General features: G+C 63.1%; 35 protein-coding genes and 1 pseudogene (2 of these 36 cut by a window edge). 28 read left to right on the top strand and 8 right to left on the bottom strand.

Annotated elements, in window-relative coordinates; translation table 11 throughout:
- From ACSQ3G_RS18705 to ACSQ3G_RS18690, 4 genes are all read left to right on the top strand, one after another.
- Positions 1-727 carry the 3' portion of a methylenetetrahydrofolate reductase gene (locus ACSQ3G_RS18705; RefSeq protein ID WP_436111080.1) on the top strand. It extends 197 nt beyond the left edge of the window, so only the last 727 of its 924 coding nucleotides appear in the window; its start codon lies off the left edge, out of view; it ends in the stop codon at positions 725-727.
- A gap of 81 nt (positions 728-808) precedes the next feature.
- On the top strand, positions 809-2,059 hold the full coding sequence (locus ACSQ3G_RS18700) for a LysR family transcriptional regulator (protein ID WP_436111079.1): 1,251 nt from the start codon (positions 809-811) through the stop codon (positions 2,057-2,059).
- A gap of 96 nt (positions 2,060-2,155) precedes the next feature.
- Entirely contained in the window at positions 2,156-2,935 is a 780-nt protein-coding gene (locus ACSQ3G_RS18695) for an IclR family transcriptional regulator (RefSeq protein ID WP_436111078.1), read from the top strand.
- Between the two features lie 174 nt (positions 2,936-3,109).
- On the top strand, positions 3,110-4,123 hold the full coding sequence (locus tag ACSQ3G_RS18690) for an amidohydrolase family protein (protein WP_436111077.1): 1,014 nt from the start codon (positions 3,110-3,112) through the stop codon (positions 4,121-4,123).
- Between the two features lie 54 nt (positions 4,124-4,177).
- Here the strand turns inward: ACSQ3G_RS18690 and ACSQ3G_RS18685 are convergent, their stop codons facing one another.
- Positions 4,178-4,981, bottom strand: coding sequence for an MBL fold metallo-hydrolase (locus tag ACSQ3G_RS18685; protein WP_436111076.1), 804 nt, complete (start codon positions 4,979-4,981; stop codon positions 4,178-4,180).
- Positions 4,982-5,178: 197 nt separating this feature from the next.
- Between ACSQ3G_RS18685 and ACSQ3G_RS18680 the strand changes: the two genes are divergently transcribed.
- The 12 genes and pseudogenes from ACSQ3G_RS18680 (at position 5,179) to pbpC (ending at position 24,148) form a co-directional block, all read left to right on the top strand.
- A complete protein-coding gene (locus ACSQ3G_RS18680; protein ID WP_436111075.1) occupies positions 5,179-6,258 on the top strand; it encodes an acyltransferase family protein in 1,080 nt (359 codons plus the stop codon).
- Between the two features lie 59 nt (positions 6,259-6,317).
- Positions 6,318-6,899, top strand: a complete 582-nt coding sequence (locus ACSQ3G_RS18675) for a DUF2239 family protein (RefSeq protein WP_436111074.1) — start codon at positions 6,318-6,320, stop codon at positions 6,897-6,899.
- A 166-nt stretch (positions 6,900-7,065) separates the two neighbouring features.
- A complete protein-coding gene (locus ACSQ3G_RS18670) occupies positions 7,066-7,869 on the top strand; it encodes an SDR family NAD(P)-dependent oxidoreductase (protein WP_436111073.1) in 804 nt (267 codons plus the stop codon).
- Between the two features lie 325 nt (positions 7,870-8,194).
- Positions 8,195-10,051: a TRAP transporter large permease subunit gene (locus tag ACSQ3G_RS18665; protein ID WP_436111743.1), complete on the top strand. Its 1,857-nt coding sequence runs from the start codon at positions 8,195-8,197 to the stop codon at positions 10,049-10,051.
- Positions 10,052-10,096: 45 nt separating this feature from the next.
- Positions 10,097-11,116, top strand: coding sequence for a TRAP transporter substrate-binding protein (locus tag ACSQ3G_RS18660; RefSeq protein ID WP_436111072.1), 1,020 nt, complete (start codon positions 10,097-10,099; stop codon positions 11,114-11,116).
- Positions 11,117-11,151: 35 nt separating this feature from the next.
- Positions 11,152-12,027, top strand: coding sequence for an IclR family transcriptional regulator (locus ACSQ3G_RS18655; RefSeq protein ID WP_436111071.1), 876 nt, complete (start codon positions 11,152-11,154; stop codon positions 12,025-12,027).
- 16 nt (positions 12,028-12,043) lie between these two features.
- Positions 12,044-13,213: an acetyl-CoA acetyltransferase gene (locus ACSQ3G_RS18650; RefSeq protein ID WP_436111070.1), complete on the top strand. Its 1,170-nt coding sequence runs from the start codon at positions 12,044-12,046 to the stop codon at positions 13,211-13,213.
- Positions 13,210-14,850 (top strand): annotated as a pseudogene (locus ACSQ3G_RS18645) (acyl-CoA synthetase); the annotation flags it as partial. The gene ACSQ3G_RS18650 and the pseudogene ACSQ3G_RS18645, both read left to right, overlap by 4 nt.
- Before the next feature lie 123 nt (positions 14,851-14,973).
- Positions 14,974-15,714 (top strand): PCC domain-containing protein, encoded by a 741-nt coding sequence (locus ACSQ3G_RS18640; RefSeq protein WP_436111742.1) that lies wholly within the window; start codon positions 14,974-14,976, stop codon positions 15,712-15,714.
- Between the two features lie 2 nt (positions 15,715-15,716).
- On the top strand, positions 15,717-16,466 hold the full coding sequence (locus ACSQ3G_RS18635; RefSeq protein ID WP_436111069.1) for an SDR family NAD(P)-dependent oxidoreductase: 750 nt from the start codon (positions 15,717-15,719) through the stop codon (positions 16,464-16,466).
- 136 nt (positions 16,467-16,602) lie between these two features.
- A complete protein-coding gene (locus ACSQ3G_RS18630; protein WP_436111068.1) occupies positions 16,603-22,050 on the top strand; it encodes an alpha-2-macroglobulin family protein in 5,448 nt (1,815 codons plus the stop codon).
- A 16-nt stretch (positions 22,051-22,066) separates the two neighbouring features.
- A complete protein-coding gene (gene pbpC / locus ACSQ3G_RS18625; RefSeq protein WP_436111741.1) occupies positions 22,067-24,148 on the top strand; it encodes a penicillin-binding protein 1C in 2,082 nt (693 codons plus the stop codon).
- Between the two features lie 973 nt (positions 24,149-25,121).
- Here pbpC and ACSQ3G_RS18620 read toward each other — a convergent pair.
- The 5 genes from ACSQ3G_RS18620 to ACSQ3G_RS18600 all read right to left on the bottom strand — a co-directional run bounded on the left by ACSQ3G_RS18620 (position 25,122) and on the right by ACSQ3G_RS18600 (position 30,533).
- The gene (locus ACSQ3G_RS18620) at positions 25,122-25,976 is read right to left on the bottom strand and encodes a dipeptide ABC transporter ATP-binding protein (RefSeq protein WP_436111067.1); all 855 of its coding nucleotides are present in this window, start codon (positions 25,974-25,976) and stop codon (positions 25,122-25,124) included.
- On the bottom strand, positions 25,973-26,830 hold the full coding sequence (locus tag ACSQ3G_RS18615) for an ABC transporter ATP-binding protein (RefSeq protein ID WP_080955217.1): 858 nt from the start codon (positions 26,828-26,830) through the stop codon (positions 25,973-25,975). The genes ACSQ3G_RS18620 and ACSQ3G_RS18615 overlap by 4 nt, the downstream gene beginning before the upstream one ends.
- A gap of 2 nt (positions 26,831-26,832) precedes the next feature.
- Entirely contained in the window at positions 26,833-27,699 is an 867-nt protein-coding gene (locus ACSQ3G_RS18610; protein ID WP_436111740.1) for an ABC transporter permease subunit, read from the bottom strand.
- Between the two features lie 77 nt (positions 27,700-27,776).
- Positions 27,777-28,781: an ABC transporter permease subunit gene (locus ACSQ3G_RS18605; protein ID WP_046637329.1), complete on the bottom strand. Its 1,005-nt coding sequence runs from the start codon at positions 28,779-28,781 to the stop codon at positions 27,777-27,779.
- A 156-nt stretch (positions 28,782-28,937) separates the two neighbouring features.
- The gene (locus ACSQ3G_RS18600; RefSeq protein WP_436111066.1) at positions 28,938-30,533 is read right to left on the bottom strand and encodes an ABC transporter substrate-binding protein; all 1,596 of its coding nucleotides are present in this window, start codon (positions 30,531-30,533) and stop codon (positions 28,938-28,940) included.
- Positions 30,534-31,063: 530 nt separating this feature from the next.
- Between ACSQ3G_RS18600 and ACSQ3G_RS18595 the strand changes: the two genes are divergently transcribed.
- The 6 genes from ACSQ3G_RS18595 to ACSQ3G_RS18570 all read left to right on the top strand — a co-directional run bounded on the left by ACSQ3G_RS18595 (position 31,064) and on the right by ACSQ3G_RS18570 (position 37,798).
- Positions 31,064-32,497, top strand: a complete 1,434-nt coding sequence (locus ACSQ3G_RS18595) for a M20 family metallopeptidase (protein WP_436111065.1) — start codon at positions 31,064-31,066, stop codon at positions 32,495-32,497.
- A 133-nt stretch (positions 32,498-32,630) separates the two neighbouring features.
- Positions 32,631-33,986, top strand: a complete 1,356-nt coding sequence (locus tag ACSQ3G_RS18590) for an aspartate aminotransferase family protein (protein ID WP_436111064.1) — start codon at positions 32,631-32,633, stop codon at positions 33,984-33,986.
- A 75-nt stretch (positions 33,987-34,061) separates the two neighbouring features.
- Positions 34,062-35,522 (top strand): cardiolipin synthase, encoded by a 1,461-nt coding sequence (gene cls / locus ACSQ3G_RS18585; protein ID WP_436111063.1) that lies wholly within the window; start codon positions 34,062-34,064, stop codon positions 35,520-35,522.
- A 63-nt stretch (positions 35,523-35,585) separates the two neighbouring features.
- A complete protein-coding gene (locus ACSQ3G_RS18580; RefSeq protein WP_046637333.1) occupies positions 35,586-36,416 on the top strand; it encodes an endonuclease/exonuclease/phosphatase family protein in 831 nt (276 codons plus the stop codon).
- Between the two features lie 89 nt (positions 36,417-36,505).
- Positions 36,506-37,480, top strand: coding sequence for a threonine ammonia-lyase (locus tag ACSQ3G_RS18575; protein ID WP_436111062.1), 975 nt, complete (start codon positions 36,506-36,508; stop codon positions 37,478-37,480).
- Between the two features lie 180 nt (positions 37,481-37,660).
- Positions 37,661-37,798 carry a hypothetical protein gene (locus ACSQ3G_RS18570; protein ID WP_172717064.1) on the top strand — a complete coding sequence of 46 codons (138 nt, stop codon included), beginning with the start codon at positions 37,661-37,663 and terminating at the stop codon, positions 37,796-37,798.
- A 98-nt stretch (positions 37,799-37,896) separates the two neighbouring features.
- Here the strand turns inward: ACSQ3G_RS18570 and ACSQ3G_RS18565 are convergent, their stop codons facing one another.
- Positions 37,897-39,060, bottom strand: coding sequence for a M20 aminoacylase family protein (locus tag ACSQ3G_RS18565; RefSeq protein WP_436111061.1), 1,164 nt, complete (start codon positions 39,058-39,060; stop codon positions 37,897-37,899).
- A gap of 353 nt (positions 39,061-39,413) precedes the next feature.
- Between ACSQ3G_RS18565 and ACSQ3G_RS18560 the strand changes: the two genes are divergently transcribed.
- Positions 39,414-47,999, top strand: coding sequence for a glycoside hydrolase family 94 protein (locus ACSQ3G_RS18560; protein WP_436111060.1), 8,586 nt, complete (start codon positions 39,414-39,416; stop codon positions 47,997-47,999).
- Between the two features lie 121 nt (positions 48,000-48,120).
- Here the strand turns inward: ACSQ3G_RS18560 and ACSQ3G_RS18555 are convergent, their stop codons facing one another.
- Positions 48,121-49,893: a glucan ABC transporter ATP-binding protein/ permease gene (locus tag ACSQ3G_RS18555; protein ID WP_105403878.1), complete on the bottom strand. Its 1,773-nt coding sequence runs from the start codon at positions 49,891-49,893 to the stop codon at positions 48,121-48,123.
- A gap of 311 nt (positions 49,894-50,204) precedes the next feature.
- Here ACSQ3G_RS18555 and ACSQ3G_RS18550 point away from each other — a divergent pair, with 311 nt between their 5' ends.
- The 5 genes from ACSQ3G_RS18550 to hisC all read left to right on the top strand — a co-directional run.
- Positions 50,205-50,945 (top strand): LuxR family transcriptional regulator, encoded by a 741-nt coding sequence (locus ACSQ3G_RS18550; RefSeq protein ID WP_436111059.1) that lies wholly within the window; start codon positions 50,205-50,207, stop codon positions 50,943-50,945.
- A 119-nt stretch (positions 50,946-51,064) separates the two neighbouring features.
- Positions 51,065-54,526: a pyruvate carboxylase gene (gene pyc, locus ACSQ3G_RS18545; protein WP_436111058.1), complete on the top strand. Its 3,462-nt coding sequence runs from the start codon at positions 51,065-51,067 to the stop codon at positions 54,524-54,526.
- Between the two features lie 248 nt (positions 54,527-54,774).
- Entirely contained in the window at positions 54,775-55,965 is a 1,191-nt protein-coding gene (locus ACSQ3G_RS18540) for an MFS transporter (protein ID WP_436111057.1), read from the top strand.
- Between the two features lie 126 nt (positions 55,966-56,091).
- Positions 56,092-57,342, top strand: a complete 1,251-nt coding sequence (gene ispG / locus ACSQ3G_RS18535; RefSeq protein ID WP_436111056.1) for a flavodoxin-dependent (E)-4-hydroxy-3-methylbut-2-enyl-diphosphate synthase — start codon at positions 56,092-56,094, stop codon at positions 57,340-57,342.
- Between the two features lie 3 nt (positions 57,343-57,345).
- Positions 57,346-57,671 carry the beginning of a histidinol-phosphate transaminase gene (hisC, locus tag ACSQ3G_RS18530; RefSeq protein ID WP_436111055.1) on the top strand. 739 nt of this gene lie beyond the right edge of the window, so 326 of the gene's 1,065 nt are visible here — the first part of the coding sequence; its start codon is at positions 57,346-57,348; the stop codon falls past the right edge of the window.

The following is a 57,671-nucleotide window of genomic DNA, read 5'->3' as shown; positions in this document are numbered from 1 at the left end:
GGTGCAGACCGCAAGGCGCCTGCACGAAGACGGCTTCCCCGTCATGCCGCATTTTCCCTCCCGCATCATTGCAAGCCATGCGATCCTGGAGGACTGGATCAAGCGCTACAGAAACGAGGCGGGCGTGGAACAGGCGCTGCTGCTCGGCGGCGGCGTATCGACGCCCGCAGGCGATTTCGACAGTTCCATCCAGCTGATCGAGACCGGCCTGTTCGACCGCTACGGCTTCAAGCGGCTGCATGTCGCCGGCCACCCGGAAGGCAACAAGGACATCGACAAGGACGGCGGCTACAGGATCGTCGACGAGGCGTTGAAGTTCAAGCAGGCGTATTCCGAGCGCACCGATGCGGAGATGGCGATCGCCACGCAGTTCGCCTTCGATGCCAAGCCGGTCATCGCCTGGGCCGAGCGCATCGCTGCCGCCGGCGTCAAGCTGCCGATCCATCTCGGCATTGCCGGACCGACCAAATTGCAGACGCTCATCAAGTTTGCCATCGCCTGCGGCGTCGGCCCCTCGCTCGGCGTGCTGCAGAAGCGCGCGATGGATCTCAGCAAGCTCCTGGTTCCCTACGAGCCGACGGAAGTGCTGACCGAGATCGCCGATTACAAGGCTTCCCATCCGGAGAGCCTGATCCAGCAGATCCATGTCTTCCCGCTCGGCGGCATCCGCGCCAGCGCGGAATGGATGAACGAACAGCTGACCGGCGAGCGGAACGTCGCACCGTGAATTAACCGAAGCGGGGCAAGTGCCGGACTTGCACCGTTTCGACCCGCTGCCGGGAGGAGAAAGGCAGGGGAGGACAGGCACGTGGACTATCCCAATCTGCGCCATATCCGTCTTTTCTGCGCCTGCCTGCGCACTGGCTCGCTGACGCGGGCGGCCGATATCGTCGGCGTGACCCAGCCGGCGGCCTCACAGGCGATTTCCCGCCTCGAAGACCGCTTTGGAACGCGGCTTCTCGAGCGCGGGCCCGGCCATGCGATGGCGACGCCGGCAGGCCGGGTCGTCCAGACCCGGTCGCTCAGGGCGCTCGATCTCATCCGGACCGGCTGCCAGAAGCTCCAGGCGGATTCGGGTTCGCGCGGCTCCGGTGCCGATGCAAGGCTGACGATCTCCCATCTGCGCGCCCTGCAGGCCTTTGCCCAGACCGGAGGGTTTCCGGGTGCCGCGCGTATCCTCGACCAATCGGGTGCCGCGGTTCAGCGCACGGCGCGCAACGCGGAGGCAATCCTCGGCACTAGCCTCTTCGAGGCCGATGGCCGCGCGACGCGGTTCACCGGTGCCGGTCGCGCCGTTGCCCGCTGGGCCGGCCTTTCGCTGAAAGAGCTCGGCAACGCCACCGAGGAAGTGCAGGAACTGCGCGGCAAGTTCGATGGCCTGGTATCGATCGGCGCGCTGCCCATGGCGCGCACCACCATCGTGCCCGATGCGATTGCCTCGCTGGCCCTCACCCATCCGCTGGCGCGGTTCGAGATCCTCGAAGGCAGCTACGAGCAGCTCCTCAGCGATCTGGAAATGGGGCATATCGATTTTCTGATCGGCGCGCTGCGCAGCCGCCTGACGCCGACACTCGGCCAAGAGCCGCTTTTCGATTTTCGGCTGGCGGTCGTCGCGGGTGCCGGTCATCCGCTTTCGGGCAAGACGGAGGTCTCGCTTGCCGAACTTGCCTCCTATCCATGGGTGGTGGCGCGCAAGGGCACGCCCAACCGCAACACGTTCGATGCCTTGGCTGCGAAGTTTCCCGATGGACCGCAGATGCAGGGGACCGTCGAGACCGGTTCGCTGACGGCGTTGCGCGGCATCCTGATGCAGACGGACCGGTTGGCGCTGCTGTCCCGCCACCAGATCCGGCATGAGTTGAAGGCCGGGTTCCTGGCGCTTCTGAACTATGAAGTGCCGGGAAAGCCGCTGTCGATCGGCATTACCACCCGCCGCAACTGGCAGCCGACCGCTCTCCAGGCGGAATATCTGGCGGCGATCCGGCGTGTGGTCGCGACGGAGGAGGCGGTCAGCGCTCTTGGCGGCAGCCGCCTGCCTCCGCTGAAGGCGGCCGAGTAGCACCACTTGCCATTGCAGTTTTCGCAGTTATCGTTATTGCCGCATAGGTCCGGCCGGTCTGATGTCGCGCGCCGTCAGGAAAGAGCGGGAGCATCTTTGAGAAAAAAGGCCGTCAACAGTCTCGAACGCCTTCAGGCGGTACTTGAGGTTTTCACCGAGGACCGTCTGGAATGGACCCCGGAAGAGCTGATGGAGGAGCTGGGTTATAGCCGGCCGACACTCTATCGCTATCTCAAGATCCTGAAGGACAGCGGTTTCCTCACCTCCATGCCGAATACCGGCTTCACGCTGGGCCCAAGGGTGGTGGAGATGGATTATCTCCTGCGGAAATCCGACAATCTCATCCTGTCCGGCGCGCCCTACCTCCAGAAGCTCACGGGGAAATACGAGTGCACGGCGCTTCTGGTGCGCTGGTACGGCGAAAAGATCCTCTGCGTCGATTCGATCAGTTCCAGCCGCGAAGCGATCAGCAGCTATCCGCGCGGGCGGCCGATGCCGCTCAGCCGGGGCGCGATCGGCCGGTCCATCGTCGCCTTCCTGCCGCGCCGCAATCTCCTGCCGCTGATCAATCGCACGCTCGGCGACTGGCAGGCGGCGGGCGCCGGCGATACCGTGGAAGCCGTCCTCGATGGGCTGAAGTCGGTGCGCAAGAAGGGTTACGCCGTGGCTCATGGCGAGGTGACACCCGGTGTCGTCGGTTTCGCGGCACCGATCTTCGATGCTGGCCAAAGCCCCATCGCCAGCTTTTCCGTAACGATCGCTCAAGAACACGCCAGCGGCTCCGCGGTGGAGGATATCGGCCGGGAAGTCTTGCTTGCAGCCGGTGAGATCACCGCCGCGCTGGCCTCGCATCGACACAGGATTTCTAGTCGATAATCTCATAATGCAAGAAAATGTGTTGACTTTCTGTGGCTGCCTTCGCATTTTGCCGCAACGGAGCATGGCCGGGATCTCGGCATCGCTCGGCTCGCGGATTTTTTAAACGCCTCGGGGCACTGGACTTCCCTTAAGTTCGCGGTGCCGTAGCAGGACGGACAGGAGGAGCATTCCATGAAGAAGATCGACGCTTTCAACCACATTTGGCCGAAGCCTTTTTTCGACAAGCTGATCGGCTATATCGGCACGATGACCGACGTCACCATGCGCTCGGGCGCGGTGCCGATGATGACGGACCTCGACCGTCGTTTCCAGGTGATGGACATGTTCGGCGGCGACTACCAGCAGGTCCTGTCGCTCGCTTCCCCGCCTCTTGAAAAGCTGGCAGGCCCCGACCGCGCCTATGACCTCGGTCGGATCGGCAACGATTCCCAGAAGGAACTGTGCGACAAATATCCGGAACGCTTCCCGGCCTTCATCGCCACCGTGCCGATGGAAAACCAGGAATGGATGATGGCGGAAACCAAGCGGGTCGTCGAAGATCTCGGCGCCTGTGCAGTCCAGATCTTCACCAATTACAGCGGCAAGCCGCTCGACCTGCCGCAGTTCGAGCCCTTTTTCGAATACATGGCAAAGTCGGGCAAGCCGGTCTTCCTGCATCCGTCGCGCGGCGCCAACTTCCCGGACTACCTGACCGAAGACCGTTCGGAATACGAGATCTTCTGGACCTTCGGCTGGCCGTATGAAACCTCGGCGGCAATGGCGCGCCTCGTGTTCTCGCGCATCTTCGACAAGTACAAGGGTCTCAAGGTCGTCACCCATCATGCCGGCGGCATGGTGCCCTTCTTCGAAGGCCGCGTCGGTGCCGGCTGGGACCAGATGGGCAAGCGCACGTCCGATCGCGACCTTTCGGTCGTGCTGAAGGCGCTGGAGCGCCCGCATCTCGAATACTTCAAGGAATTTTATGCCGACACGGCGAGCTTCGGTTCGACCAAGGCAATCGAGCATGCCATCGAATTTTTCGGCGAAGACCGCGTGCTGTTCGCGTCCGACGCACCGTTCGATCCGGAAGGTGGCCCGATGTACATCCGCGAGACCATCCAGGTTCTCGACAACATGGACATCTCCGACGCCACCCGCCAGAAGATCTACGAGGGCAATGCCAAGAAGCTTCTCGGCCTGAAATAAGCGATCCAGTTCTCGAGATTATCGGACGCGCGGGCGGCAACGCCCGCGCGTTCTTCATTTGGAGAGCCGGTCGATATACCGCCTGGCGGAGCGGGCGACGATCGCCTGGCCGTCCTGGCGGACATTCTGATGCGAGAAAGCGCCGTAGATCCGCTCGAAAGGCCAAAGCGCCAGCCGCTCCGCGACATCGGCAACTTCAGCGGCGCTGAGCGGCAGCATGTTGGGGTAGCTCCACATGAAGGAGACATGGTCGGCGCCCGGCGTGACCTGGACGATATCTCCGGCCAGCAGCACGCCCTTGTCGTCTTCGCCCGTCCAATGCAGGACGGTGCCGCCGGCAAAGTGTCCGCCGCCATGAACCAGCGTGACGGAGGAGGAAAGCACCAGCGCATCTTCGTCCCACAGCCGGACGTGATCCGAGGGACGGCAGATCCACTCCTTGTCCGCGGCATGCAGATAGATCGGCGCGTCGAAGGCGGCGGCCCAATCCTGCATGGTCGTGTAATAGTGCGGATGGGAGATCGCGATGGCGCTGAGGCCGCCCAGCGACTGGACGATCGCCCTGGTCGCGTCGTCGAGGAGCGCGATGCAATCCCAAAGGATGTTTCCCGCCGGCGTGCGAAGCAGCAGGGCCCTCTGGTTGATGGCGAAGGCTGGAACGGTCTGGATCGCAAACAGCTCCGGTTCGAGCTGCGTCCAAGAATTTCGGTGCGTCCGTGCGAGCTTTTCCGTCGTCGTCCAGGCTTGGCCGGAAGGCGGTATATATTGGCGCTCGTCTGTGCAGATGGGGCACGCTTCCGGCGCTTCCTCGGCTTCCTGAAAGGAAGTGCCGCAGGCGCCGCAGAGAAAAACCGACATCGAAACCTCCCTCGGGACTGTCCATGGGTCCCGTCATGAATTTGACAGGAAACGATATTCGTCAAGGAAAGTGAAGTCCTTGGCGTTACCTGAGGCTGGCCAGCCGGAACCGCTCGTATTCTCGGGGAAGGATTCACCTTTTCCAAAGGCAGGTGCGATAGGGTCCGGCCTCAAGCTATTTCACCCCAGAGGATCGGATGACGGCCCCGAAGACGCCAAGGCTGCTGAACCTGGATATCCTGCGCCTCGTCTCGGCGCTGATGGTGCTGACGTTCCATTACGGTTTCCGCATGCAGATTTCCGACGAGGGCGGTGGCATCGGCTTTCCGGAACTCGCACCCTTTGCCATGTGGTTCGATACCGGCCTGCTGATCTTCTTTGCGATTTCCGGCTATGTCATCACCATGTCGGCGGAAGGCCGCACGGCCTATGATTTTGCCGCCGGACGCTTCGCGCGGCTCTGGCCGACCTTCATCGTCTGCGCGACGATCACCGCCGTCGTGCTCGCCGTCTGGCATGTGCCGACCTTGGATCCGCCGACGGTCAGGCAATGGCTGGCGCATGTCGTCATCATCTCGCGCGGCCTCGGCCAGCCATTTCTCGACGGTGCCTATTGGACGATCGCCTACGAGATCATCTTCTACGGCTGGGTTTTCCTGCTGATCGCCACCGGCCTTTTCGAACGCGGCTGGCGCGTTGTCGTGCTGGCGTGGCTGGCGATTTCGATCGTCAACGAGGCCTTCATCGGCAGCGGCGCGATCCAGAAACTGCTGATTACCGAATATTCCGGCTATTTCGCCTTCGGCCTGGCGCTCTACAAGGTGAGGCAGCATGCATCCCCTTCGAGCCTCTGCGTGCTCGCAGCCACCGTCTGCTGGGCAATCGCCACACCCTTCCTGTCCGAACCGGATTTCATCGCAACATACGGGCTGAGCCGCAGCGCCGTCGGGCTCGCGCTCATCGGGCCACTGGCGCTGGCAGCAGTTGCGGTCTGCGCCACGGCGCCGTCGATGCGCATTTCTCCGGCACTGTCGATCGGGCTCGGCGGCCTCACCTATCCGCTCTACCTGCTGCACCAGAATATCGGTTACGCGGTGTTTGCCCGTTTCGGCACGGATCAGAACCGCTGGCTCGTAGCCCTCGTGCTGGTTGCTGCCCTGCTCTCCGTCGCCTGGGTGATCGCAAGGACTATCGAACCGCCGGCGCGGCGGACGATCATCCGCGCTGCTGGTCCTCTTCGCGACGGTTTGGGGCGCCTCAGACAGCGGACCGCGTGATCCGGATTGACGGGGTAATTTTACCCGGATAAATTCTCCTCTCAAGACAGAGGGAGCAGATGGCAGATTTTCATTGGACAGCTTTTCGGGGTGAAACCCGTATTGCGGGCGGATCGCCGGTCGAGGTCGTCGCGGCGATCAAGGCCGGTGGCCAGGAAAGCGTTCTGGTTTTCGACGATGCGACGGGAAAGCCGGTCGATCTCGATCTCCGCGGCACACTCGAAGACTGTCTCGCTCGCCTCCCCAGGGATGATGTGGAGCCTGTCGAGCCGGTGGAACGGCGGCCCGGGCGGCCGAAGCTCGGCGTGGTGCCACGCGAGGTGACACTGCTGCCGCGGCATTGGGAGTGGCTCGGCCAGCAACCGGGCGGCGCCTCGGTGGCTCTGCGCAAGCTCGTCGATGCGGCGCGCGCAGCCAGCAGTTCGGGAGATGATAGGCGCCGGGCTCGGGAGGCCGCCGACCGTTTCATGCGGGCGCTCGGCGGGGATCAGCCGGGATATGAGGACGCGGCGCGGGCGCTCTATGCGGGGCGGGAAGATCGCTTCAGGGAGCTGACGGAGAGCTGGCCGAAGGATGTCCGGGACCACGCCCGATATCTCGCCCGGGCCGCATTCGGGGCTGGCCCTGCCGAAGAAAAATAACTCCCGTTATTTCGGGTAGTCGCCAAAAAAAGCCGCGGATACCGGGCAATTCGAGCAGTCAGGTACTTTTTGAACATGTTCTGTCCGCGATTGAACATGGACCGGATGAAAACCGCACCGTAAGTTGCTTCGCGCCGCCGGGGAGGGTGGCTCGGAGGAGCAATTTATGGATCGCATGAAGAATAAGGTCGTTCTCGTCTTTGGTGCCGGTTCGGTCGGCCCGGGTTTCGGAAACGGCAAGGCCGCGGCTGTCGCCTATGCGCGCGAGGGCGGCAGCGTCGTCTGCGTCGACGTCGATCTCGATGCAGCGAGGAACACGGTCGACGTCATCGAATCCGAAGGCGGCACGGGCCTGGCGCTCGCCGCCGACGTCACCAGATCCTCCGACATTGCCGTCGTCGTCGAAACGACCATGGAACGCTTTGGCCGTATTGACGTGCTGCACAACAATGTCGGCATCAACCTGCCGGGCGGTGCGGCGGAGGCAACCGAGGAGAGTTGGCGCAAGGTGATGGACGTGAACCTGACTAGCGCCTTCCTCACCTGCAAGGCTGTTCTGCCGATCATGGAGAAGCAGGGTGGCGGGGCGATCATCAACATCTCGTCGCTCGCCTCCATCCGGTGGACCGGCTACCCCTACGTTTCATATTATGCATCGAAGGCGGCGCTCAATCACTTCACGCGGGCGATTGCGATCGAATATGCGTCCAAGGGCATCCGCGCCAACGCGATCCTGCCGGGGGTGATGGACACGCCGCATATCCAGAAACAGATCAGTGGTTATTACGGTTCCGCCGAGGAGATGAAGGCCAAAAGAGACGCCCTTTCGCCGATGAAATGCCAGGGAGACGGCTGGGATATCGCCTGGGCCTCGGTTTTTCTCGCATCCGACGAGGCGAAATACATTACCGGAGTCGAGCTTCCCATCGATGGCGGGCTGCATGTGACGGTGTCCGGGAGCTTGAGCTGAGACAATTGCAGCTACGCTGGAGAGAGATCCATGATGTGGATCGGTTTTAAAGTTTTCTGCTCTGGCGGCAAATTTAGACTTGCCTAATCGGTCCGTGTTCAGCAAACTCCGGCAACTTGAAGAAGAATAAGATCCAGATAATGGACCACTGCGGATGGCTGGAGGAGCCGGACGTCGGGAGGAAAAGCGGTCACGCCGGAGAGGGGTGTAGTCCGCCTGGATTTGCGGCTCGGCCGCGATCGATCCGGAGTGTTTCTTTCGTCTGTCCCCTTCGCGGCACTGAGGAGGATGACGCGTGACGGCAGCCCATAATACGATCGAGCCCATGGATGAGGCTTCTCTGCTCGCCGGGCTTGAGGGCGTGGCGCCGCAGCAGAGCGGTTCCGTCTGGATGCGACCGGTGGAGGCGATCGCCGCGGCGCTTCTCGTCGGCATCATCGCGCTTCTATTGGCCGGGGTTATTTCCCGTTATGTCTTTTCGCTGCCGGTCGTCTGGATCGACGAGGTGGCATCGATCTCTTTCCTCTGGCTTGCCATGCTCGGTTCGGCCATGGCCGTCGACCGCAGCGAACACCTGCGGCTGACGCTCTTTGTCGGCATGCTGCCGGAAAAGCTGCACGGCTTGGCGAATACGCTGGCCCTGCTGCTGATGGCGCTCTTCCTCGGCGTGATGCTGCGGCCGGCCTATGAATATGCGATCGAGGAATCCTACATTACCTCGGCAGCGCTCAACATTCCGATGAGTTTCCGCGCCGCGGCCCTGCCGGTCGGCATCGGGTTGATGCTGATCCTCGCGGTCGTCAACGCGCTGAAGGGATCGACCTTCAGGCAGGTAGCGATGTCCGTTGTGGTCATCGCCGCGGTGACGGCGCTGCTCTGGCTCGTCGGACCGGGCCTGAAACAGATCGGCAACTGGAACATCCCGATCTTCCTCGTCGGTTTCGTCGCGCTGTTCCTGGTTCTCGGCGTGCCGATCGCCTTCTGTTTCGGCCTCGGGACGCTGGCTTTCCTGACGTTCACGACTTCCGTGCCTGTGTTCGTGATGATCGGACGCATGGACGAGGGCATGTCGAGCATCATTCTGCTGTCGGTGCCGATCTTCGTGCTGCTCGGCTGCGTGCTCGATGCGACGGGCATGGGCAGGGCGATCGTCGAGGTGCTGGCCTCGCTGCTCGGCCATGTCCGGGCCGGCATGTCCTATGTGCTGCTCGGCTCGATGTTTCTGGTATCCGGCATTTCGGGCTCCAAGGTCTCCGACATGGCGACCGTTGCGCCGGCGCTGTTTCCGGAAATGAAGCGCCGCGGCCACAAGCCGCCGGAGATGATCGCGCTTCTGGCAACCGGGGCGGCGATGGCGGAAACCGTGCCGCCGTCGATCGTGCTGATCGTGCTTGGATCCGCCGCTGGCGTTTCGATCGCGGGGCTGTTCACGTCCGGTTTTGCGATCGCCATGGTTCTGCTTTTGGTTCTCGCGATCCTGGCGCGCTGGAAGGCGCGGCACGAATCCATGGCGGGTGTGCGCCGGGCGCCGCTTTCGGTGATCAAGAAAGCGCTGCTGGTCGCCGCCCCCGCACTTCTCTTGCCCTTCCTGATCCGCACCGCTGTCGGCGAGGGCATTGCCACCGCGACGGAAGTTTCGACGATCGCCGTCCTCTACGCGATGATCATCGGGGCGACGCTCTACGGTGGCATCAGCCTGAAGAAGCTCTATTCCATGCTGGTGGAGACGGCAGCACTGTCCGGCGCGATCCTGATGATCCTGGGTGCCGCCTCGGCCATGGCCTGGGCGCTGACCCAGACAGGGTTTGCGGCGCAGCTCGTCGAGGCCGTGCAGGGCCTTCCGGGTGGGTGGATGACCTTCATGGGCGTCACCATCCTGATCTTCTTGGTGCTCGGCTGCGTGCTGGAAGGCCTGCCGGCGATCGTGCTGATGGCGCCGATCATGTTTCCGGTCGCCCGTTCGCTCGGCATCAACGATATCCACTATTCCATGGTGGTGGTGACGGCGATGAATATCGGCCTGATGACGCCGCCGATCGGTATCGGCTTCTACATCGCCTGCAAGATCGGCAATGTCTCGCCGGACGAGGCCATGAAGGCCATCTGGCCCTATATCGGCGCGCTGATGATCGGCCTTCTGGTGATCGCAGCCGTGCCCTACTTCTCGACGGCCTTTCTCTAAGGGCTCTGAGGCAAAAAACTGGGAACGAAATCGGAGGAGGATTTCATGAACGTCAACCGCAGAACGCTTCTTTTGGGCGCAGCCACGACCGGCATCGCCACGACCTTTTCAATCCGCACGCGGCCGGCCAACGCCGCCGAGTTCACCTACAAGTTCGCCAACAACCAGGCGCTGACGCACCCGATGAACGTCCGCGCCAAGGAGGCCGTCGCCAAGATCCAGGAGGAGAGTGGCGGCCGCATGGCCATCAACATCTTCCCGTCGAGCCAGCTCGGTGCCGACACCGACATGCTGAACCAGGTGCGTTCGGGCGGCGTCGAGATGTTCAGCCTGTCGCCGATCATCCTGTCCACTCTCGTGCCGAACGCTTCGCTCAACGGCGTCGGCTTCGCCTTCCCGAGCTACGACAAGGTCTGGCCGGCAATGGACGGCGAGCTCGGCAAATATGTTCGCGGCGAGATCGAGAAAAAGGGTCTGCTGACGTTCGACAAGATCTGGGACAACGGTTTCCGGCAGATCACTTCGTCCAAGGGGCCGATTACGACGCCTAAGGATCTCGAGGGCTTCAAGATCCGCGTGCCGGTCAGCCCGCTCTGGACCTCGATGTTCACCGCCTTCGGTTCGGCGCCCGCCAGCATCAACTTTGCCGAAACCTATACCGCGTTGCAGACCGGCATCGTCGACGGACAGGAAAATCCGCTGGCCATCCTGACGACGGCGAAGCTGTTCGAGGTGCAGAAATACGTCTCGATGACCAACCACATGTGGGACGGTTTCTGGATCCTCCTCAACCGCCGCTCCTGGCAGGCGCTGCCGGCAGATCTGCAGGGTATCGTCTCGAAGCACTTCAACGCCGCCGCCGAGCTGCAGCGCAAGGACGTCATGGGCCTCAACGCGACCGTTCAGGCCGAACTCGAAGGCAAGGGCATGAAGTTCAACAAGCCGGACGGCGCTCTTTTCCAGGAAAAGCTGCGCGCTGCCAATTTCTACAAGGACTGGAAGTCGAAATATGGCGACGAAGCCTGGGCGATCCTCGAAAAGGCTATCGGCAAGTCATTGAGCTGATCGGCGGCGGCCATGCATCTGATGGGAAACGGCATATGCAACAGGTGATCGAGATCCCGTCGGGTCTTCGGGAAGGTGCTGTTTCCGGCTCGCAGGCGGTGGAGCGGGCGCTGCAGCTTCTCTCCATCGTCGGCCGCGGCGCGGAAAAGGGCGTGGCGCTCGCCGATGTGGTCGCCGATAGCGGCCTCAACAAACCCACCGCCCGGCGGCTGCTGATGGCGCTGATGCGGTCCCGCCTCGTCGAGCAGGACGAGCTTACCCGCCGATATTATCTCGGCGGGGAGCTTTACGTACTCGGCATGCTGGCCTCTCGCCGGCATGGCCTTCTGGAAATGGCAGGCGAAAGCCTGAAGCGGCTGTCCGGAAAGTCCGCCGATACGAGTTTCGTCTCGATGCGGCGTGACGATTACGCCGTTTGCCTGCACCGAGAGGAGGGCACGCATCCGGTGCGTACCCACGCATTGCTCACCGGCGACCAGAACCCGCTGGGTGTGGGGGCCGGATCACTTGCCATGCTGGCGGCATTGCCGGACGCGGAAGTGGAGGCGGTCCTCGGCCGCATTGAAGGCGTCATTGCCGCGCAATATCCGGGCTATTCCCCTCAGATTATCCGAGAGGATGTCGCTCGCTCACGCGAACTCGGTTACGCGCTCAATCCCGGACGGGTAATCGCCAATTCCTGGGGGATCGGCATGGCGATCCTGCTGCCTGACGGACGGCTTGCAGGAGCCTTGTCGATTGCCGCAATCGACAGTCGCATGGGCGAGGCGCGTCAGAAGGAGCTTGCCGGGCTGCTGGCTCACGAGGTCGAGCGGGTACAGGGCAAGCTGAAATCGCTGTTCAGTTCGGAGAAACCGGCGCTTCGAAAGGCGCCGCAGGCGGCACGGTCGAGAACACCGGAACGGGTTTGAAACGAAGGAGAAGGTCATGGCAGGAGCGCAGATCGTCGGTTGGGCGCATTCGAAGTTCGGCAAGTCCGAAGCGGCCTCGACGCGGGAATTGATGGCCGAGGTGATCAATCCGGCCCTCGAACATGCCGGCATCACGGCCAAGGATATCGACGGCATTTTCGTCGGCGTGTTCAACAACGGCTTTTCGAAGCAGGATTTTCAGGGCGCCCTGGTGGCGATGGCGGCCGACGGGTTCGACCATGTGCCGGCGGTGCGGATGGAGAATGCCTGCGCCACCGGTTCGGCGGCGCTTTATACAGCGCTCGACTTCATCGCTGCCGGCCGCGGCAAGATCGCGCTGGTCGTCGGTGCCGAAAAGATGACGGCACTGCCCACCAAGGAGACGGGCGACATCCTGCTGTCGGCCTCCTACCGCGAGGAGGAGGCGGACGTTGAGGGCGGCTTTGCCGGCCTCTTCGGCCGCATCGCCAGCCACTATTTCCAGCGTTATGGCGATCGCTCGGAGGAACTGGCGATGATCGCGGCGAAGAACCACGCGAACGGCATGAAGAACCCCTATGCGCATATGCAGAAGGATTTCGGCTTCGATTTCTGCAACACGGTGTCCGACAAGAACCCCTATGTGGCGGCGCCCCTGCGCCGTACCGATTGCTCGCTGGTGTCCGACGGTGCGGCCGCACTGGTGATTGCGGCGCCAGAAGTCGCGGCCGGCATGAAGCGCGCCGTCGCCTTCAAGGCGCATAACCATGTCAACGATATCCTTGCCATGTCGCGCCGCGATCCGATCGCCTTCGAGGGCGCGCGCATGGCCTGGCAGAAATCGCTGGCGGAGGCGGGCGTTTCGCTCGACGATCTCAACTTCGTCGAAACCCATGACTGCTTTACGATAGCTGAACTCATCGAATACGAGGCGATGGGGCTTGCCGAACCCGGCAATGGGTATCGCGTCATCCGCGAAGGCATTACCCGCAAGGACGGCCGCCTGCCGGTCAATCCGTCCGGGGGCCTGAAATCCAAGGGCCATCCGATCGGCGCGACCGGCGTTTCGATGCATGTGATGGCGGCGATGCAGCTTTGCGGGGAGGCAGGCGAGATGCAGCTGCCGAAGGCGACGATGGCCGGTGTCTTCAACATGGGCGGTGCTGCCGTGGCCAATTACGTGTCGATCCTGGAGCGGACGAAATGAATGCGACGACCTCGGTTGCCGTCGGCGATCAGGCCGAACCGAAGGGAGGGCTGAGCCCCCGTTCGACGCGGGTGATGAACCTCGCCCGCTTCGTGACGCAGGCGATGCGCCGCGAGCCGCAGGGTATCGCCCTGGTCTGGGCCGAAAAGACCTGGACCTGGGAGGAGTTCGAGGCGCGCATCGACGCGATGGCGGCAGCGCTGCAGCAGCGCTTCGGGGTGGCAAAGGGCGACCGCATCCTGGTCCAGTCGCAGAACTGCAACCAGATGTTCGAGAGCATGTTCGCCTGTTTCCGGATCGGCGCCGTCTGGGTGCCGACCAATTTCCGGCAGACGCCGGAAGAGGTCGCCTATCTCGCCAAGGCGAGCGGCGCGACCGGCCTGATCTGCAACGCCTCGTTTCCGGATCATGCGCGGGTTGTGCGGGAAAGCAATCCGGAGATCGGCTTCGTTATTGCCATCGGCGAGGCGGATTTCGGGCCGTCCTATGATGCCGTTGTCGACGAGTTCGGCGGCAGAAAACCGGCCGAAGCGCGGGTCGAGCGCGACGATCCTTGCTGGTTCTTCTTCACGTCGGGCACGACCGGTCGGCCGAAGGCGGCGGTGCTGACCCACGGACAGATGGCCTTCGTGATCAATAACCATCTCTGCGACCTGATGCCCGGCGTTACCTCCGCCGATGCCGCGCTGGTCGTTGCTCCCTTGTCGCATGGCGCGGGCGTGCATCAGCTCACCCAGGTGGCGCATGGGGTGAAAACCATCCTGCTGCCGACCGAAAAATTCGATATCGATGCGGCGTGGGCGCTGATCGAAAAATGGCGCGTGTCGACGATGTTCACCGTGCCGACCATCCTGAAGCTGCTGGTCGAGCATCCGGCCGCCGAGAAATACGACCACTCCTCGCTGCGCTACGTCATCTATGCCGGCGCGCCGATGTATCGCGAGGACCAGAAGCGGGCGCTGAAGAGCCTCGGGCCGGTGATCGTGCAATATTTCGGGCTGGGCGAGGTGACGGGGGCGATCACCGTCCTGCCGCCGGCGCTACATTCGGCCGAGGACGGCGAAGCTGCCAGGATCGGGACCTGCGGCATGGAACGCACCGGCATGCAGGTGTCGATCCAGAACGATGCGGGCGACGAGGTCGCGCCCTACGAGACCGGCGAGATCTGCTGCATCGGTCCGGCCGTCTTTGCGGGTTATTACGACAATCCCGAGGCCAACGAGAAGGCGTTCCGCAACGGCTGGTTCCGCACCGGCGATCTCGGCCACATGGATGCGGAGGGTTTCCTCTACATCACCGGCCGCGCCTCGGACATGTATATTTCCGGCGGCTCGAACGTCTATCCGCGCGAGATCGAGGAGAAACTTCTCACCCATCCGGCAATCAGCGAGGTGGCCGTGCTCGGCGTGCCCGATCCGCTCTGGGGCGAAGTCGGCGTCGCCGTCTGCGTCGCCAAGCCGGGTTCGGCGGTGACCGAAAAGGACCTGTTCGCCTTCATCGACGGCAGGATGTCCCGCTACAAGATGCCGAAGCGGTTCATCTTCTGGGAAACGCTGCCGAAATCCGCCTACGGCAAGATCACCAAGAAGATGATCCGCGAAGAACTGCGGGCACGCGGCGAGCTGGACAGTAAGTCGGCTAACGATCTGCCGGCGCTGCGTCAGCTCAAGCATCCTGGTCCCGTCGCGCTGATCAGGCGCGAGGCGGTACGGACCGCGCTGAAGCCGGTCGAGGGTGTGCTGCGGCCCGGCGAGGTCTTCATGGCCGAGGTGGCGCGCATCTTCGCTGAGGCCGGCTGCAAGGGTGGTTTCCTCAATGTCGAAGGTGGGGCCTGCGATCCGTTCCGTTATGTCCTGCCGGCCTTCTCACCGGACAAGGACCATGCGGCCTGGTATAGCGCGACCTTCGCGCCGGAGGTGGGCGGCAGGTTTTTGGCCGCGACCGCCATGGTTGGCGAGCGGGACGGGGCGCCGTTCCTGCATTGCCACGGCATCTGGGACACCGGCGAAGGGGTTTTGCGCATGGGGCATGTGCTGCCCTTCGACAGCATCGTCAGCCGTCCGATCGCGGTCAAAGGTTATGGCAGCGCCACCGCGACCTTCTCTTCGATCCCCGATCCGGAGACGAATTTCACGCTGTTTTCCGCCAAGGGCGAAAGCGGCGAGGGCAACGGCATTCTGCTGCGGATCCGCCCGAACGAGGATGTCGGGATGGCGATCGAAGACGTTTGCCGGGAGCATGGCATAACGAGCGCCCGCATCTACGGCATTGGCAGCATCAACGAGCCAGTGTTCGAGGATGGGCGCCGGGTGGTCTGCCTCGCGACCGAGATCGCCATCGAGAACGGCGTGCTCGAAATGACACCGGATGGGCTTCGGGCCTCAATCGACGCCGCGATCGTCGATACGGACGGCGTGATCTATCACGGCCGGCTGGCGCGGGGCGACAATCCCGTCGGCGTCACCTTCGAACTGGTCATCATCGAAAATCGGGAGAGCTGAACATGCGCAGCGTCGTCGTCACGGGTGCGGGATCGGGTATCGGCCTTTCGACGACGGAGCTTCTCATCGAAGCCGGCTGGCATGTGCTCGCTGCAGACCGCGACGTCGCGGCACTCGAACGGCTGATGGAACGGCTCGGAAATCGGTCCGGTCTCCTCACCACCGTTCTCCTCGACATCACCGACGAAAAGGCGATCGCGGGTCTCGCGGAACGCTGCCAGGCTCTTCAAAACCCGCTTCAGGCACTGGTCAACAGTGCGGGCATCGGTTCGAACGTTCGTTTCGCCGATACCACGACCGACCAGCTGCGGCGGATTTACGAGGTCAATGTCGTCGGCGCGTTTGCGCTGTCGCAGGCGCTGGCGCCGATCATGCGGGAAAACGGCGGCGGGTCGATCGTCCATATCGCCTCGGTCTCCGGCATCAAGGGCAATCTCGGCCGTTCCGCCTATGGCGCGTCGAAGGGCGCGCTGGTGACGCTCACCAAGATCATGGCGGTCGAACTCGCGGACGACCTGATCCGCGTCAACGCCATTGCGCCGGGGCCGATCGAGACGCCGATGGTCAAGGAAAACCACACCGCCGCGACGCGCGAGGAGTGGAAACGCACCGTGCCGATGCGCCGTTACGGCCGGCCGGAGGAGATCGCCACGGCGATTGCCTTTCTCGTCGACGAACGCCAGTCCTCCTATGTGACCGGCCAGATCCTCGCCGTCGACGGCGGATTTACGGCGGCCGGGCTGATGGCCTGATCCGTTCCGGCACGACGTTCGTCATATGACAATCTCTTCATGAAAATAGGCGGCCCGACGCGTCGGGGCTCGTTGACAAGTCACGGGATAGATTAGAAAACTGCCAGCTTCCGACGGCAGCCACGGGGGGACTTCCATGTCTAGGCGCGCGATATTCGGCTTTCTCGCTCTCATCGTTTCCGCATTCGCTTTCGCCTCGCCGCTGACGGCGGCCGACCGGCGGATCGAAAGCACTCCGAACAGCGATTATCTCGGCTTCGATCTCAGAACCGTGAAGAATGTCAGCCAGCCCCAATGCGAGGCCGCCTGCATCGGCGACAATGCCTGCAAGGCTTTCACTTATAACGAGAAGGCCAAGTGGTGCTTCCTCAAGTCGGATTACAGCCAGCTCAACCCGTTCCAGGGCGCAACAGCCGGCAAGATCGTTGTATCGGCTATCGAACCGGATATCGGCGCTCCGCCGAAACTGTCCTTCCTCTCGGAAGAGGTTCTCCAGCAGGCGCGTGATCAGAAGGATGGCCTGACGCTCGGCGACAACCAGCAGGGTTACGGCGTCGAAAGCCTCAAGACGATCGCCCAGGGCCAATTGCTCGCCGGCAATGTCGATACGGCGATCTACAATTTCAAAGGCGCGCTCTCGATCATTCCCGATGACGGAGCGCTGTGGATCGAGCTTGCGCGCGCCGCCGGCACCGCCAAGAACAACAGCAGCGCCGATGGCGAAGGCACGCTTGCCGCCGTCAACGGCTACCAGCTTTCGCGCACGACGCAGACCCGGGCGGATGCGCTGGCGGTTCTGGCCGCAGCGCTTGCCAAGCAGCAGAATTATCGCGCGGCGCTCAACGCTTACAAGGCAAGTCTTGCGCTCGTAAATGCCCGCACCGTGCAGGCCGCCTATAACGACCTGCGCGAACGCAAGGGTTTCCGCATGACCGGCAACACGGTCGATGCCGATAGCGCCAACCCGCGCGTCTGCGTGCAGTTCTCCGAACCGCTGGTGAAGATCGGCGTCGACTACGCTCCCTTCGTCGTGCTCAACGGCCAGGCGCCGAAGGCGATGGAAGCCAAGGGCAACCAGATCTGCGTCGAAGGCCTCACCCATGGCCAGCGCTACAAGCTGTCGCTGCGCCGGGGCCTGCCGTCTTCCGTCGACGAGCCGCTTGTTGCCCAGGTCGATATCGACATCTACGTCAAGGACCGCTCGGCGACCGTGCGGTTCACCGGCGACAGTTTCGTGCTGCCCTCGACCGCACGCCGCGGCATTCCGATCGTCTCGGTCAATACCGAAAAGGCCAATCTGAAACTCTACCGGGTCGGCGACCGCAGTATCGCGGCACTGCTCGCCAATTCGCAATTCCTGACCCAGATGGACGGCTATAACGCCACCCAGATCGAGGAGCAGAGCGGCGAACTGGTCTGGCAGGGCACGATCGATATCGCCCAGGACCTCAACAAGGACGTGGTGACGAGCTTCCCGGTCGATGAAGCCCTGCCGACCCGCAAGCCCGGCGTCTACATGCTGACGGCTGCGGCCGCCAATGCGACGAGCCAGGAATACGATACCAAGGCGACGCAATGGTTCGTGGTGTCCGATATCGGGCTCACCACCTATGCCGGCACGGATGGCCTCAACGTCTTCGCCCGCTCGCTCGGCAGCGCCAAGCCGATGGCCGGCGTCGATCTGCAGCTGCTCGCCAAGAACAACGAAATCCTCGGCACGGCGAAGACCGATGCGGACGGCCGCGCGGTGTTCACCGCCGGCCTGATGCGCGGCACGGCGGCGATGGTGCCGGCGGTGCTGGCGGCCCAGAACAACGGCCAGGACTATGTCTTCCTCGACATGGCCCGTGCCGGGTTCGATCTGTCCGACCGTGGCGTGACGGGTCGCCCCGCACCCGGCGCGATCGACATCCTGCCCTGGACGGAGCGCGGCATCTATCGCCCCGGCGAAACCGTGCATGCCTCGGCGCTCGCCCGCAATATCGATGCGACGGCGATCGAAAACCTGCCGCTCACCTTCGTCTTCCTGCGCCCCGACGGTGTCGAAGATCGGCGGATGGTCAGGAACGGTTCGCTCGGCGGTTATGCGCTCGACCTGCCGCTGCTGGCCACCTCGATGCGCGGCACCTGGACGATGCAGATCTTCACCGATCCCAAGGGCTCGGCGATCGGCGAAAAGACCTTCCTCGTCGACGATTTCGTGCCGGATCGCATTGAGTTCGACATGACCAGCGACGCCAAGGAAATCGCGGTCGGGGCACCGGTGCCGGTCAATATCGACGGCCGATATCTCTACGGCGCGCCGGCAGCCGGCCTCAATCTCGAAGGCGAGATCGCGCTGAAGACGACGCGCGAAAATCCCGCCTTCCCGGGTTACCAGTTCGGCCTCGTCGACGAAGAGGCGAGCGAAGCGGTGCGCATTCCGCTCGAGGAGCTCGAACCGCTCGACGACGACGGCAAGGCAACCTTCGACGCGACCGTTGCCGAAGCGCCCTCGACGACGCAGCTTGTGAACGCTGATATCGTGGTGCGCATGCAGGAGGCGGGCGGCCGGGCGATCGAGCGTTCGATCACACTGCCGGTCAAGGCGGAAGGTGCGCGGATCGGCATCAAGCCGGAATTCTCCGGTGATCTCGGCGAAAACTCGGTCGGCAATTTCACCGTGATCATGGTGGACGCGGCCGGCAAGAAACAGGCGGTGCAGAACCTGCCCTGGAAGCTGATCAAGATCGACCGCGATTATCAATGGTATCGCGACGGCTCGTCCTGGCGGTATGAGCCGGTGACCCGGACCAGCCAGGCTGCCAACGGCATGGTGAATGTCACGGCAGACGGCGGCAAGGTTTCCGTGCCGGTCAACTGGGGCCGCTACCGGCTCGAGGTCGAAACTGCCGATATCGGCGGGCCGACGTCGAGCGTCGAGTTCGATGCCGGCTGGTTCGTGGCCGCGACCTCGACCGAAACTCCGGATGCGCTGGAAATCGCGCTGGACAAGCAGAGCTACAAGGTCGGCGAGACGGCCAAGCTCAAGGTGTCGTCGCGTTACGCCGGCGAGCTGATGATCACGTCCGGTTCCGAGAGCCTGATTGCGGTCAAGACCGCGAGCATCGGCGCGAATGGCGGCGAAGTCGACATTCCGGTCACCGCCGCCTGGGGTGCCGGTTCCTATGTCACGGCGACACTTTATCGTCCGGGCCAGGCGCAGGAAAGCCGTATGCCGATGCGCGCCATCGGCGTTACCTGGCTGAAGGTCGATCCGGAAAGCCGCGATCTGCAGGTGCAGATCACCGCGCCGGAAAAAACGCTGCCGCGCCAGCCGCTCAACATCTCGCTGCAGGTCGCCGGAGCGGGCGCCAATGAGGACGCTTATGTCACCGTTGCCGCGGTGGATGTCGGCATCCTCAATCTGACGCGTTACCAGCCTCCGGCGCCGGACGACTGGTATTTCGGCCAGCGCCGCCTCGGCCTCGAAATCCGCGACCTCTATGGCCGTCTGATTGACGGTTCGCTCGGCGCGACCGGACGGTTGCGCACCGGCGGTGACGGCGGCAGCACGGCGCTGCAGAGCAGTCCGCCCAAGGAAAAGCTGATCGCCTTCTTCTCCGGCCCGGTGAAGCTCGATGCACAGGGCAAGGCGAATGTCTCCTTCGACATTCCGCAGTTCAACGGCACGGCCCGCGTCATGGCTGTCGCCTGGTCGAAGACCGGCGTCGGGCATGGCGTCAAGGACGTGGTGATCCGCGATCCGGTTGTGGTCACCGCCAGCCTGCCGCGCTTCCTGGCGCCTGGCGACCAGACTAATCTCAGGCTCGACATCGCCAATACCGATGCGCCGGCGGGCGACTACCAGCTCGCCATCACCACCAACAAGCCGGTTGCCGTCGACCAGAAGGGGACCGGAAAGATAACGCTCGCCGCCGGCGGCAAGTCGGATGTCACGCTTGCGCTTCGCGGCGTCGAACCGGGCGACGGGTCGATCCTGGTCCGCCTTTCGAATGCGTCGGGCATGTCGCTGGACCAGGTGCTCGATATTCCGGTGCGGCCTGCCGCCATGCCGATCACCCAGCAGCGGCTTGTCCAGCTGAAGCCGGGCGCCAGCGTGACCGTCGATGCCAACCTGCTTGCCGACAGCATCCTGCCGGGTGCCTCGGTCAGCGTGAACGTCAGCCGCTCGACCGCCTTCGATATTCCCGCGCTGCTGATGAGCCTCAGCCGTTATCCCTATGGCTGCGCGGAACAAACGACCAGCCGCGCCCTGCCGCTTCTCTATCTCAGCCAGATGGCGGTGCAGAACGGCCTTGCCGACGATACGGAAGTCAAGAAGCGGGTCCAGGATGCGATCCATCGCGTGTTGTCCTACCAGTCCTCGGCCGGCAGCTTCGGCCTCTGGGGTCCGGGCGGCGGCGATCTGTGGCTCGATTCCTACGTGAGCGACTTCCTCAGCCGGGCCCGCGAGCAGGGTTACGACGTGCCGGAACAGGCGCTCGTCCAGGCTCTCGACAGCCTGCAGAACTCGCTCGGCTTCACCAACAACGTCAAGGATCAGGGCAACGAGATCGCCTATGCGCTCTATGTGCTCGCCCGCAACCGCAAGGCTGCGATCAGCGACCTGCGTTATTACGCCGACACGATGCTGAACGATTTCCCGACGCCGCTCGCCAAGGCCCATATCGCCGCGGCGCTGGCGCTTTACGGCGATGCCCAGCGGTCAAAGAATATCTTTGCGGCCTCGCTGCAGATGTCGGAAGCAGCGCAGATCCACAGGGTCAGCCTGTCGCGCTCGGACTACGGTTCGTCCTTGCGTGACGGTGCCGCGGTTCTGGCGCTCGCCGCCGAAAGCCGGCCGGTGCCGCCGATCGTTCCGGCACTCGCCACCATCGTCGCCAAGGAGTGGGGGCAGAAGAAATACACCAGCACCCAGGAACAGACCTGGATGCTGCTTGCCGCCCGCGCGCTGCAGAACGGTGACGACGGCCTGCGCCTGCAGGTCAACGGTGCCGACCATCGCGGCACGCTGATGTCGCAGATGACCGGCGATGCGCTGATCGGCCATCCGCTGACCGTCAAGAACAACAGCGCCGATCCGCTGTCTGCCTCGATCACCACGGTCGCGGCACCGGCTCAGCCGCTGCCTGCCGGCGGCGACGGTTTCCAGATCACCCGCACCTATTACTCGATGGACGGGGAGGAGACGAATGTCAGCGAGGCGCAGCAGAACCAGCGTTATGTGGCGGTGATCACCATCACCGAGAGCAACAGCTGGCCGTCGCGCATCGTCGTCACCGACCTTCTGCCGGCCGGGTTCGAGATCGACAATCCGAGCATCGTCAACAGCGCCAGCCTCGCCAATTTCGACTGGATCGAGGAAGTGCAGGCGGCCCACACCGAATTCCGCAACGACCGTTTCGTTGCGGCCTTCGACCGGAGCGCCGGCGACAACCGCGAGATCACGCTCGCCTATGTGGTCCGCGCTGTAACCCCCGGCGTCTACGATCATCCGGCTGCCCAGGTCGAGGACATGTATCGTCCGCAGTTCTCGGCCCGTACCGCAATGGGCAAGATGGAGGTGCTTGCCGCCCAGTAAGCGGCAGCTCGTTCCGATGAAGCTCAGGTGGAAACTTTCGATCGGTCTGGGGATCGGCCTCGGCGTAGCGGCGGGGCTGATCGCCGGCCTCGATGCGGTCGACAGGGCCTATCCCCCGCCGCTCGAAAAGGCGCGGGTGGTTTCCGCCGAAGTGCTGGATGCGGATGGCGAGTTGCTGCGCGCCTTCGCGACGCCCGAGGGGCGTTGGCGGCTTCGTACGAGCACCGAAAACGTCGATCCGCGATTCCTGAAAATGCTGGTCGCCTATGAGGACCAGCGTTTCTACGAGCATGGCGGGGTCGATCCGTGGGCGCTCGGCCGAGCGATGCTGCAGCTTGTCACCAACGGTCGCGTCGTTTCGGGCGCTTCGACGCTGTCGATGCAGGTGGCTCGGCTGATCGAACCGCGCGAGAGCCGGTCCGTTGCGGCAAAACTCCGTCAGGTCGTCCGAGCCGTGCAGATCGAGCGGCGGCTTTCCAAGAGGGAAATCCTCGAACTCTACCTCACCCATGCGCCCTATGGCGGCAATCTCGAGGGCGTGCGGGCTGCGAGCCTTGCCTATTTCGGCAAGGAGCCGCGGCGGCTGACGGTGGCGGAGGCGGCACTTCTGGTTGCCCTGCCGCAATCGCCGGAGGGCCGGCGGCCGGATCGGCATTTCAAGGTTGCCCAGGCGGCGCGCGAGCGGGTGCTGATGCGTTCGGCCGTTGCCGCGGTCACCGGCGACGGTGAGTCGGAGCGGGCGGCACGCGACAGTATCCCGGCGCGCCGGCTGCAATTGCCGGCCTATGCGGCGCATCTCGCCGAAGCGGCGATCCGCAAACAGCCGAAGACCGAGCAGCACAGGACGACGCTGAAGCGCAGCATCCAGCAGGGGCTGGAACAGGTCGCCAGGGAGGCTTCGGTCAAGCTCAGCCCGAAGGTCTCTGTCGCCATGGTGATGGCGGATATCACCACCGGCGCGATCGTCGGCGAGGTCGGTTCGGCCGATTATTTCGATGCGAGCCGCTCCGGCTGGGTGGACATGACGCGGGTCAACCGCTCGCCGGGCTCGACGCTGAAGCCGTTCATATACGGCCTCGCCTTCGAGCAGGGGCTGGTGTCCCAGGAAACGATCATCGAGGACCGGCCGGCGGATTTCTTCGGTTACCGGCCGAAGAATTTCGACATGACCTACCAGGGCGACGTCAGCGTCCGCCAGGCGCTGCAGCTGTCGCTCAACGTGCCGGCCGTGCGGCTGCTCGATGCCGTCGGCCCGTCGCGGCTGATGATCCGCTTTCGTCGCGCCGACGTGCGCCCGGTCCTGCCGGCCAACGAGGCGCCGGGCCTGGCGATCGGCCTCGGCGGCGTTGGCATCACGCTCAAGGATCTGGTGCAGGCCTATGCGGCGCTCGCCAATCGCGGCAATCCGATGCGGATCGGCAATGGCATCGAGGACCAGCCAGGCATGATCGACGGCGAGCCGCTTCTCGATCCGCAGGCGGCGTGGAACGTCGCCGATATTCTCTCGGATGTTCTGCCGCCGCAGGGCAGCCGAAGGCTCGGCATCGCCTACAAGACCGGCACGAGCTACGGTTATCGCGACGCCTGGTCGGTCGGGTTCGACGGACGTCATGTGCTCGGCGTCTGGATCGGGCGGCCGGACAATGGCGCGGTGCCAGGCATCGCCGGTTATCAGACCGCGGCGCCGATCCTGTTCGAGGCGTTTTCCAAATCCGGCGTGCCGATCACGCCGCTGCCCTCGGCGCCGTCGGGTGCCGTCCGCATTGCGCAGGCCGAACTGCCGATCAGCCAGAGGCGGTTCTCGATGACCGCGAACGGACTGTTTTCCGCCTCGACGCGGGAGCCGGCACCACAGATCGTTTATCCGCCGGAAGGCGCACGGGTCGATCTCGGGGCGTTATCGGGCGATATCTCGCCGCTGGTCCTGAAGCTGCAGGGCGGCCGTGCGCCGTTCCGGTGGCTCGCCAACGGCAAACCGCTCAGCGAACTGTCCCGCCGCCGAACCAGCGAGTGGAAACCGGATGGCGCCGGTTATTCGACGCTGACGGTGATCGACGCCGCCGGCCGTGCCGCGAGCGTCAGGGTTTTCGTGGAATAGAATGTTGCAGCTTCCGCGCGGGAAGGCGCTCGGGCGTCCGCTCGGCTTCGGCCAACGCTTTGGAGCCCCGCGCAGTCGCCTGCCGTGGTTTTCAAAGATCGGAGAGCCCACACGAATGCGGAACCTCATAGTAAAATAATAGTATGGCTCCGCATTCGCGTGGCCTTCGGCGTTCTTTCGGGGCTTCCGGCCCCTACAGGTGATCATCTCGCCTCGCTGCGTGGCTTCGTTTTCGACTTCCTTTCGGGAAATCCTGCCACTTGCACGGCTCAACCGAACCGGACATGGCTGTCCGGGGGAGGCTTGATAGGCGGCTCCATCCGAAAACATCGCCGCCATGGCTTTCACCTCTTCCACCTTTCCCGCACGTTACGGTTCCGATGAAAGCGCCGGCTCCCGCCTGCCCGCGAACGTCTCGCGAAACACTCCGGCGACGGAAGCGGGAGGATTATAGGCAGAAAGCTGGAGAGCGGGGATGATGAGGCGGTTAAGTTATTGGCGATGCTGGAGAGCGGCGATCAATTATCCACGGGTAAACGGAAAGACCGCATTGGACGGCGCTTCCCGCCATACCCCCTCTGTCCTGCCGGACATCTCCCCCTCAAGGGGGGAGATCGGCTGGGGGCGCCCCCTCCTAAACAAACAACCGATTCACCCGGTAGCTGCGGGTAAGCGGGAAGGCTATGAAGCTGGTGATCTTCCTCCTCGCGGGCAGGGCGATCGTTTTATGGAATGTGCGGCGGCGCGGCATTTTTAACCCTCCCCCTTGTGGGGAGGGTGGCCGGCAGGTGGGAGGGGTTTTCATGCTGGATGAAGTCCCCTCCCCAACCCCTCCCCACAAGGGGGAGGGGCTCCGCGCGCCGTCCCATACATTCATAGGCGATCCGCTTGAGGTGGGGGTGGCTCGGCTCGCGGGCTTCCTCAAACAGCAGATTTTCCAAGCTTGGAAGCGCCCGGTAGCCAGGTGCTCGGCCTAAGCTGCCGTCGTCGCCTTCTTCTTCGCCACGCGGGCACGGATCGACTCGATGTCGGCCTTCGGCGTCGCCTTGAAAAGCGTGCGGGTATAGTCGTGCTTCGGGTCGGAAAACACCTCTTCGCGGGTGCCGTATTCCACGGCCTCGCCGAAATACATCACCATCACCTCGTCGGCGATGTAGCGCACGACGGAGAGGTCGTGGCTGATGAAGACGTAGGTGAGGTTGAACTCGTCCTGAAGATCGGCGAGCAGGTTCAGCACCTGGGCCTGCACCGAAAGGTCGAGGGCCGAAACCGGTTCGTCGAGCACGAGAAGCTTCGGGTTCATCATCAGCGCGCGGGCGATCGCGATGCGCTGGCGCTGGCCGCCCGAGAACATGTGCGGATAACGGTTATAGTGTTCCGGGCCGAGGCCGACCTTCGTCAGCATTTCGCTGGCGCGGTCGCGGCGTTCGCCGGCCGACATGTCGGTGTTGATCGCCAAGGGTTCGCCCAGCACATCGCCGATCTTCTGGCGCGGGTTCAGCGAGCCATAGGGGTTCTGGAAGACGATCTGCACCTTCTGGCGCATTGCCTGGGTCAGGTGGCCGGGGCGGGTATCGACCTTCTTGTTGTCGATCAGCAGGTCGCCGCCGGTCGGTTCGTCGATGAAGGTCAGCATGCGCGCAAGGGTGGATTTGCCGCAGCCGCTTTCGCCGACGATCGCCAGCGTCTTGCCGCGTTCGAGCTTGAAGGAAACGCCCTTCACCGCATGGATGATCTTCTTCGGCTTGAAGAGGCCGCCCGGCAGTTCGTAATCGCGCTTGATGTCGCGCACTTCGAGCATGGTGTTATCGGTCATATTATGGCTCATGCGCGTGCCTCCGGCGCGGGTTCCGGATTGCCGTCGAAGAAGGCGGAAACGGTGGTCAGGCGGTCGCCGGTCGCGTTTTCCGGCAGGGCCGCCAGCAGCGCCTTGGTATAGTTGCTCTTCGGGCTCTCGAAGAGGGAAAGCACATCGGCTTCCTCCATCTTGCGGCCCTTGTACTGCACGATGACGCGGTCGGCGGTCTCGGCGACCACGCCCATGTCATGGGTGATCATGATCAGGCCCATGCCGTTCTTGGCCTGCAGCGCCATGATCAGGTCGAGAATCTGCTTCTGGATCGTCACGTCGAGCGCGGTGGTCGGCTCATCGGCGATCAGCAGTTTCGGATTGCAGGCGATTGCGATCGCGATCATCACGCGCTGGCACTGGCCGCCCGACATCTGGTGCGGAAAGTGGTTCAGCCGCTCTTCCGGGTTGGGCAGGCCGACCTGGCTGAACAGTTCGATGGCGCGGGCGCGACGGGCTTTTGCGTCGAGGCCGAGATGGATGCGCAGCACTTCCTCGATCTGGAAACCGACCGTGAAGCACGGGTTGAGGCTGGCGACCGGCTCCTGGAAGATCATCGCGATGTCCTTGCCGATCAGCTTGCGGCGCTCGGCCGGGCTGATGTTCTGGATGTCGCGGCCTTCGAAGAGCATGCGGTCGGCGGTGATCTTGGCGGTCCACGGGAGCAGCCCCATGACGGCGAGCATGGCGACGGACTTGCCGGAGCCGGATTCACCGACGATTGCCAGAACCTCGCCCTTTTCGACCGAGACGGAGACGCCGTCGACGGCGCGGAACCAGCCGGTTGCTGTTTCGAATTCGACGATGAGGTTGTCGATTTGCAAGAGCGCCATGATCAAGACCTCTTCAGTTTCGGGTCGAGCGCATCGCGCAGGCCGTCGCCCATCAGGTTGATGGCGAGAACGGTGACGAGAATGGCAACGCCGGGGAAGGTGACGACCCACCAGGCGCGCAGGATGAATTCACGCGCTTCGGCAAGCATCGTGCCCCATTCCGGTGCCGGCGGCTGGGCGCCCATGCCGAGGAAGCCGAGGGCGGCTGCATCGAGAATGGCGTTCGAGAAGGAGAGCGTCGCCTGGACGATCAGCGGCGCGGTGCAGTTCGGCAGGATGGTGCGGAACATCAGGCGCAGCGGCCCGGCGCCGGCAAGCCTTGCGGCAGTCACGTAGTCGCGGGTCTTTTCGGCCATCACGGCGGCGCGGGTGAGGCGCACGAAATGCGGCTGCAGGGTGAGCGCGATGGCGATCATGCCGTTGGTGAGGCTCGGCCCGAGGATCGCGACGAGCACGAGGGCGAGCAGCAGCGACGGGAAGGCGAGGATGATATCCATCAGGCGCATGATGACGGTATCGATCCAGCCGCGGTAATAACCGGCGATCAGCCCGACGATGATGCCGCCGGTGAGCGACAGCGTCGTCACGAAGACGCCGATGAACAGCGAATACTGCGCGCCATAGATCAGGCGGGACAGGATATCGCGGCCGACAGGATCGGTGCCGAGCAGATAGGACGGGTTGCCGCCTTCGGCCCAGGCCGGCGGAAGCAGGGCGAAATCGCGATACTGCTCGAACGGCGAATGCGGGGCGATGAACGACGCGAAGATCGCCACGATGACGAGGGCGACGAAAATAACGAGGCCCAGAACGGCGCCGCGATTTTCGGAAAAGTAGAACCAGAACTCGCGGAGCATCTGGCGGCGCATCGCGGCGCTGGAAACCGGTTCGGCGATCTTGGTAACAGTGGTATCGGCCACGGGATTTTCTCCTTCTTGATGCCGGATCAGTGTCGGATTCTGGGGTTGATCAGGCCGTAGAGCAGATCAACGATGAGATTGACGAACATGATGATGGCCGCGATCAGGAGCAGGCCGCCCTGGATGACGGCGTAGTCGCGGCGGAAGACGCTGTCGACCATCCACTTGCCGATGCCCGGCCAGGAGAAGATCGTCTCCGTCAGGATGGCGCCGGCGAGCATGACGCCGATCTGCAGGCCGATCGTGGTGATGACCGGGATCATCGCGTTGCGCAGCGCATGGATGCCGACGACGCGGAAGGGCGAGAGGCCCTTGGCGCGAGCGGTGCGGACATAATCTTCCGAGAGCACTTCCAGCATGGCGGAACGCGTCTGGCGGGCGATGACCGCGAGCGGAATGGTCGCCAGCACGATCGACGGCAGGGCAAGATGGCTGATCGCCGAGGCGAAGGCGCCCTTCTGTCCCGACAGCAGCGAATCGATCAGCATGAAGCCGGTGACCGGCGGGAAGAAGAACATCAGCGAGATGCGGCCGGAAACCGGGAACCATTGCAGGGTGCCGGAGAACAGGATGATCAGCAGCAGGCCCCACCAGAAGATCGGCATCGAATAACCGACAAGCGCGATGCCCATCAGCCCCTGGTCGAAGATCGAGCCGCGCTTGATCGCGGCGATCACGCCGGCCGGAATGCCGAGAGCGACGGCGATGACGATGGCGCAGAAGGAAAGTTCCACGGTCGCTGGAAACAGCGCCCAGAACTGGTCGAGGATCGGCTTCTTGGACACGATCGACGACCCGAAATCGCCGGTCAGCACGCCGCCGAGATAATCGAAATACTGGACGACCAGCGGCCGATCCAAGCCGAGCTGTGCACTGATCTGGGCATGCCGCTCCGGCGACATGACACGTTCGCCGGAAAGAAGCGCAACCGGATCACCCGGCAGAAGTCGGATAAATGAAAAAGCAATGATCGAGACCCCGATGAAAGTCGGGATCAACACGGCGATACGCCGCAACAGGAAGCCAAACATTCGAAACCTTCGTGGTTTTTGGTTCGTGGCCGATTCACGGTTTTGTCAAGCCATGAAGACGGCAATCGTGGCGTCTTCGCCAAATTTTGGCGTCTCATAAGAAAATGCCGCGGGAAACGCAACGCGTCCCGCGGCAAAATCGTCGTGAAGCAGAAATTACTGCGCGATATCGACCGCTTCGAAGGTGAAGTCGCCGAGCGGGCTCTGGGTAAAGCCGGTCACGCCCTTGCGCATCGGTACGACCGAGAGGGAGTGATCGATGGTTGCCCAGGGAGCGTCCTTCTTGAAGATCGCCTGAGCCTGTTCGTAGAGCTTGGTGCGCTCGGCCAGGTCGGAGACGACCTTGGCCTTCTTCACCAGAGCGTCGAACTCCTTGTTGCACCACTGAGCGCGGTTGTTGCCGCCGACGGCGTCGCAGCCGAGCAGCGTATCAAGGAAGTTGTCCGGATCGCCGTTGTCGCCGGTCCAGCCCATGATGGCGGCGCCATCGCGGTTCTTGTCCTTCGAACGCTGCAGGTATTCAGCCCATTCGAAGGAAACGATCTCGACCTTGACGCCAATCTTGGCGAAATCGTCCTGGATGATTTCGGCCGCGCGGCGGGCATTCAGCATGTAGGGACGCGAAACCGGCATCGCCCAGACCTTCATGGAAAGGTCCTTGACGCCTGCGTCGGCGAGCATCTTCTTGGCCGCTTCGAGATCGTACGTGTCGTCCTGGGTGGCCTTGCTGTAGGACCACATGGTCGGCGGGATCGGGTTGACGGCAGGTGTCGCCATGCCCTGGAAGACGGAATCGACGATCGCCTTCTTGTTGATCGCCTTGTTCAGCGCCTTGCGGACTTCCAGCTTGTCGAACGGAGCCTTGGTCGTGTTGTAGGCGAGATAGGCGACGTTCAGGCCTTCCTGCTCCAGAACCTGGAGGCTCGGATCAGCCTTCATGGCCTTCACATCGGCGGCGTTCGGATAGGGCATCAGGTGGCATTCGCCGGCCTTGAGCTTCTGGTAACGAACGGCGGCGTCGGTGGTGATCGCGAACACGAGGTCGTCGATCTTCGGAGCCGTGCCCCAGAAATCGGCGTTCTTCTTGAAGCGGATGACGGCGTCCTGCTGGTAGCCCACGAAGGTGAACGGACCGGTGCCGACCGGCATCTGGTTCAGCTGTTCCTTCTTGCCGGCCTTATCGAGGCTGTCGGCATATTCCTTCGACACGATCGAGGCGAACGGCATGGCGAGGTTGGCGAGGAACGGTGCTTCCGGACGGTTGAGCGTGACCTTGACGGTCAGGTCATCGACCTTCTCGATCGACTTGATCAGCTTCGGAAAGCCCATGCCATCGGCATATTCCCAGGTCGCGCCGGAAATGTACTTGTTCCAGGCGTTCTTCTCGTCGATCTGGCGGCCGATCGAGAAGACGACGTCGTCGGCGTTCAGGTTACGGGTCGGCTTGAAGAAGTCGGTCGTCTGGAACTTGACGTTCGGACGCAGCTTGAAGGTGTAGACGGTGCCGTCGGCGGAAATCTCCCAGCTCTGGGCGAGGCCTGCTTCCGGCTGGGTCGTGCCCGACTTGAACTCGAGCAGGCGGTTGTAGATCGGATGCGCCGAAGCGTCGAAGGTCGTGCCGGCGGTATAGATGCCGGGGTCGAAGCCTTCCGGAGAACCTTCCGAGCAATATACGAAGGTCTTGGCGCTGGCGCCGCTTGCGAAGAATGTTGCCGACAGCAGCGCTGCGGCAAGGGTGAGTTTGTATTTCATTTGGATCTCCCGATGACCTGTGGCCGGCTTATACGCCGTGCCCGGTGGATGTCTTCAGCTGGAATGGCGCGTATATAGCGCCCAACGACTGGTATTCCCGTGTTCACCTCCTGGCCGGCGATATTTCGCTGCGGCCGGCCTTCAAAATGCGTTTCTCCTGGCGGGTCCGCGACGGCCTTCAGGCCGTGCATGCCCCTGTTACCTGATTCCGATCAACGGCCTCCCGCCGTATCGAATTTCACGCCCGCTTCTTTTTTTAGAAAATTTTCCACAAAATTGGCCAAATCTCGGTGCATTCTTATTGGTTTCGGCGCGTTTCGTAGATTTGCCTGCGGGCCGTGGCGCGGGAGCATAACGATTATGATCCGGTTGTCGAGATACTAACATTCGCGTGCCAATCACATCCGCATTCCTTCCCCTCCATCCCTCCGCACAGCCTGTTTTTGCTGCAATGCCGCATTGCCATCGGCGAGGAATTGGCTACGGTTCGGGCCTTCCGACCAGCATAGATCTATCGAGGCAATGGTTTCATGACGACAGGCAATTCCAATCTCCCGCTCGTTTGGGATTTCATCGACCGCAAAAAAGAGGTCTTCACGGAACTCGCGGACCGCGTCTGGGAGACGCCGGAAACCTGCTACATGGAGACGCTTTCGGCTGCCGCGCATCGCGAGATGCTGGAGACCCAAGGCTTCAAGATCACCGAAAACGTCGCCGGCATTCCGACCGCGCTGATCGGCGAGGCGGGCGAGGGCGGTCCGGTGATTGCCTTCCTCGGCGAATACGATGCGCTGGCCGGTCTCAGCCAGAAGGCCGGCGTCACCCGGCATGACCCGACGACATCAGGCGCCAACGGCCATGGCTGCGGCCACAATCTTCTCGGGTCCGCATCGCTGCTGGCCGCGACCGCGCTGAAGGATTGGCTGGAGAAGACCGGCACGCCCGGCCGCGTGCGTTATTACGGCTGCCCGGCGGAAGAAGGCGGTGCCGCCAAGGCGTTCATGGTGCGGGCCGGTGCCTTCGAGGACGTCGACATCGCAATCAGCTGGCATCCGAGCAATTTCGCCGGCGTGCAGCGGGAGACCTCGCTTGCCAACTGCCGGATCGACTTCACCTTCACGGGCCGCGCCGCGCATGCGTCCGCCGTGCCCGAACTCGGCCGCAGCGCGCTCGATGCCGTCGAACTGATGAGCGTCGGTGTCAATTATATGCGCGAGCACATGCCGTCCGAGAGCCGCATCCACTATGCGGTCCTGGATAGCGGAGGCATCTCGCCGAACGTCGTGCAGGCGCATGCCAAGGTGCGCTACGTCGTTCGCTCCGCTGACCTGCCCGGGCTTTTCACCCTGATCGAGCGCGTCAAGAAGGTCTCCGAAGGTGCAGCGCTGATGACCGAGACCAAGGTCGAGAGCACGATCCTGGCCGGCGTTTCCAACCTCGTCGTCAACACACCGCTGATGGACGTCATGCAGGACGTCTGGGACAGCATGGGCCCGCCCCCGTTCGACGCCGCGGATATCGAATTTGCCGAACAGATCCGTGCCACGCTGACGCCGGAAGACATTGCGGCAAGCTGGAACCAGGAGCGCCTGGAACAGCGGGATGTTCCGCTTGCCGACTTCATTCTGCCGGCGCACACCGAAAATCGCCAGATGGGCGGTTCGACGGATGTCGGCGATGTCAGCTGGGTCGTGCCGACCGTGCAGGCCTATGGCGCGACGCTTGCCGTCGGCACCCAGCTTCATACCTGGCAGGTGGTGGCGCAGGGCAAGAGCCCGCTTGCCCACAAGGGCATGGTTTCCGTCGCCAAGGCGATGGCCGCGACCGGACTGGCCGCCATGACAAGCGATCAGCTCCGCGAGGCAGCCTGGGCCGATCTCAAGAAGCGACGCAAGGGACAGGACTACAAAAGCCCCATTCCGGCCGGCGCCGAACCTCCTGTCGCGGCAATGACGCTGAAATGACCAAATAAACTGATCGACGCGTCAACTATTTTGAACGGTCGGCCTCTCTGAAAACGGCGATTTGGGCTGTCCAATATCGCCGTTTCCGCCTATGAAATTTATACGCCGTTGCGTGTCTCACAGGAGGTCCGTCGTGACTATTCAGCCCAATTCCATCGAAGCCCGGGACAAGGCTTACCAGCTTCACTCCTACACCAATGCCCGCGCGCTGGAGCGTGACGGATCGCTGGTGATCGACCGCGGCGAGGGCATCTATGTCTACGACGTGAACGGCAACAAATATATCGAAGGCATGGCCGGGCTCTGGAGCGTCGGCGTCGGTTTCGGCGAAAGCCGGCTCGTCGAAGCGGCCGCCAGGCAGATGGCGAAGCTCCCCTATTACCATACCTTTACGCTCCGCAGTCACGGCCCGTCGATCGATCTTGCCGAGAAGCTGATCCAGATGGCGCCGGTGCCGATGTCGAAGGCCTATTTCACCAATTCCGGTTCCGAGGCCAACGACACCGCCATGAAGATGGTCTGGTATCGCTCGAACGCGCTCGGCAAGCCGGAAAAGAAGAAGATCATTTCGCGCATCAAGGGCTATCACGGCGTGACGATCGCCAGCGCCAGCCTGACCGGCCTGCCGAACAACCACCGCTCCTTCGACCTGCCGCTCGCCGGCGTCTTCCACACGACCTGCCCGCATTACCGCGCCTTCAAACAGGAAAACGAGACGGAGACGGCCTTCGTCGAACGTTGCGCCAAGGACCTCGAAGACCTGATCCTCAGGGAAGGTCCAGAGACGGTCGCCGCCTTCATCGGCGAACCGGTCATGGGGGCGGGCGGCGTCATCGTTCCGCCGGCCGGTTACTGGGATGCGATCCAGAAGGTGCTCAGGAAATACGACATCCTGCTGATCGCCGACGAGGTGATCTGCGGTTTCGGGCGCACCGGCGAGATGTTCGGCACCACGACCTATTCCCTGCAGCCGGACATCATGACGCTGTCGAAGCAGATTTCGTCGTCCTACCAGCCGATCTCGGCGCTGCTGATCAACGAGAACGTCTACGGACCGCTTGCCGACGAATCGGCGAAGATCGGCACGTTCGGCCATGGCGTGACCGCGGCCGGCCACCCGGTCGCCGCGGCGGTCGCGCTGGAAAACCTGGCGATCATCGAGGAACGCGACCTCGTCGGCAATGTCCGGGCGCTCGCACCGAAGTTCCAGAGCCGGTTGAAGGCGCTGGAAAGCCATCCGCTGGCGATCGAAGCACGCGGCGTCGGCCTGATCGGCGCCCTGGAGCTGAAGCCACGCGACGGTTTCGCGGCCGGCCAGCTCGGTCCCAAGCTGCTGGCGATCATGCTCGAAAAAGGCCTGATCTCACGGGCGATCGGCGACTCGCTGGCGCTCTGCCCGCCGATGATCATCAACGAGCAACAGATCGACACGATCTTCGACACGTTCGAAGCCTCGCTCGAGGTCTTCGAGAAGCAGATCACTGTCTGATACCTGCCGGAGCCGCGCTAACCTATTGGTGCGGCTCCGATTGCGATTGCGCGAAGCGCGCCTATATTGCTCGCCATGCTCGATCTCATCGAACCCTACTGGCCGCATATCCTCTTCGTTTTGTCGGTCCTGATGGGGGCCGCAGCTGCGATTCACGCAGCGATGACCAAGGAAGAAGTCCGCTCGGCGATCGGCTGGGTCGGCGTCATCGTTCTGTCTCCGATCGTCGGCGCGCTGCTTTACCTGGTCGCCGGTATAAACCGCATCCGCCGATCGGTGATCAGCGACCGCCGCGCGCTGCTGCAGGGGGAAATCCGCGCGCATGTGGTTTCCTACGACGCGACGAACAACCGGATCATCGAGGATTTCGGACACCGCTTCCGGGCGATGAAGACGCTCGGCGACCGGGTGACGCGCCACCGGCTGACGACCGGCAATACGATCGTCGCGCTCGATACCGGCGACGAGGCTTATGGGGCGATGCTGAAGGCGATCGCCAAGGCGAAACGCAGCCTCATCCTCGAGACCTATATCTTCGACCGGGACAGGATCGGCATCCGGTTCGCGGAAGCCCTGATTGCCGCGGTCAAGCGCGGCGTCGAGGTGCGCGTGCTGATCGATGCGGTCGGCGCCCGATATTCGGTTCCGAGCGTGCTCGGCATGCTGAGAGACGGCGGCGTCACCGCCGATGTCTTCAACGGCAACGTCATCATGGGGCTGCGGCTGCCTTATGCGAACCTGCGCACCCACCGGAAGATCCTGGTCATCGACGGCCGGGTGGCGTTTACCGGCGGCATGAATATCCGGGAAGGTTTTTCGAGCGAATTCAGCGGCAACAAATGTTCGTTCGACACCCATTTCAAGGTAACCGGGCCGGTTGTCGCCGACCTGTTTGCAATTGCCGCCGCCGATTGGCGATATGCCGCCGACGAGGCGTTGGAGGGCACGGCCTGGGCGCTGCAGGCGCCGGAGACGGAGGCCGGTTCGCCGGTCATCATGCGCGCCGTTTCCTCCGGACCCGACCGCAGCGTCGAGACGAACCACAAGATGCTGATGGGCGCGTTTTCCGTGGCGCGTTCCTCGATCCGCATCGTATCGCCCTATTTCCTGCCGGACCGCGAACTGATCACCGCGCTGGTCACGGCTGCCCGGCGTGGGGTGGAGGTCGATATCGTCGTGCCGACCGCCAACAATCTCGTTCTGGTCGATCGGGCGATGACTGCGCAGTTCGACCAGATGCTGAAGAATTACTGCCGGATCTGGCGGGCCTCCGGGCCGTTCAACCATTCCAAGCTTCTGGTGATCGATGGGCGCTGGGCCTATGTCGGTTCCTCGAACCTCGATCCGCGATCGCTCCGGCTCAATTTCGAGGTCGATCTGGAAGTGCTGGACTGCCCTTTCGCGGAAGCTTTGGAACGAAGGATCGACCTGGCCATTTCTTCCGCAACCGAAGTGACGCTCGACGGGTTGATGGCAAGGCCCTTCCTCGTGCGCCTCATTGAACGCGTGTTCTGGCTGGGATCGCCCTATCTCTAGTTGCTGGATAGATGGGCCGCTTGCCCTATAAATTTCATTGATCGGCGGATAGTCAAAAGAACCATGCGGGAAAAACGTCCCAACCTTCCGAAAAGCATTCTGGCTTCCATCCGGGCTCGAAGGAACCGCGGCGCTGGAACGCATGAGGGGCGCGAACGCGGCCACGGCATGCTGATCGCCTCCTACAACGTTCACAAATGCGTGGGGATCGACGGCAGGTTCGATCCTGCCCGCACCAGCCACGTGATCCGCGAGATCGGCGCCGATGTGATCGCGCTGCAGGAAGCGGATTCCCGGTTCGGCGAGCGGCGCGGCCTGCTCGACCTCGCCTGGATGGAGCGGGAGACGGGGCTTTTCCCGGTACCCGTTTCCGGCGTCGCCAAGGCGCATGGCTGGCATGGCAATGTGATCCTCTTTCGCGAAGGCCTGGTGCGCGACGTTCATCAGGTCAAGCTGCCGGGGCTCGAGCCGCGCGGTGCCTTGATCACCGAACTGGAACTCAAGGACGGCAGCGCATTTCGGATCATCGCGGCCCATCTCGGCCTGCTCAACCGTTCGCGTCAGCAGCAGGCCCGCATGATCCTCGACATTCTGCGTTCGCGTGACGAGCAGCCGACCGTGCTCATGGGCGATCTCAACGAATGGCGGCTTGGCGACCGCTCTTCCCTGAACACGCTTGCGACCGTGTTCGGTCTCCCGGCTGCGGTGCCGAGCTTCCCATCGCGCCTGCCGGTGCTGGCGCTCGACCGCATCATGGCGAACCAGCCCGGGCTGATCGATGCCGTCGAAACCCATGACAGCCCGCTTGCGCGGCTTGCGTCCGACCACCTGCCCATCAAGGCGGTGGTGAAGCTCGGTTCCCTGCCGTTGTCTCAAGGAGCGGAAGCCGGCTGAACCGATCCTTTTCCGGTCTTTACCGAAACGGAAACCGCCGATAGGTTTGCGGCCTCACCGCCTCGCCCCTCCGAAACGGAATTTCCCGCATGACTGATATCGCCATGATCGAAGCCGCCCGTGTCCGTCTCGATGGCCACGTGCGTCGCACCCCGCTGCTGTCTTCGCCCTTTCTCGACGACATCGCCGGGCGGCGCGTTTTCGTGAAGCCGGAATGCCTGCAGCACACCGGTTCGTTCAAGTTTCGCGGCGCCTGGTCAGCGATCTCGGCGCTGTCACCCGACGTCCGGGCCAAGGGCGTGATCGCCTTCTCCTCGGGCAACCATGCCCAGGGCGTGGCGCTGGCGGCCAGGATGCACGGCATTCCGAGCGCGATCATCATGCCGTCCGATGCGCCGCGCATCAAGATCGAGAATACCCGCGCCTATGGCGCCGACGTCGTGCTCTATGACCGCCTCAACGAGGATCGCGATGTGATCGGCGCGCGGCTGTCGCAGGAGCGCGGCCTGACGCTGATAAAGCCGTTCGACGAGCCGCTGGTGATCGCCGGCCAGGGCACGACCGGGCTCGAAATCGCCGAACAGGCCAGGGAGGAAGGCATCGAGAAGGCCGACGTGCTGGTGCCGACGGGCGGCGGCGGCTTCATTTCCGGCGTCGCGCTGGCATTGAATGCCAAGGCGCCGGGGTTTGTCGTCCACCCCTGCGAGCCGCAAGGCTTTGACGACGTGACGCGGTCGCTGGCTTCCGGACAGATCGAACGCAATGCGACCCAGGGCGGCTCGCTCTGCGATGCGATCGTCACGCCGCAGCCCGGCAACATCACCTTCCCGATCATGTCGCGGCTTTGCGGCGCGGGTCTTGTGGTGACCGACGACGAAGCGTTGCATGCGGTGGCGCTTGCCTTCAGCCGGCTGAAGATCGTCGTGGAACCCGGTGGCGCGGTGGCATTGGCGGCCGCTCTTTTCCATGGCGAGACGCTGGGCGATACGGTGATTGCCGTTTGCTCGGGCGGCAATATCGACCCGGATATCTTCCGTTTGGCGCTGGATCGTTTTGGCGCCTGAAGGGCTCGCAAGGGGCTTGGGTATAATAAACCGTTAAACACCCGGAAGGGACGTTAAGAAAAAAGGATTTTCTACGGAACTGGCGGCAGGTTGGAACATTATCTCTATCGGCTTGGTAGAGATAAGCTAGGATAGGCTGAACGTCCGAAAAGGGCGAGAGCAGAACCCGGGAGACATCCAATGCGTCATATTGAGCATCAGACACGGTCTTTCGCAAACCGCGGTATCGCGGGCAAATGGCAGTGGGCGGCGAATACCGCCCTGGTGACGGCAGCCTTCATCTTCGTCGGCGCCGTGACACTCGGCCTTTTCCCCTGAGGCCTTCGGGCTTCGCCTTTTAAAATTCGGGCTTGGTCCCCCAAGACCGAAAACACCTCCCGCGCTTCGCCGCCCGGGAGGTGTTTTCGTTTAAGGGACTATTTCGCCGGGAGATAGGCTTCGGCAAGCTCCACCCAGAAGCTCGTCCCGATCGGCAGTGCGTCGTCGTTGAAGTCGAAACGCGGGTGGTGCAGCGGCGGATCGTTGTCGGTGCGCCTGGTGCCGAGCAGGAAATAGGTGCCCGGCCGCTCGGCAAGCATATAGGCGAAATCCTCGGCGCCCATGGACGGGCGAGGCAGGTCGACGACCTTGTCCTCGCCGACGACACGGCGGGCGAGGTCGCGGACGAAATCCGTTTCCGCCTTGTGGTTGACGGTCGCCTCGTAACCGCGCTTGTAATCGAGCGTGACGCTCATGCCGTAGCTGGCGGCCTGGCCCTCGGCGACCATCCGGATGCGCCTTTCCAACTCGTTGCGGACGTCCGGGTCGAAGGAGCGGATGGTGAGCAGCATTTCCGCCCGCTCGGGAATGACGTTGCTCGCCATGCCGGCATGGAAGGCGCCGACGGTGATCACCATCTGGTCGAGCGGGTGAATGTTGCGCGAGGCGATGGTCTGCAGCGCCATGATGATGCTCGCGCCGCAGACGATCGGATCCGACGTATCCTGCGGCTCGGCGCCATGGCCGCCATGGCCATTGACCGTGATGCGGCATTCGTCGACAGCCGCCATCATCGGGCCTTCCTTGACGCCGATCTGCCCGAAGGCGAGGCTGGGATCGTTGTGCAGGCCGAACACGGCATCGCATGGGAAGCGCTCGAACAGGCCGTCCTCGATCATCAGTCTGGCGCCGCCGAAATTCTCCTCCGCCGGCTGGAAGATCAGATGGATCGTGCCGTCGAAATTCTTCCTCTCGGCAAGGATTCTGGCGGCACCCAGCAGCATCGCGGTGTGGCCATCATGGCCGCAGGCATGCATCAGGCCTTTGTTCTTGCTGGCATATTCGGCGCCGGTTTCTTCCTCGATCGGCAGCGCGTCCATATCGGCACGGATGCCGATTGACCGGCCGCCGGTGCCGTTCTTCAACGTGGCGACAACGCCCGTCTTGCCGAGGCCGCGGGTGACTTCATAACCGAGGTCCGTGAGCTGCCTGGCGACGAAATCGGATGTGTTGAACTCCGACAGGCCGAGCTCCGGATATTGATGAAGGTAACGGCGGGTGGCCACCACGTCGGCCATGTCATTGGAAAACTGGATCGTCATTGCTCAAAACACCGAAAGTTCGATTGGATTGGTTGCGGGGCACGACGAGATCGCCCTTGTGTCATGAGATGAATAGCAGCGCGGCCCTTGGAAGGTAACCCTCGGTGTTAAATTTTGCTCGGTTGGGTTGCCGCAAGACGTTCTGGCGCGCCTGTTGCGCAAGGGCGGAATTCCTCGGATTATCAAAGGCCTGCTTCCGTTCAGGTTTCATTCAGGCTAGGCTCGATAGAGCCGAAAGATGTGTCAATCGGCAGGAAGTGAGCAATAGATTCCAGTCAGTCATTTGCAATATCCGGACTGCTCTCTATTTCCCATCCTCGCGGGCTTGCATCCTGCCGGTCACCATAATCCAAATGATGACTGGCGCTTCCGATGCAGGCCGAGTAAGGCGAGGCCGACAAACCCCTCAGAGTTTTCAGCAGAAGCCCGTATCCATGTCATTTCACACTCCGCCGTCAGCTTCCTCGCGCGAAACCGAAGCCAAGCAGATCGATCACAACGATTCGATCCGCTCGACCTATTTCAACATCGATGCATTGCGGGAATGCGGCGAGAAACTCGGCAAGGAGGGCACGCCCAGCTTGCCGGGCCTGATGGAGTTCGAGTTCTTCAAGCGGCATCATGAAAACGAGAAGGAAATCCTGCGGGTCTATCGGGCGACTGCGACCGACGTCGATGCCGGCGCGTCGATTACGCCCGCCGCCGAATGGCTGCTCGACAATTATTACATCGCCGAAGAGGCGATCCAGGAAGTCCGCCGCGACTTCCCGAAAAAATTCTTCCGCCAGTTGCCCACGATGACGGTCGGCGGCCAGGAATTGCCGCGTGTACTGGTGCTCGCCTGGCTCTATGTCGCCCATACGCACAGCAGCATTTCCCGCGAGGCGCTGGCCGCCATGGTCCAGGGTTTCCAGGTCAAGGAACCGCTCGAGATCGGCGAGCTCTGGGCGCTGCCCTCGTTCATCCGTTTCGTGCTGATCGAGAACCTGCGCCGCATCGCGACCCGCGTCGATCGCTCGCGCAACATGCGCCGCCGCGCCAACGAGACGGCCGACGAGATCATCCGCCTCAATAACGAGGAGGCGAGCGCCGATGTCCTGAAGGGCATCGAGAGCCTGACGAACGACAATACGTTCACGGCACAGTTCCTCTATCGCCTTCGCAACGCCTCACAGACATCGGGGTTTGCCGTCGCCTGGCTCGAGCAGCGTCTCGAACAGGCGGGTACCGACGTCGAAGAGGTGATGCTCGCCGAGCAGAACCGCCTTTCGTCTGGCAACGTGACGATGGGCAACATCATCAAGAGCCTGCGCGAGATCGACGATACGGAGTGGAGCGTCTGGTTCGAAGACGTCTCGCAGATCGACAAGATCTTCCGTCTTCGCACCGACTACCAGGCGCTCGATTTCGGCTCGCGCAACGCCTATCGCAACCGTATCGAACAGATTGCCCGCCGCTCACGCAAGAGCGAGGCCGAGGTTGCGGAAGCTGCCATCCAGCTCGCCGAAAAGGCGTCGGCGGAAGAAAATGCCGATCCGCGCGAGACCAATGTCGGCGCCTTCGTCGTCGGCCGCCGCCGCCGGGAGCTGGAAGCAGCCGTCGGTTACAACCTGCTGTTCGTCCAGAAGGTTGTCCGTCTCGTCCGCCGCCTCAACTGGTTTGCGATCGCCGGCCCGGTCATCCTGATTACCGTTCTCGCGATGGCGATTGCGGGCTGGTTCCTGGTGCAGGCGGATATTCCGCTGCCGGTCGTCTTCTGCTTCCTGCTGATGTTTGCGCTGCCGGCTTCCGAAGGCGCGACCGGCCTGTTCAACACGCTGGTGACCTATGTGGTGAGGCCAGCCCGGCTGGTCGGCTACGAATTCAAGGAGGGCATTCCGGAAGCGGCAAGAACGCTCGTCGCCGTACCCTGCCTGATCACCGACCGCGACACCGTGGACGAGCTCGTCCGCAACCTCGAAGTCCACTATCTCGCCAATCCGCATGGCGAGATCTATTTCTCGCTGCTCAGCGACTGGCGCGACAGCAAGTTCGAGGAGACCGATACCGATCTCGAAATCCTCGATTATGCGAAGCGCGAGATCGCGGCGCTCAACGCCAAGTATGGAGAAGACGGCAGGGTGCGTTTCTATCTGCTGCATCGCCGCCGTCTGTTCAATCCCGCCGAAGGCGCATGGATGGGCTGGGAGCGCAAGCGCGGCAAGCTGCATGAGCTCAACATGCTGCTGCGCGGCGATCGCGATACCAGCTATCTTACGGGCGCCAACACCGTTCCGCCGAACGTCCAGTACGTCATGACGCTCGATGCCGATACCCGCCTGATGCGCGATGCGGTGACCAAGCTCGTCGGCAAGATGCACCACCCGATCAACCAGCCGGTGCTCGATCCGAAAACCAATCGCGTCATCCACGGCTATGGTCTGATGCAGCCGCGCGTGACGCCGTCGCTGACGACCGGCAAGGAAGCCTCGGTCTTCCAGCGCGTCTTCTCCGTAGGCCGCGGTCTCGACCCTTACGTCTTCACCGTCTCCGACGTGTATCAGGACCTGACCGGCGAAGGCAGCTTCACCGGCAAGGGCCTCTATCACGTCGATGCCTTCGAGGCCTCGCTCAAGGGCCGGATCGACGAGAACTCGGTCCTCTCGCATGACCTTCTCGAAGGTTCGTTCGCACGCTGCGCCCTCGTCACCGACGTGGAACTGGTCGAGGACTTTCCGGTCCGCTACGAGGTCGAAGTCTCGCGTCAGCATCGCTGGGCCCGCGGCGACTGGCAGCTCCTGCCCTACATCCTCGATCCGAAGCGCGGCGTGACTGCGCTCGGCCGCTGGAAGATGGTCGACAACCTGCGCCGGTCGCTGACCCCGATCGCCTGGTTCTTCGCTTCCGTGCTCGGCTGGTACTTCATGGATCCGCTCGGCGCCCTGATCTGGCAGATCCTGCTGATCTTCTCGCTGTTCGTCGCGCCGACCCTCAGCCTGGTCACCGGTCTCCTGCCGGGCTCCACCGACATCGTTCCGGGCGCGCATTTCTATTCCGTCTGGTCGGACATGCGTTCTGCCAATGCTCAGGTCGCGCTCCGCGTCGTCTTCATCGCGGATTCCGCCTGCATCATGACCGATGCAATCGCCCGGTCTCTCTACCGCCTGTTCTTCAGCCGCAAGCTGATGCTGGAATGGCGCACCGCCGCCTCGATCCAGTCGAGCGCACAAGGCAGCCCGCAGGATTATTACAAGACGATGTGGCATGCGCCGGCGATCGCCGTGCTCAGCATCATCCTGGCGGCCATGCCGGGCGACAACGCGTTCCTGGTCGGCATCCCGTTCGCCGTGCTGTGGATATTCTCACCGCTCGTCGCCTGGTATGTCAGCCAGTCGGCCGAGACCGAAGACCGGCTGTTCGTGCCGGAACCCGTGTCGGTCGAATTGCGCAAGATCGCCCGCCGCACCTGGCGGTATTTCGAGACCTTCGTGACCGCGGAGCAGAACTACCTGCCGCCGGACAATTTCCAGGAGAAGCCGAACCCGGTCATCGCCAAGCGCACGTCGCCGACCAATATCGGTGTCTACCTGCTGTCGACGATCTCGGCGCGGCATTTCGGCTGGATCAGCTTCACCGACACGATCGAGCGCATCGAGCAGACGATCTCGGCGGTTGAAAGAGCCGACAAGTTCCGCGGCCACATGTACAACTGGTATCATACCGACACGCTGCAGCCGCTGATGCCTCGCTACGTCTCGTCGGTCGACAGCGGCAACTTCGCCGGCCATCTGATCGCCATCTCGTCGGCTTTGCGCATCTGGGCCGAGGCTCCTTCAGCGCACCTTCAGGGCAATCTCGACGGCATCGGCGACGTTTGTGGCATTCTGGCCGAAACGCTGAAGGCTCTGCCGGACGACCGCAAGACCGTGCGCCCGCTGCGTCGCCGTCTGGAAGAGCGTATCGTCGGCTTCGGCAACGCGCTTGCCGCGGTGAAGCGCGAGCATGAATTCGCATCGATCCGGATCATCAACCTCGCCGTGCTTGCCCGCGACATCCAGAAGCTCGCGGTCAACCTCGACCAGGAAGTCCGTTCGGCGCAGAGCGACGAAGTTACCCGCTGGACGGCGTCTCTCGTCGCCGCCTGCGAGGCGCATATCGCCGACAGCGTCTTCGACAATGCCAATATTGAATCGCTGCGGGAGCGGCTCGGCGTGTTGCGCGACCGAACCCGCCGCCTCGCTTTCGCGATGGATTTCAGCTTCCTGTTCCGCAAGGAGCGTCGTCTTCTGTCGATCGGCTATCGTGTCGAAACCAACGAGATCGACGAAGCCTGTTACGACCTGCTCGCATCCGAAGCGCGTCTGACCAGCCTGTTCGGGATCGCCAAGGGCGACCTGCCGACCGAGCACTGGTACAAGCTCGGCCGCCAGGTGGTGCCGATCGGTGCGCGAGGCGCCCTGGTCTCCTGGTCCGGCTCGATGTTCGAATACCTCATGCCGCCGCTCGTCATGCAGGAGCGCCAGGGGGGCATTCTCAACCAGACCAACAATCTGATCGTGAAGGAACAGATGAACCATGGCCGCCGCCTCGGCACGCCATGGGGTATCTCGGAAGCGGCGTTCAACGCTCTCGACCATCAGATGTATTATCAGTATTCGAACTTCGGGGTGCCGACGCTCGGCCTCAAGCGCGGTCTCGGGCAAAACGCCGTCATCGCTCCCTATGCGTCGATCCTGGCCAGCCAGTACGACCCGATCGCCGCCTCTGAAAACCTCACCGAACTGCGCTCGCTCGGAGCACTCGGGGTGTTCGGCTTCTACGACGCGGTGGATTTCACGCCGACCCGCGTCCCGGAAGGCAAGCGCTACGCGGTGGTGTTCAACTATTATGCCCACCACCACGGCATGTCGATTGCCGCGATCGCCAACGTCGTGATGAACGGCCTGCTGCGCGAGCTCTTCCATTCCGACCCGACCATCGAGGCTGCCGAACTGCTGCTGCAGGAAAAGGCGCCGCGCGACATTCCGGTGATGAGCGCCAAGCACGAAGAAACCCCCGGCAAGGGCCAGGGCGAACTGTTGCGCTCGGAAATCCGCACCATCACCAACCCGGCCACCAAGGACCGGGAGCTGGCACTGCTCTCCAACGGTCACTACTCGGTCATGCTCACCGCGACCGGCTCGGGATATTCCCGCTGGAACGGACTGTCCGTTGCCCGCTGGAAACCCGACCCGACCGAAGATCGCTGGGGCCAGTTCCTGTTCCTGCGCGACACAACGAACGGCGAATGGTGGTCTGCCACCGCCGAGCCGCGCCGCATCGAAGGCGAAAAGACCAGGGCGATCTTCTCCGACGAACGGGCTGAATTTCACAAGACGGTCGGCGACCTCACGAGCACGGTCGAATGCATCGTCGCGAGCGAACACGATGCCGAAGGCCGCCGCCTGACGCTGCTCAACATGGGTACCGAGGATCGCTTCATCGAAGTGACCTCCTATATGGAACCCGTGCTGACCACCGAGGACGACGACAACGCCCACCCGGTCTTCCAGCGGATGTTCGTCCACACGGAAATCGGCCGCCGCGGCGACGTCATCCGCGCTTGGCGCAACAAGCGCGCGCCGAACGAGCCGGACATGGTGATCGCCCATCTGGCCGCCGACAATGCCGGTTCGGCTCGCCCGACCGAATTCGAGACCGACCGCCGCAAGTTCCTCGGCCGCGGCCGCACGCTTTCGGAAGCTGCAGCCTTCGATCCCGGCGCGACGCTGTCGGGTACCGACGGCTTCACGCTCGATCCCATCCTATCGCTGCGCCGCGTCGTGCGGGTGCCGGCCGGCAAGAAGGTGAGCGTCATCTTCTGGACGATCGCAGCGCCCAAGCGCGAGGAGCTCGATCAGGCGATCGAACGTTATCGCCATCCGGATGCCTTCCAGACCGAGCTCACGCAGGCCTGGACACGCACCCAGGTGCAGATGCGCCATCTCGGCGTCTCGTCGCAGGATGCGGCCGCGTTCCAGCACCTGGCGCGCTATCTCATCTATCCGGACATGCAGCTGCGCGCCGACCAGGCGACCATCCACGCCGGCATGCAGCAGCAGTCGTCGCTCTGGCCCTCCTCTGTTTCGGGAGACTTCCCGATCTTCACGCTGCGCATCAACGACGACAACGACATGCCGGTCGCCAAGGAAGCGATGAGCGCCCAGGAATATCTGCGCTCGCGCGGCGTCATCACCGATCTCGTGATCTTCAACGAGCGGGCGGCCTCCTACGCGCAGGAAATGCAGCAGGCGCTCGAACATCTCTCCGAGAGCGCCCGCCGCCTCAGCCAGCAGGAAGGCCAGCGCCAGCATGTCTTCTCGCTGCGCCGCGACATCATGGACGACGAGGGTTCGGAAGGCCTGATCGCCGCATCCCGCGTGGTTCTGCACGCCCGCAACGGCAAGATCAGCGACCAGCTCAACCGCACGGCAACGATCTTCGCACCGCCGAAGGACCAGCAGATCGAGGTCGACCGCCGCCCGCTGCTGAACGGCGAGATCTTCCAGCCTCCGGCGCCGATCGAGGCACCGGCGGATCTCGACTTCTGGAACGGTTTCGGCGGGTTCACCAAGGACGGCAGCGAATATGTGGTGCGCCTGCACGGCGGCCAGTCGACGCCGCAGCCGTGGATCAACATCATCTCCAACGACAAGTTCGGCTTCCACATTTCGGCGGAAGGTTCAGGCTTCACCTGGGCCAAGAACTCTCGCGACTATCAGCTGACGACCTGGACCAACGACATGGTCATCAACCGTCCCGGTGAGGCGTTCTATATCGCCGATCGGGATAACGGCGCTGTCATGACGCCGTTCGCGGTCCTGTCGCGCAAGCCGGAGGTCAAGTTCGAAGCCCGGCACGGCCTTGGCTACTCCGTCTTCTCGAGCGAGGAAGAAGGCCTGAAGATCAGGCTGACCCAGACGGTCGACAGGACGCGGGCGGCAAAGCTCTCGTCCATCCTCCTCCATAACGGCGGTTCGGAAACCCGCAGGCTGCGCGTCTACGGTTATGTGGAATGGCTGCTCGGCGCCAATCCGGCCCGGTCCATCCCGTTCATCCTCTCCAGCCGCGACGAGGAGACGGGGACGCTCTTCGCCACCAACTCCTACAGCATCGACTACCGCCGCTTTGCCTTCATGGGCATGAAGGAGACGCCGGTAGGCTTCACGGCGAGCCGCCGCGAATTCATCGGCCGCTTCGGTTCGGTCCAGATGCCGGCGGCGGTGATGTCCGTTTCCGCGCTCAACAACGCTCTCGATCTCGACGGCGACCCCTGCGCGGCGCTCGTCTACGACATCGAGCTCGCGCCGGGCGAAGAGCGGACGGTCACCTTCTATCTCGGCGATGCCGATACGAAGGAAGAGGCCCAGGCGCTGGCGGCCCAGCTGCGCGGCGAGGAGTTCGCTCCGATCCTCGCGGCGAACCGCGACTTCTGGACCGGCTTTACCGGCCGCCTGAAGATCTCGACGCCGGACAAGTCGCTCGACAACATGGTCAACCACTGGCTGCCCTACCAGGCGCTCGGCTGCCGCATCATGGCCCGCACCGCCTTCTACCAGGCATCCGGCGCCTTCGGCTTCCGCGATCAGCTGCAGGATACCTTGGCTTTTCTGGTGCACGAGCCGTCGCTCGCCCGCCGCCAGATCGTCAACGCCGCCTCGCGGCAGTTCAAGGAAGGCGATGTGCTGCATTGGTGGCTGCCCGGCTCCGGCGCCGGCGTCCGGACGATGATCTCCGACGACGTCGTCTGGCTCGCCTACGGTATCCACCAGTATGTCTCGGTAACCGGCGATGCATCGCTGCTCGACGAGGAACTGGCGTTCATCGACGGTCCGGCGCTCGAAAAGAACAAGCACGACTCCTTCTTCCAGCCGACGGTGTCGACCGAGACCGCCACCCTCTACGAGCATGCGGCAAGGGCGCTGGACCTGGCGATCACACGCACCGGGGACAAGGGCCTGCCGCTCATCCTCGGGGGCGACTGGAATGACGGCATGAACCGCGTCGGCATCGGCGGCCGCGGCATGAGCGTCTGGCTCGGCTGGTTCCTGGCGGCTGCTCTGCGCAACTTCCTGCCCTATGCGGAAGCCCGCAAGGACAAGAAGCGCATCCAGCGCTGGACGGATCATATCGAGACGCTCAAGCAGGCGCTTGAAAAGGCCGGCTGGGACGGCACCTACTATCGCCGTGGCTATTTCGACGACGGCTCACCGCTCGGCTCGAGCACCAGCGACGAATGCCGCATCGACTCGCTCGCCCAGTCCTGGAGCGTGCTCTCGGGCGAAGGCGATCCGGAACGTGCCGCCCAGGCGATGGATGCGGTGCTCGAAAAGCTGGTCGACAGCCAGGCAGGCATCATCCGCCTGTTCACGCCGCCGTTCCAGGATACCCGCAAAGACCCGGGCTATATCAAGGCCTATCCGCCCGGCGTTCGTGAAAACGGCGGCCAGTATACCCATGCGGCGATCTGGGTCGTGCTGGCGCTGGCCGCGCTGAAACGGGGCGACGATGCCTGGAAGTGCTTCCAGATGCTGAACCCGATCAACCATGCGCTGGACCAGGACTCGGCCGAGACCTATCGCGTCGAGCCCTATGTGGTCGCGGCCGATGTCTATGGTCACGGTTCCCATACCGGTCGCGGCGGCTGGACCTGGTATACGGGTTCTGCGGGCTGGCTCTACCGTGCGGCGACCGAGGGCATCCTCGGCATCCGCCGTCAGGGCGACCGGCTGTTCGTCAATCCGGCGCTGCCGACCGACTGGGATGGCTTTACCGCCGAACTGACCATCGACGACACGGTGCACAAGATCACCGTCGAAGGCGACAAGGTCACGATCGACGGTCAAGCGGTCAATGAAACGGAAGGCTTCCTTCTTGCCGGAGCCGCTGCCAAGCGTCTGCCGGAACCGGCCAATAGCTGAGACCCCGGTTGACCGGGAAGCTGGATTTGTCAAAAGAAAACCCGCCGCCATGCGAATGGCGGCGGGTTTTTCATTGAAGTTCCCTTAGCGATCGGGCTGGGAGCGATCAGACGAGTAGCGATCAGGCGGGCTGTGCCAGCGTCCCGCCAGGGTCAGCCGCTTCCTCGTCGTCGGTCAGGATGCCGCTTGCCTTCAGCAGCGAGGCGAAACGTCCGCCGCTGGCGCTGAGTTCCTCATAACTGCCCATTTCGGCGACACGGCCGTTCTCGAGGAAGATCACCTTGTTCGCGTCGCGGACGGTCGAAAGCCGGTGGGCGATGATGAAGGTGGTGCGGTTTTCGCGGAGGCGGTCTATGGCCGTCTTGACGCGAGCCTCGGTCTCGACGTCCAGCGCACTGGTAGCCTCGTCGAGCACAAGGATCGGCGCGTTCTTCAGGATGGCGCGGGCAATGGCGATACGCTGGCGTTCGCCGCCGGACAACCGGTTGCCGCGCTCGCCGACCGGCGTCTCGTAGCCGTTCAACCGCGTTTCGATGAACTCGGTCGCGGCGGCGGCTTCCGCTGCCCTGGCGATGTCCTCCTCGCTGGCGCCCTCGCGTCCGAGGCGGATGTTCTCGCTGATCGACCGGTTCAGGAGGCCTGCATCCTGGAAGACGGTGGCGATGGAATGGCGCAGCGATTTCCGCGTCACCTTGCCGATGTCGATGCCATCGATCAGGATCTTGCCTTCCTGCGGGTCGTAGACACGCTGCAGGAGGTTGATGAGCGTGGTCTTGCCGGCGCCGGTCGGGCCGACGATGGCGACTGTCTCTCCGGCTTTCGCCGTGAAGGAGACGTTGTGGACGCCTTGGCTCGTGCTGGCAAAGCCAAAGGAGACATCGCGGAATTCGACCTCGCCGCGAACCTCGCCGAGGTCGGCGGCATCCGCCGGCTCGGCGCGCTCCTCCACGGAATCCTCGAGGATGAAGAAATCCTCGAGCTTGGCGCGGGCTTCGAAGATCTGGGTGGCGAACTGGCGCAGGAGGTCCAGACGGCCGATCAGCAGGTTGGCGAAGCCGATGAAGGCCACGACATCGCCGACCCGGATTTCGCCGCGCTGAACCAGAAGCGTGCCGATGACCAGAATGACACCCATGGAGACCGTCGAGGCCGTGCGGTTCAGGGCACCGGCCAGAGCCCACCAGTCGAGCACCGGATACTGGGCGGCAAGCAGGTCCTTGGTATAGTCCTTGAGTGCCAGGGTCTCCGCCTCGATGCGATTGTAGCTGTGCAGCACCGATACGTTGCTGATCGCGTCGCTCACGTGGGAGAAGACCGTGTGGTAATGGTTCTCGACCGACGCCTGCCCCTCCTTGGTGCGGTTCATCACCGTCACGCCGATGATCCAGTAGAGGATGCTCAGCACCAGAAGGACGAGGCTCAGCCGCCAGTCCATCGAGATCGCCGTGGGGACCAGCAGGACGAGCGCCACTGCGGTGGCAAGGTGGGTACGCATGAATTCGAGCCACAGGCCGAACAGGCTCTCGGCCGCACGCAGCAGGGTGTGCAGCGCGTTGGAGGTGCCGCGGGTGTGGTGCCAGGCGAGCGGCATGGAGATGATGCGTCCGAAAGCCTCGGTCAGCAGCGATGCGCGTCGGCCATGGGCGAGCCTGTCGGCCTCACGGGCGACAAGCACATAGGCAACGGTATTGAAGACACCGAAGCCGGCCCATAACATCAGCACCGGCGTAACGGTAGTGCCGGACGAAATGGCATCGATGATCCGGCCGAAAAGGATCGGTTCGGCAATGGTGATAACGGCAAGCACGATATTGGCGATGACGACCGCGGCGACACGCCACTTGTTCTTCGCCAGATATTGGAGGGCTCGTGCGTAAACCTGGAACAGCGTCAACTGGCGCAACCTCTTTCAAGTGGAGCCGCCATCGGGGCGGCGCCGATAATCTAGTGATCGGAAACGGCAATTCCGCGACGGAAGCCGGAGATAATACTCTTCTGCCAGAAATGTTTCATCGAGGGCAAGGCTTCCCGCATTCAGTGTCTTGAACCAACCCACGGCTTATTGCACAAAACCGTCAAGGGCTAGATTTCGCGGTATACCTTCAAAGAATGATAACTATGCTAATCGATTGTGAATAAGGGAAGTTACTGAAATTTAACATAAAGACAAGAATCGCCCGGAAAGAACGCGGCGGGGAGCAAGCCTTGAACATTCAGCTGGTCGTGCAACTCTTGGTACTCGTCGGGGAAATCAAGACCGAGGCGGAGCTCACGGCCCAGCTCGAATCTCTGCTGAAAGCCTATGGATTCGAATATTACGGACTGGTCATCCGGCCGCGCTCCCTTCAGAATCCGGGCGGCCTTGTCCTGGCCGGCCGCTGGCCGGAAGGCTGGCAGGAAATCTACGAAGCCCGCAAATATGCCCTGGTCGATCCGACCGTTCGCATGCTCAGCATCGCGCAAAGGCCGTTCCGGTGGCGGGATGCGGTGCTCAGACTCCGGAACGATCCGCATCGGCAGCGCATGCAGCGGATGATGCAGGAAGGGACACGTCACGGCCTTCAGGACGGCTACCTGTTTCCGGTCCACGGCCGCAACGGCCTGCTCGGCAACATGACGCTCGGCGGCCGCCCGGTGGATCTCTCGCCCGCCGAAATGGCGCTGTTCGATGCCGCCGCCAAGAAGGTGTTCTGGCGGTTTCTGGACCTTCGCGGCCAGGCGGAAGAACTCGAGGCCGCCGCAAAGGTGGACACCCAGCTTACCCGCCGCGAGATGGAGGTCATCGTGCTGCTCGCCGACGGCCTGACCTCCAACGAGGTCGCAAAGTCGCTCGACATCTCCAGCCATACCGTCGACTGGTACATCAACGGGCTTCAGGAGAAGCTGCGCGCCAAGAACCGCCAGCACGTGGTCGCTTCGGCATTTCGTCTCGGCCTCATCGCCTGAGCATTTGGTTTCGTTGCGACACGTCCTGTCTCCCCGACAAATTGCGCTTGCCTGATTAAGGCAATACTGATTTCTTTGCGGTGCAGCATTACTCTCGATGGCGCCTGAGGAGATCCGTCTTGCCCATTTCCAAGATCCTAGTGGCCAACCGTTCTGAAATAGCGATCCGGGTCTTCCGTGCGGCCAATGAGCTCGGCATCAAGACCGTTGCGATCTGGGCGGAGGAGGACAAGCTTTCGCTGCATCGGTTCAAGGCCGACGAGAGCTATCAGGTCGGCCGCGGCCCGCATCTTTCCAAGGACATGGGGCCGATCGAAAGCTATCTTTCTATCCCGGAGGTGATCCGCGTCGCCAAGCTTTCCGGCGCCGATGCCATCCATCCGGGCTACGGCCTGCTGTCCGAAAGCCCGGAATTCGTCGAGGCCTGCAACGATGCGGGCATCATCTTCATCGGTCCGCGGCCGGATACGATGCGCCAGCTCGGCAACAAGGTCGCGGCCCGCAACCTGGCCATTTCGGTCGGCGTGCCGGTGGTGCCGGCAACCGAGCCGCTGCCGGACGACATGGCCGAAGTGGCGAAGATGGCCGAGGAGATCGGTTATCCGGTGATGCTGAAGGCGTCCTGGGGCGGCGGCGGGCGCGGCATGCGCGCTATCCGCGATCCGAAAGACCTCGCCAAGGAAGTCGTGGAAGCCAAGCGCGAGGCGATGGCCGCTTTCGGCAAGGACGAGGTCTACCTCGAAAAGCTCGTCGAGCGCGCCCGGCACGTGGAGAGCCAGATCCTCGGCGACACACATGGCAATGTCGTGCATCTCTTCGAGCGCGACTGTTCGATCCAGCGCCGTAACCAGAAGGTCGTGGAGCGTGCGCCGGCTCCCTATCTGTCGGAGGCCCAGCGGGCCGAGCTTGCCGCCTATTCGCTGAAGATCGCGGCGGCGACCAACTATGTCGGCGCCGGTACCGTCGAATACCTGATGGACTCCGATACCGGCAAATTCTACTTCATCGAGGTCAACCCGCGCATCCAGGTCGAGCATACGGTGACCGAGGTCGTCACCGGCATCGATATCGTCAAGGCGCAGATCCATATCCTCGAAGGTTTTGCGATCGGCACGCCTGAATCCGGCGTGCCGGCCCAGGGAGACATCCGCCTTCACGGCCACGCGCTGCAATGCCGGATCACCACCGAAGACCCGGAACACAATTTCATCCCGGATTACGGCCGCATCACCGCCTATCGTTCGGCCGCGGGTTTCGGCATCCGTCTCGACGGCGGCACCGCCTATTCAGGCGCTGTGATCACCCGCTATTACGATCCGCTGCTGGTCAAGGTGACGGCGGCCGGCTCGACGCCGGCCGAAGCGATCAGCCGCATGGACCGGGCGCTCAGGGAATTCCGCATCCGCGGCGTGGCCACGAACCTCACCTTCCTCGAAGCGATCATCGGCCACCCGAAATTCCGCGACAATTCCTATACGACGCGGTTCATCGATACGACGCCGGAACTGTTCGAACAGGTCAAGCGGCAGGACCGCGCCACCAAGCTCCTGACCTATCTCGCCGACGTCACCGTCAACGGCCATCCGGAAACCAAGGGCCGACCGGCACCGTCCGAACATAGTGCCAAGCCTGTCCTGCCCTATATCAACGGCCCGGTCCCGGACGGCACCAAGCAGCTGCTCGATACGCTCGGTCCGAAAAAGTTCGGCGAATGGATGCGCAACGAAAAGCGCGTGCTGATCACCGATACGACGATGCGCGACGGCCATCAGTCGCTGCTGGCCACCCGCATGCGCACCTATGACATTGCGCGGGTCGCCGGCGTCTACGCGCGGGCGCTGCCGAACCTGTTCTCGCTGGAATGCTGGGGTGGGGCGACCTTCGACGTTTCCATGCGCTTCCTCACCGAAGACCCGTGGGAGCGCCTGGCGATGATCCGCGAGGACGCGCCGAACCTGCTTTTGCAGATGCTGCTGCGCGGTGCCAACGGGGTCGGCTACAAGAACTATCCCGACAACGTGGTGAAGTATTTCGTCGCCCAGGCCGCCAAAGGCGGTATCGACCTCTTCCGTGTCTTCGACTGCCTCAACTGGGTCGAGAACATGCGCGTCTCGATGGATGCGATCAACGAAGAGAACAAGCTTTGCGAGGCGGCGATCTGCTATACGGGCGATCTCCTGAACTCCGCGCGCCCGAAATACGACCTCAAATATTACGTCTCGCTGGCCGAAGAGCTGGAGAAGGCGGGCGCCCATATCATCGCGCTGAAGGATATGGCCGGTCTCCTGAAGCCGGCTGCAGCGCGGGTGCTGTTCAAGGCGCTGCGCGAGGCAACCTCGCTGCCGATCCATTTCCACACCCATGATACGTCCGGCATTTCGGCCGCGACCGTGCTTGCCGCGGTGGACGCGGGCGTCGATGCGGTCGATGCGGCGATGGATGCAGTATCCGGCAATACGTCCCAGCCCTGCCTCGGCTCGATCGTCGAAGCGCTGTCCGGCTCCGAGCGCGACCCGGGTCTCGACCCGGAATGGATCCGCCGCATCTCCTTCTACTGGGAAGCGGCGCGCGGCCAGTATGCCGCCTTCGAAAGCGACCTCAAAGGCCCGGCCTCGGAAGTCTATCTGCATGAAATGCCCGGCGGCCAGTTCACCAACCTCAAGGAACAGGCCCGCTCGCTCGGGCTTGAAACCCGCTGGCACAAGGTCGCCCAGACTTATGCGGACGTGAACCAGATGTTCGGCGACATCGTCAAGGTGACGCCGTCCTCCAAGGTGGTGGGCGACATGGCGCTGATGATGGTCTCCCAGGACCTCACCGTCGCCGATGTCGAAAACCCCGCGAAGGACATCGCCTTCCCGGATTCGGTCGTGTCGATGCTGAAGGGCGATCTCGGCCAGCCTCCTGGCGGCTGGCCGCAGGCGCTGCAGAAAAAAGCGCTGAAGGGCGAGGCGCCCTATACGGCGGTGCCCGGATCGCTTCTCCCGCCCGCTGACCTTGCTGCGGAGCGAAAAGTCATCGAGGACAAGCTGGAGCGCAAGGTCAGCGATTTCGAGTTCGCTTCCTACCTGATGTATCCGAAGGTCTTTACCGACTTCGCGCTGGCTTCGGACACTTACGGTCCGGTCTCGGTGCTGCCGACGCATGCTTATTTCTACGGGCTCGGCGATGGCGAGGAAATGTTCGCCGACATTGAGCGGGGCAAGACACTTGTTGTCGTCAACCAGGCGATGAGCGGTACCGATGCGCAAGGCCTGGTCACCGTCTTCTTCGAGCTGAACGGCCAGCCGCGCCGCATCAAGGTGCCGGACCGCGCGCATGGCGCTTCCGGCAGCGCGGTGCGCCGCAAGGCCGACACCGGCAATGTCGCCCATCTCGGCGCGCCGATGCCGGGCGTCATCAGCCGCGTCTTTGCGACAACCGGCCAGGCGGTCAAGGCCGGCGACGTGCTGCTCTCCATCGAGGCTATGAAGATGGAAACCGCGCTGCATGCCGAAAAGGATGGAACCATCGCCGAGGTCCTCGTCAAGGCCGGCGACCAGATCGATGCCAAGGATCTGCTGATCGTTTATGGCGGCTGATTTCAGCCGCCTTCCCCAGCTGCCCGACCTTTCCAGCCGAGCCCTTCGCCGAAGATGAGCATCAGGCCGGCGCCGTCCTTCAGGATTGCGCCGGGCCCCATGCTGGCCCGCGGCGAATGCTGCGGCCGTGAACTTTTTCCGCGTTGCAGGTTTCGCCTCGATACAATTTGTGAGAGGGAGTGCTTCTTCGCGGCGTTGCAAATTCAATCGATTTAAATATGTTCGCGACGATCGAAAGGAACCTATCCATGGACAGTCGCGCACCCTCAAACGCTTCCTCCAGCTCCCGAGCTTTCTTCACCCGCGAAAGGGCGGGCGTGTCGCTGCTCTTCCTGATGAACGGCTTCATGATCGGCGCCTGGGCGCCGAAAATCCCGGAATTTGCGAGCCGCCTGAGCTTGAGCGAAAGCGCGCTCGGATTGATGATCCTGACGTTCGGCCTCGGTTCACTGCTGATGATGCCGCTTGCCGGCAGCCAGATCGCCCGCTTCGGGTCGAGCCAGGTTTCCAAATATACCTCGGTATTGCTGACGCCGACATTGCTCCTTCTCACCTTGGTCGGCAGCATCTGGTCAGGCGCCGTGGCAATCTTCCTGTTCGGCGGCCTGATCGGCGCCATGGACGTGGCGATGAATGCCAATGCGGTCTCGGTCGAGAAGAGCATGCGCCGCGCGATCATGTCGTCCTGCCACGCTTTCTGGAGCCTCGGCGGACTGCTCGGCTCGTCGACCGGCGGTTTCCTTATCGAACATATCGGCGTTTCCGCGCATGCCATTCTGGTCACGGTGCTGGCCGCGGTAATGATCGTCGCCGCCTGGCGGATCGTTTTGCACGACGCGCCGCATCCGGACGAAGCCAGGCACGGCGGAAGCCGCCTGCCGCGTTCGCCGCTGCCCTGGCTGATCGGCATCATGGCGCTGTTCTGCATGATCCCGGAAGGCGCGATCCTCGATTGGGGTGCGCTCTACCTCCGCAACGAGCTTGCAGCTTCCGTCACGCTGTCCGGCTTCGCATTCGCAGCCTTCTCGCTCACCATGGCGGCGATGCGCTTTGCCGGCGACCTGATCCGCGACCGTTTCGGCGCGGTGATGACGCTGCGGGTCTGCGCCGTCATCTCGATCTTCGGCCTGCTGCTGATCGGTTTTGCCCAGAACGCGCCGATGGCGATCGCCGGCTTCGCGCTGACGGGCATCGGCATATCGAACATCGTGCCGATCGCCTTTTCGGCGGCGGGCAACCTGCCGGGCATGGCAGCCGGTGTCGGCCTCTCGGTGGTCACCACCATGGGCTATTCCGGCATCCTGGTTGCGCCCTCCGCCATTGGCTTCATCGCCGAATATACCGGGCTTGCCATCATTTTCGCCGGCCTGTCGGCGCTGATCGTCGTGGTCCTCCTGCTGTCATCGCTCGCCAAACATGCGGACACGGCGCATCACTAGCTGCGTCAGCCTGCCGGGCTGGAACGGGAAAGGCCGGTGCGATAAAGTGAGCGTCGCGGCGGTTGACAAGCCGCGAGCCATACGCCACCTGAAAGGCGCTTCATTCCCAAGGCGACGAGACTTCCGATGACCGCACCCATCGACTACGACCCGAAACCGCGCCGTGCCACAGTCGCCGTCGATGTCGGCGGCGTCATCGTCGGCGGCGGCGCGCCTGTCGTCGTGCAGTCGATGACCAATACGGACACGGCCGATATCGACGCAACGGTCGCCCAGGTCGCGGCGCTCTACAAGGCAGGCTCCGAGCTGGTGCGCATCACCGTCGATCGCGACGAGAGTGCCGCCGCGGTGCCAAAAATCCGCGAGCGGCTGCTGCGGCTCGGCATGGACGTGCCGCTGATCGGCGATTTCCATTATATCGGCCACAAGCTGCTCGCCGACCATCCGGCCTGCGCCGAGGCGCTGGCGAAATACCGCATCAATCCCGGCAATGTCGGTTTCAAGGACAAGAAGGACAAGCAGTTCGCCGACATCATCGAGATGGCGATCCGCTACGACAAGCCGGTGCGCATCGGCGTCAACTGGGGTTCGCTCGACCAGGACCTGCTGACCACGCTGATGGACCGCAACGCGGCGGATGGCTCGCCGCTGTCGGCCCGCCAGGTCATGCACGAGGCGATCGTCCAGTCGGCGCTGATTTCCGCCGAGCTTGCCGAGCAGATCGGCCTGCCGCGCAACCGCATCATCCTGTCGGCCAAGGTCAGCCAGGTACAGGACCTGATCGCCGTCTATTCGATGCTCACCGAACGTTCCAACCACGCGCTGCATCTCGGTCTCACTGAAGCCGGCATGGGCTCCAAGGGCATCGTCGCCTCGTCGGCCGCCATGGGCTACGTGCTGCAGCACGGGATCGGCGATACGATCCGTGTTTCGCTGACGCCGGAGCCGAACGGCGATCGTACCCGCGAAGTGCAGGTGGCGCAGGAACTGCTGCAGGTCATGGGTTTTCGCCAGTTCGTTCCCGTCGTCGCCGCCTGTCCGGGCTGCGGACGGACGACCTCGACGGTATTCCAGGAGCTTGCCCAGAACATCCAGAACGACCTGCGCAAGAACATGCCGGTCTGGCGCGAGAAATATCCGGGCGTCGAAGCGCTCAACGTCGCGGTCATGGGCTGCATCGTCAACGGTCCGGGCGAGAGCAAGCATGCCGATATCGGCATTTCGCTGCCGGGCACCGGGGAGACACCGGCTGCCCCTGTGTTCATCGACGGCAAGAAGGCGCTGACCTTGCGCGGCGTGAACATTGCCGCCGATTTCGAGAAGCTCGTCATCGACTATATCGAGCAACGCTTCGGCCAGCGCACGGCTGCCGAATAAATCATGAGCCGATACTGGTCGCCGATCGTCAGGACGCTGAAACCCTATGTCGCGGGCGAGCAGCCGCGCATCCAGAACCTCGTGAAGCTGAATACCAACGAGAACCCCTACGGGCCTTCTCCGAAGGCGGTCGCTGCTATCCAGGCGGCGGCGGACGATGCGCTGCGGCTTTATCCGGATCCGTCCGCCACGGCATTGCGCGAAGCGATCGCTGCACATTTCGGCGTGCAATCGGATCAGGTCTTTGTCGGCAACGGTTCGGACGAGGTGCTGGCGCACACGTTCCAGGCGCTGCTGAAGCACGACAAGCCACTGCTCTATCCGGACAT

It is taken from the genome of Neorhizobium tomejilense (assembly GCF_964254135.1).
GTDB lineage: Bacteria > Pseudomonadota > Alphaproteobacteria > Rhizobiales > Rhizobiaceae > Neorhizobium > Neorhizobium tomejilense.
This window is presented reverse-complemented; position numbering and strand designations above follow the sequence as displayed.

Coding starts and splice junctions, on each gene's coding strand:
- ACSQ3G_RS18565 (WP_436111061.1), bottom strand. CDS start 39,060: ATGACGATCCAGTTTTCCAATGACATGGCCGACGTGGTGGCCACCCGC.
- ACSQ3G_RS18660 (WP_436111072.1), top strand. CDS start 10,097: ATGAACGTCAACCGCAGAACGCTTCTTTTGGGCGCAGCCACGACCGGC.
- ACSQ3G_RS18575 (WP_436111062.1), top strand. CDS start 36,506: ATGACTGATATCGCCATGATCGAAGCCGCCCGTGTCCGTCTCGATGGC.
- ACSQ3G_RS18540 (WP_436111057.1), top strand. CDS start 54,775: ATGGACAGTCGCGCACCCTCAAACGCTTCCTCCAGCTCCCGAGCTTTC.
- ACSQ3G_RS18685 (WP_436111076.1), bottom strand. CDS start 4,981: ATGTCGGTTTTTCTCTGCGGCGCCTGCGGCACTTCCTTTCAGGAAGCC.
- ACSQ3G_RS18640 (WP_436111742.1), top strand. CDS start 14,974: ATGGCCGAGGTGGCGCGCATCTTCGCTGAGGCCGGCTGCAAGGGTGGT.
- ACSQ3G_RS18600 (WP_436111066.1), bottom strand. CDS start 30,533: ATGAAATACAAACTCACCCTTGCCGCAGCGCTGCTGTCGGCAACATTC.
- ACSQ3G_RS18690 (WP_436111077.1), top strand. CDS start 3,110: ATGAAGAAGATCGACGCTTTCAACCACATTTGGCCGAAGCCTTTTTTC.
- ACSQ3G_RS18615 (WP_080955217.1), bottom strand. CDS start 26,830: ATGGCGCTCTTGCAAATCGACAACCTCATCGTCGAATTCGAAACAGCA.
- ACSQ3G_RS18605 (WP_046637329.1), bottom strand. CDS start 28,781: ATGTTTGGCTTCCTGTTGCGGCGTATCGCCGTGTTGATCCCGACTTTC.
- cls (WP_436111063.1), top strand. CDS start 34,062: ATGCTCGATCTCATCGAACCCTACTGGCCGCATATCCTCTTCGTTTTG.
- ACSQ3G_RS18610 (WP_436111740.1), bottom strand. CDS start 27,699: ATGCGCCGCCAGATGCTCCGCGAGTTCTGGTTCTACTTTTCCGAAAAT.
- ispG (WP_436111056.1), top strand. CDS start 56,092: ATGACCGCACCCATCGACTACGACCCGAAACCGCGCCGTGCCACAGTC.
- ACSQ3G_RS18560 (WP_436111060.1), top strand. CDS start 39,414: ATGATGACTGGCGCTTCCGATGCAGGCCGAGTAAGGCGAGGCCGACAA.
- ACSQ3G_RS18635 (WP_436111069.1), top strand. CDS start 15,717: ATGCGCAGCGTCGTCGTCACGGGTGCGGGATCGGGTATCGGCCTTTCG.
- ACSQ3G_RS18595 (WP_436111065.1), top strand. CDS start 31,064: ATGACGACAGGCAATTCCAATCTCCCGCTCGTTTGGGATTTCATCGAC.
- ACSQ3G_RS18655 (WP_436111071.1), top strand. CDS start 11,152: ATGCAACAGGTGATCGAGATCCCGTCGGGTCTTCGGGAAGGTGCTGTT.
- ACSQ3G_RS18630 (WP_436111068.1), top strand. CDS start 16,603: ATGTCTAGGCGCGCGATATTCGGCTTTCTCGCTCTCATCGTTTCCGCA.
- ACSQ3G_RS18620 (WP_436111067.1), bottom strand. CDS start 25,976: ATGAGCCATAATATGACCGATAACACCATGCTCGAAGTGCGCGACATC.
- ACSQ3G_RS18580 (WP_046637333.1), top strand. CDS start 35,586: ATGCGGGAAAAACGTCCCAACCTTCCGAAAAGCATTCTGGCTTCCATC.
- ACSQ3G_RS18670 (WP_436111073.1), top strand. CDS start 7,066: ATGGATCGCATGAAGAATAAGGTCGTTCTCGTCTTTGGTGCCGGTTCG.
- pbpC (WP_436111741.1), top strand. CDS start 22,067: ATGAAGCTCAGGTGGAAACTTTCGATCGGTCTGGGGATCGGCCTCGGC.
- ACSQ3G_RS18675 (WP_436111074.1), top strand. CDS start 6,318: ATGGCAGATTTTCATTGGACAGCTTTTCGGGGTGAAACCCGTATTGCG.
- ACSQ3G_RS18650 (WP_436111070.1), top strand. CDS start 12,044: ATGGCAGGAGCGCAGATCGTCGGTTGGGCGCATTCGAAGTTCGGCAAG.
- ACSQ3G_RS18665 (WP_436111743.1), top strand. CDS start 8,195: ATGGATGAGGCTTCTCTGCTCGCCGGGCTTGAGGGCGTGGCGCCGCAG.
- ACSQ3G_RS18570 (WP_172717064.1), top strand. CDS start 37,661: ATGCGTCATATTGAGCATCAGACACGGTCTTTCGCAAACCGCGGTATC.
- ACSQ3G_RS18680 (WP_436111075.1), top strand. CDS start 5,179: ATGACGGCCCCGAAGACGCCAAGGCTGCTGAACCTGGATATCCTGCGC.